Here is a 45,638-nt window from a genome sequence, read left to right as displayed (position 1 = left end):
TGCTCCTATAACATAAAGAGCAGCAACTAAAATTAGTAACTGCTCTGGTATGAAACTTATTAAATTATCCATATCTTATCCTCCTAATTAATTAAAATATTCCTCTTTGAATAGCAAATATAAAGAATCCTACAAGTGTTGTAATCATTGTTCCAATTAGCCATTTAAGCATACTTGTAAGTGAATTTAAGTTCTCACATAGTGCTTTTAACTCTGCTTTAGACTCTATATTTGCTATCTTTAATTCGTCTATTTCTTCTCCGTGTTTATTTATTCTTGTTTCATGTCTTTTTAAATCTGCGTTGAAAAGTTCTTCATTCATGCAAGCCTCCTTATTTGTATTAAAATAAGACTTAGAGGTTATCTAAGCCTTATATGTTATTAAAACTTCTTGTATTTTGTATAATAAATTTCTTACATTAAATCATATCTGTTATTCTATTGCTATATAAAAAATACTTCGTGTACTCTGATTTGCAGTTGGTAAATACATTTTTTTATCTTTTTCAAAATCTTCAAATACAGCAGCGCTATTTGGATTAAAAATCTTTGAATATCTGCCATGTGAGCCTGACGAAGTGTAAGAAGATGCAGTAAATATTAATAAATTTCTTTCTTTGCAATTAATATAAAATACACTTTCATTTACTTTATCACCTGTGCCAGAAAGTTCTGAAACAGCAAATACAAATGAAGGCTTAAACTTAAGATTTGGTATTGGAATATAATAAGCTGGCTCTGTCGAATTATCAATTTTTATAAAAACTTTCATATCTGAGACTATTTCACTCATGCCAGTTATTACTCTTTTTCTATTCCCAATAAGACTTGCCAATTCTGCGAAAGTACTATCTTTCGCGGCTATTGAGCCGATAGCAGTTGCAATTAGCTCTTTTCCACTATCGGCTTCTTGAAAAGCCTCATCAGCTCTATTTATACATTCTTTCAATGCTCCTTCTACATTATCACTAGTAAAGTTATTTTCTGTATCTTCTATAGTTACATTCTTTGCTTCTAAAACAAGATTTCTAACTTTATTAACTAACTCTTTAAAAGTCATTTAATCACCTTCTTTCAATAAAAAAAGAACCTTCTATACAGTTGGTTCTGCTGTTGTTTCTTCTTTATTTAATAAACCTGTTAACTCTAAATATTGTTCTTCTGTAATCCTGTTCACTGCATAGAATACATCCATCTTGTGTTGTAAATCTTCTTCAGTACTATAATTCTTTTGTTCTATCATAAGTTTTAATAAGTTATACATATCGTTTCCTCCTATAAATTATTATTTAATTTGATGTTTTCAAATTCAAATGCTGTGTTTACTATCTCACTATCTCTATTTTTGTTTTCTTCTTTCAACATACTTAATTCTTTTTCTAATGCTTGTAATCTCTTTTGTTCATCAGTTAATATAACTTCTATATCTTTTAAAACTACTTCTTTTGTAATTGGATTTATAGACTCTATATACTGTTTACTATAGTCTATACTTCCAAATTCAACATCTAAGTAGTGTAACTCTGTTATTGCATCATGTTCTAATACATCACCTGTTGCTTCTCCTGTTTGAAGCCATATTTTGCCTGTTTGGTCGTAAATTATTCTATTTTTTCTATTCATTTTATCACCTCATATTATAATTAATTATTTAAAAGTTCTATATCTAATGCATACCATCTAAAAGTATTATTGTAGAATGTAAAAGGAAATTCAATACCAGCGTTAAGGTCACTCACGCCACATTCAATTTCAAAACTATCAGCAGTAACGTCTCTAATACTAGCACTACCAATAACACGAGTATATGAACCATTGTCATATCTAAGATTTTGATTTACACCAGTCATACAAGGATAAGCACTAAGATGTTTATAAGGATTAGAACCATCTTTTACGGGAAGTATTTTAACTATAATAGTCTTTGGTACAAAAGTTAAATTAGTTGGAACAACTATAGCACTCCGAGAACCGGCTGGCGGAGAATAAGTGCCAGTTGCATATTTAATTCTTTGACTTAATTGATTAGTCAATTCTGTTATCCTATTTTGCAACTCTTGTGAACTAGCATCTGAACTATCAAAAGAAGTTTTTATTTTCTCTGACAACTCCACAAGTGTGTTATTCAAACTTGCTTCTATGTTCTTTAATGCTAAAGTATTTATAATACTTGTTTTACCACTTTTAAAACTTTCTCCAATCTCTGTTAACTTAGATGATATATCTTGTAAATTAGCATTAGCTGGTAATGGCATTATACTCTTACTTATAGTAACAATTTGCTCATAAATCATGTTATTAATATCTGTTACAATTATTTTAAGAGTGTGTAGAGCATTATCTTCTAAAGTATAGTTAATAGTTTTTTCTAAGTATAAATCTGTAGTAAAAGTTTCTTTTAATACATCATCTATAAACCATTCAATTTTAGATAGTTTATTTTCCTCTGTATGTTCCGCTGTAAAAATGGCTTGTTGAGATGTATAAGAATTAATAGTAAGAAAAGGTAAGCCTTGCAATAGCGTTATTTTAGCCTTTCCGTTTTCTCCTGCAATACCTCCACCTGTGGTTGTAATAGCATTTTCTAACCAATACTCTTTGGTTGGTATATATCCAGCTGGTTTATAGCTATTTTCTGTTAAAACATAGCCACTACCTCCGCCTCCAGTTCCCCCACTTCCTCCACCATACCAACCACCACCTCCACCGCCAGAATCTCCGTATTTACTCCCAACGATTCCGCTTCCTCCCTGCCCGAAGGAGCCATCAGTTCCACTTGCACCTTCTCCACCTTTTATTTCTGTTGCTCCCTTACCACTAGCATCACCGCCAACAGAGCCTCCTCCATCACCACCTTTTGAAGAAAAATTATTTCTACCACCGCCACCAGCGACAATTAACCTCGATAATAATCCTTGCTCATTGTCCCAATTACCTCCAATGAGTCTAATATCAGTTGCTCCTCCTCCATGACAATAAACAATTTCGTGATTGACATCACTTTCGTGTATTAGTGCTTTTCCTCCTCCATTAAACGGGGTTGAAAATAAACCTTCTCGACCACTATATCCAGCATATACATGTAAGGTAGTTTCTTTTTTTAATGTAAGTTCGCCTTTGCTATATCCTCCTTTAGAGCGTAAATTAGGGTCAGCTATACTACTACCTCCACCACCTGCTGCTCCCCAACATTCAAGCAAATACTTACCACGTGGCAAAGTAACAGTTTGAGCACTATATCTACTATTAAAGTCATAAATCTTAGCCATTTCAACATTCTCCTTTCTATATAGGTAACATATTATTTACACTTGTTGTAATACTAGATAACCCACCATTTACTTTTTCTTCTAAATTAACCAATCTATCCTCAATCTTTTTAGATGAATAAGTTGTCATTTCAGATACTCTGTTATCATCCACAGTCGCATTAATTAAACTTGTTTGAGCATTTCCATTTATCAAATATACGAATGTTCTATTATTTTCAGTACTTCTGACAATTACATTATTATCTTTTACCGTCGCATCAGGGACAAGTGTATCTCCATTTTCATTGTATGTTGATATTACTATTCTTTCAGTTAAAAGCGGATTTTCTATAGTTACTTCATACATATTAGTTTCATTATTTAAAATCCAATCAGCCACCTCTATGATGTGCGTATGAGATACATTTACACCACCTGCGATAATATTATCAATTTTGATATTTTGTTTCTCATTTTCTGTGTCAATCCTAGTATTCAACTCTGTTTTAGCAGTTTCTATGTTGCTTGTTAATTCTGTTTTAGTTGTATCTATTTTAGAGTCTAACTCTTGTATGTCTTTAAGTGTCGCTAAAATAACAGTTGGATCTACTTTCAAATTTACGCTTGAAGTATTAGAAACCACTAAAATAATCTTTATAACTAAGTCTTTTACACTTCCCGAGTCAGCGGTTGGTTTATATGTTTCAGGATATTTAGATACTGCAATTAGTTGGTCTTTTGAATCAAATATCCCAACCTCTCTTATCATAAAGCCACCTACACTGCCTGGTATTACAGTTTCTATTACTATCCAGTTTGGATTTTCTTCGTCTATCTTTATATTATTTACAGAGCCTTCCCAAACAACTTTTTTAAGAGATGTTTGTTCCTCTGTTGGATTATATTCTGCTCCTGCTCCATCACCAAGTTGTAATTTTACTAAATCTACTTTATTACCAAGTGCTGTAGCATTTGCAATAGATGCCTTACCTATTTTAGTTAGAATGGTATAATATTTTTGTTCTGCCAACTTATATCACCTCCTTAGGGTATAAAGTTACTTTTTCCATACTTCTGTCATTACCTGTAGTTATAGTCAATTCTCCAAAAGAAGTTATATCAGTTGGACTGTAAGGATATATAGTAACTGTTTCACCTGTATTCATTGTAGAACCTGTAAAAATGTTATTTTGATTAAATAAAATTATTTTAAATTTGTGTTCAAGATGACATGGTTTTATTTCTTCTATTTTCTTATCTAATTCTAAAATAGTGTTATAACTACAATTATTTGTTATAAAACTAAGTGTAAAACTAAATAGATTACTAAATACTTCTACATCAACATTAGTCTTTGTATAAGCTTCTGATATAGCTTTTATAACTTCTATTGTAGTTGTGCCTTTACCTCTCATCTTCGCTTTTATATTGCTTCTTCTAGTATCGAAGTCTAACTTATAATTTATTTTTATACCTAAGAGGTTCTCCCAGTCATCAAGTCCCCAAGTTGCTGTATCTATAAAAAACTGATCCAGTAAATCATCTTTTTCATCAAGTAGTGTTAGAAGTTCATTTTCAAGTGCTTCCTGGATTTGTATGTCAATTTCATTGTTTGCAAAACTTGGCAGATAATCAATTAACTTCAATTTAACTCACCTCAATATTAAATGTAACACTTGAAACAGCAGGAACTTTTTCCTCATCAACTATTATGTTTCTAACATCACCATTTACAAGAAGATTTTTTATATCATGAATACCTTCTATACTTGCCAATAAACTCATTACTTTTATATAAATAATCTCTCTTGAATTTTCTATTAAATAAGAATTTATAATATCCAAAAACATAGTTTTTATAGATTCAATATCATATCCACTTTCAAGTGTTAGAGTTGCACTAATGCTAACATCAAAAATACTAGGTGTAACAACTGTAACAGTAGGTCCAATTGGTTTTTCTTCTTCTATATGTTCAGTACATCTTTGTAATACTTCATTATCAACTGATTGATTATTTTGACCATAAATTAGAATCTTAATTGTACCTGGACCATCCCAGCGAGGAATTACTTTTGCATTATAAACACCTTCAACTTCTAAGGCCCAAGACTGGTAATGTGCTTTATTTCCACTTGTGGCTTGGTTTTTCTGTATTTTATAGAACCTTTCTTTTAATTCTTCATCAGTTTCTATTTCTGTTCCACCATTTAGGTCAAATTCATTATAAATTTTAGTTACTCCAGTTATTTCTTCTATAAGTTTAAATTCTGTGTTAGCTGATAAATTATACTTAATGCCAACCTCTAAAGCCTGTATAGGGCTTGCATTTAACTTACTATCTTCATCTATTGTAATATCTTTAATAACTACAAATAGTAAATCACTATGAGATATTATTGTTCCATTTGGTATTTTAGTTCCTATTTTGCCCTCAAATATTACCTCTCCTATTGCTTCTGTGCCTAACTTTCTATATACACCAAATTCATTGACTCTTCTATCAAGAAAATCGTCAAAGTTATCTTGAATAAAAACTCTCTTATGTATATAAGAAAGCTCTATATATAACTGTGCAAGTTCTGAATTAACAGGTGAAACTATATTATAAAGAGAAGATCCTTGACCTTTATAAAGAGGGAGATTTATGTTATTTAAAGTTCTATTATTTAAAGCACTAAATGATCGGCCATTATACAAACGTAATCTCCTCCTCTCCATAAATTGTTTTTACATTTAAACTTATAGATAAATTATCATCTTTAAATTCTGTACTTGTTACATTAACTTCTAATATATATGGATTAGTTAATAGGGCTTCTTGTATATACCTTTTTGATTCACTTTCAGTAAGACCTTTAGTGTACTTTTGTCCGATTAGATTTTTTATATCTGTTCCATAATCCCAATCATATATTAAATAAACATACTTATCTGTTTTTATTGTTTTATAAATCCATACTTTAATTGCTTCATTTCTTTCAACTATTTTAAAGTCTCCGTTTTCAATTATCTTTTCATCTTTATTAAAATCCCAAGCAAATTCTTTAAAAATAGGCAATTCTTCACTGACTGGAGAAATATAATCCTCTGGAACACCCATGAAAGGAAATATCGTATCATTCATCTAGGCTCACCAATTTACTTACAATAGCAAATTTTTCACCTATTTTAAACATTATTACCATATCTCCAGATTCAAGGTTATTAGTAAAAGGATTTTTTATATTATGTTTGTGCTCTTTATTTATTTCTGTATTAAAAGATTCTATTTGTCTATCAAGAATCCAGCTGTCTATTAAAAGATTTTCTTTTTCCAATAAAAGATTATTTATCTCTATCTTTAAATCTGGTAATTTATCTTTAACTTTACCAATAAAAAAAGAAGGTTCATTATGAAATTTACCTTCTTGTCTCATTATTCCTATAAATTCATTAATTGGATCTGCCATGCTATCACCTCTTTTTATAAAACTCTTCTAGCTGTATTAAAATCTTTTCTATTACTTAACTTACTTATTTTGACTACATCTCCTGTTTGTGGCGCATGTAAAAATTCTCCATTGCCTGTATATAAACCAACATGACTAACTGGATTATGGAAAAATACTAAGTCTCCTGCTTGTAAATTGTTTTTCTCTACTTTTTTACCAACTTTAGATTGTTGGCTAGATGTTCTTGGTAAATTAACATTAACTTTTTTAAAGCAATATACCATAAGTCCAGAACAGTCAAAATTACTTGGTCCATTACCACCCCATTTGTATGGTTTTCCAAGGTGTTTTCTTGCTTCAGTTATAACAGTTTTTGCTCTTTCTGTCACGTTTCCAGCATAACCACCAATGATAATCTTTCCTTTTCTTCTTCCAAAGTTATTGGCTTCTTCAACATTTCCAAATAAAATATCTATATGGTATGTTCCATCCTTTTCTATAATTATTGCAGAGCCATTATCATTTACTTTATATGTTCCATCTCGATTTGAAACACCTGTAACTAACTGTATTTCATCTCCATATCTCATAAGAGGATGTTTATTTAGGAAATCTTTTGTATAGTAAGATTTTTCATATGCTCCAACCATAGGAGCCGCACATGTTTTTTTAGATGGTTCAAGTTTTTTACCTCTACAATCTTTATCTCCACCCTCAGATTTTCTAGGACAATAAGCAGTAAACTCAGCAGGATATTCTGTTCCTCCAGTATACTCTGAACCATCTTCTTTTTGTTCATCTTGACCAGCAGATTTCTCATCCATTATATTCTCAAAATTAAGTTCTAATTCAATTTGATAATCTCCATTTTGCCATGTATGTTTATCTGTATCTATATAAAAAAGACCTACAAGTTTTGTATATGAGTCTTTTACTTTTACACCTCTGCCAGTTACACAACTTATATCACCATATCCTTTTAGAGAGCAAGTCTTTTCAATTCCTTTAAACTCGCTTTCTATATCTATGGTACTATTTTCTTGTTGCTGTATTACCTTTTGCATAATTACCCCAATATCTTTAAATATAGAGTCATTTATCTTTTCGCTAATCTTATTACCATACTGATCAACAACTAGTACTTTATTTTTTACATTCTCCATACTCTCTGAAAAACTAGTATTAATAAGATTAAAACCTTCTTCAAATGTTATATTTAAAGTAACTACACCCTTTTCAATGACATTAAATTTATCAATATTAGACTCTATCAGATACTTTTTTTTAGTTGTCTTGCTTGCTTCTGTATAAACACTCATTATAGTATCATAGCCAGTTACACCAATAAACATTTTTGTATATTTAACGTTGGTTCTAGGCAAATTACCTAGTGGGAGTTTATTATCTACAAAAACCTGTTTCGCAATATCTTCAACTAGTCTATCTTTAAAATTGTATGACACTTCGCTTTGTAAAAGTAAAAAACCCATATCTTTTGCAGTGAAATCAATCATGTTATTGCTTGAGTCTAAAGATCTATCTATTATCATCCCTCTAAAAAGTTCTTTATCATCAACATAGAAACAAACTGTACTTGCTACTGGAATATCTATTTGCCTAAAATTAATATCACTTGCAGATTGGATTATAGAAAATTCTAAAGTTCTTGATGGTGATCTATAATCACCAGACCAAGTGCATTTATCTACTAAATCAGTTACATTATATATATTTCCATTTTTTATATGAACTTGTATTTTGATTTTATTAATTATAAATCACCGCCATTTTAAGGAATTGTTAAAATCCAACCATTTTTTATGATGTTTGGACTTTTAATTTTATCTTTATTAGCTTCATAAATCTTCTCCCACAAATCGCCATTGCCATAATATTTTTTAGCTATTTTAAAGAGCGTATCACCCTCAACGACTTTATGAGTTTTTTTATTTTTTGTCTCAAACCCTTTAGTCAGAGGAAGATCAAGACTAGAAGATAATTTTTCATTTGTAACAGTATTAACTTTAGATATTTGTATTCTCCTATATTCTTTTAAGCTTAAAGTGAAATAAACATCCCTAGAACAATCTTGTTCTCTGTAATTAAAATCTGTTATTATACATTCAAAATTTATATTTGTTTCTGTAATGGTAAATCTTAATATATATCCTTCTTTCATCCAACCTTCTATTAAATTTACACAATCATATGGTTTTGGAAATCCGTTGTAATTACAAAAACTATATTCTTGATTAGGGAAAAAAGAGGATAGTTCTATAGTTTTAAGCCCTAACCCTCCAAATACTGCAATATCTCCAACACTTAAAATATTAGATGTATTTATTGTTGCACTTCCATTTATTTCAAAAGAGGGTGGAATAACAGGAAACCTAAATGTATTATTTGCTTGCCTTAACCATATTTCCATTAAACTCCTCCTAAAACAAAAGACACTTATTTCAATAAGTGTCTTTTAAGATAATTATTATAAATCAAATACTGTATATTTTCCTACATTTTCATAAGCAATTTCAAGTGTTTTTGGTGTTGCATCTTTTGTAAGTTCGAATGCTATTTCACCTTTCAAAGTATCTCCTGGGCGTATTGTATCAAACATTAACTCTCCATTTAATTCTTGGTTATTTATTGCTTCTCCAGTAGTATTGTCACTTGATTTTAATATATAGTTTTCTAGATAATCACTTTGTAAATCATTATCACCTGTATTAGTTATTTCAATTTCAACAGCATAATCATTACTATTTGTTTCTAATTTCCTAATATTTTTAAAAGATACTTTTGCTCCATCTAAATCAACAACTTCGCCTATTTTATGATTTTTAACTTCCTCTGTGTTTTGCTTAGATTTACTATCTCTATTTTTTGAATTATTTGTGCTGCATCCAACTAAACTTAAAGATAGTATAATTGATATTGCCAATACTAGTATTTTTTTATTCATAACATAACCCCCTGTAAATTATATACTACAATTATAGCACGATAATTTACAGGACGCCTCCAACTTTTGCAATAGATATTTTTTTATTTAGTTTTCTTACTATTTTATCTATGTCAGCCTCTTCTCTTACAATTATTGTATCTGCCAATTTATCAATTAATAAACTACCATTTGAATTATTTCTTTTATATTGATTGGCCTCCTGCTTGGTTAAAAGTTTCTCTCCTTCATGTGCTCTTATTAAATAATCATTTCGAGGAACTCTATTTATACCAAATGCTTTTCTTGGGCTTTTGCCAGCAGCATCTGCACCTTTTCCAACTTGTAAACTAGGACCTTTTTTAAATATTTCTATTGTTCCTGATATTGGATCATGAAGGAATTTTTTTAGTTTATTCCAAGCCTCTTTTACACCTTTAACCTTATCTTTAAAAAGTGAGTCAGCAAGATCTATTACAGGTTCAAGTATCCCACTAACTAAATCAACAAGCCCATTCCATATAGACTTTACTATACCTACTCCACCATCAAATATTTGCTTAAGTCCATCCATAGTTTGATCAGCATTTCCTGTTATAAGTCCCATTACAACATTTACAATTCCAGATATAAAAGATATGATTCCGTTTATAACTCCAGAAACAGTTGTTATTATTGCAGTTAATGTATTTAAAAACCATATAAATGCTAAAATTATTCCTCCAACAACACCAGCTATTGCTATTCCTATAGCTGGTAATAATTGCTGTCCTATTTGTGATAGGAAAGGCATAAATCCTTGGAACCAAGCTTTAACAGGGGCAAGTGCCTGACCTAAGTTTTGAAATGCTAACTTTATACCATCAGTAGACTTTTTAATATTGTCCATTGGTTGGCTTACTTGGTTTGCTGTATCTCCAACTTGTTTGGCTGGAGTGAAAAAATCAGTAATTGCTTTTTTAATTTTATCAAAGCAATCTTTCAAATTATCTAAATGAGGTTTTAAAGGTTCAAATGCTTTTACTAGATTATCTATATTTGTTTTAATGTTTCCAGCTAATATATCCTTTAATTCATTAAATTTATCTTTTATTGAAGTTATTGACTCCTTAAATTTATTCTTAAAATTTACTCCAGAATCTTCTAAAACCTTTAGTGCAGGCTTGACATCATTTAATATTTTATTTTGTAACTCTGTAAATTTAGATTTTCCAGATTCAACTCCTTGGCTTATAGAATCTGTCATAGGCTTAATAAAAGTTTTAAAATTACTAAATGAACCTTTTAGATTTGCTACTGTTTGTTTTAATCCTCCTGTGTTTGGAGTTGATTTTCCAGCTGCATCTGCTGCTTTACTTCCTGGAATATTTACATTTGTTTTAGTAGCAATTTTAGCAGTTGCCTCTATTGGATTTTCTAATGATGTTCTTAAATCTCTCCATTTATCTGTAAGCCATTTAGCTTTATCTTTAAATAAACTGTCAGCTATATCAGCTATAGCTTGTATAGGAGCAGTTACAAAGTCTATGAAACCTTTCCAAATTGATTTTATAATTTTAGTTCCACCATCGAATATTTGCTTAACTCCATTCATCATCTTTTTACTATCGCCTGTGACAATGCCTATAATTAAATCAAATATTCCATTTAAAATAGATGCAAGGCCATTTAATACATTAGTTATAGTATCAACTACAGCTTTGAATGCAGTTGCTAGAGTAGATAAAACTACAACTAATTTTGCTATATGAAAACCTATTACACCAATTAAAACAGGTCCTAGTACCTTCATTATTACACTTCCTAAGTTTAAAATAGATGCAAATAGTGGACCAAATGCTGATAACAACTCTTTAAATTTCTCTCCTAATTGTTTAAGTGCAGGCATACAAAAATTTACTATAGGCTTTGCGAATTCTGTAAATGATTTTACTAATGAATTAACTTTATTTCTAAATACTTCAGATTTAGCATAAGCAATAGTAAAGGCTACTGATAATGCTATTACAGCTGCTATAGTCCAACCCATAGGACCCATTACAGCTAAAAATACTGCACTTAATGGTTTCATTCCAATTACAAAGGCTCTAAATGCAACTTTTGTTCTTAATATTATAGGTATAAAGAAAGCGAATAAGCCTGCTGCTTTAGAAATAACAAGACTTACAATCCCTACAGTAGCCAACAACAAGCCAAATGTTGTAACAGCTAACAATATACCTGTTACAGTTGATTGGAAGGCTGGAGGCAAGTTAGAGAAAGCATTAGCCATATTAGATACAACTTGGACTGCACTTCTTATAAAAGGTAATAAATTATTCCCTATAATTATTGCTACTTGAGTAATCTGATTTTTCATCATCTTAAGCTGCGATTCTGTCGTTGAATATCTTTGATTTGCTTCATTTGTTAGTGCTACATTCTCTTTCCAAGCGTCATTTCCAAGTTGAATAGCGTTGTTAAATAGATCACCTGCTCCACTTGCTCTAAGTAAAGCATCAGTCATGCCTATTTCAGTTATTCCCATCTTATTTAACATTTTTATAGCACTATTTCCATGTTTTTTTGCATCTCCAAGTCCTTTGACAAATGATATAATTGCTCCAGCAGCATCTTTTTGAAACGACTCTTTAAATTTTGATGCACTCATGCCAGCAACTTTTGCAAAGTTGTTTAATTTACTTCCTCCCATTTCGCATGCTAATTGCATTTGTTGCATAACCTTAGAAAAAGCAGAACCTCCTGCTTCTGCTTTTATACCAACTGAACTTAATGCACCAGCGAAAGATATTATTTGCGCCTCAGACATCCCAACTTGTTTTCCAGAACCAGCAAGCCTAAGGGCCATTTCAACAATTTCACTCTCTGTAGTTGCTAGGTTATTTCCAAGTTGAACTATCGTTGCTCCAAGTCTATCAAAGTTTTTCTGTGGCATTTGAACGATATTTGCAAATCTCGCTAATGCTGTAGCTGCTTCATCAGATGACATGTTCGTTGCATCTCCAAGCATAACCATCGTTTTTGTAAAATTTGTAATGTTAGATGCATTTTTACCGACTTTGATACCTAATTGTCCTGCTGCTTCTCCAACTGCACTAATCTCAACTGCCGTTTGTGGCATATTTTTAGATAAATCCATGATATTTTTCTTAAACGTATTAATATCTGCATCACTTGCATTTACAGTCTTTTTAACTCCCGCAAAAGCACTTTCGAATTCTATTGCAGATTTTGCACTTAAAGCGAGTATCCCACCAGACACAGCAGCTATAGCACTACCTGTTTTTAAAGCGGTAGAACCAACATTTTTTAAATTGTTTTGGACATTATTTAAAGCCTTAGAGGCGCTAGAAGTTGAGTCATGCAGAGATCTTGTATTTGCTGCAACTCTTCTTAAAGTTGCACTAGCTTCGTCTCTCATTCTTATAATTGCTTGTAAAACTCTTGTACCATCACTCATCTATTAAAACCACCTTCCAGCGCCAGCTTTCGTTTCTTCTTTTCTCTCGTCTAATTCTTGATCCATGAAGATACTAGTAATTTCCTTTTCGCCTTTTAGCATACAATAAGAAACGGATGGCATTATACCTTTATACTTAAATAATAAATACATCAAGTTAACTTCTCCATCCGTTTTTATTAGTTTTTTATATCTTTAGCTCTTTCTTTCTGTCTTTTTTTATCACCCTCTGCATCTATGCCATTTACTTTATTAACTTCCTCGTATAATTTATCTATTTCACCACTAAGTAATAGCTTTTTAATTAATTCTTTAGGTGTAATTGCACTAAATTTTTTAACTAATTCCATATTGCTAAATATTGGGCATGATTCTAATATTGTATTTACTTTAAGTTCATATATGTTAATGTTTTCTACATCTCCGCTATTAACATCCATAGAGTTCATTCTTATTTCGTCAAAACGTTCTGGATCAATAGCCTTACACTCTATCTCTAAAGTATCATCCAGTTTTTTACAATATAATTCAAATGCGCTAGATGGCATTTTCAATTTACCTGCATCCATATTTAATAATTTTTCTACTGTATTCATATAATAAAAATCCTCCTATTTTTCTTTTATTTTATCTAAGTATTCAAAACCTTCAAATGTAAAAGGAACTTCTATTTCTCCAACTTTCGCAGCTTCCCAATCAGCTAAAGTTAAATCATCAAACATACATCCATAAAGTGCAATTCTCTCAGAACCATATGAATCTGGATCTTGTAATTTACTTATTATAGTTACTTTAAATTCTTTACCTTCATTTAACATTTTTTCGACATACTCGCCAAATAAGGTACTTATCTTATAAAGAGTTATAGATCCTTTTCCAGTTGCACCAATCATTTTATATGTGGTCATTATTTGACCACATAATTTTATTTCTTCTTTATCTATATCAACCTTGGCTTCCATTCCTTTTGTTGATGTAAGTTGCTTATTATCTAGCCAACACTCTCCAAAAGTACCAGAAATTATTCTTTTTGCATCTATTTTAGCTTTCAAATTTTAACCTCCAAACTACATAGAGATGTCTAAATATACATCTTCCATTGCATCTATTAATTTAATTTTTGCTTTTAAAAATACAAGAGTGTCAGTATTGTATTCTTTTATCTCTTGTTCTTCCATATTAGATATATCTATATTTTGTTTTTTTAGCCATGCTCTTTGAGCATCTAAATTAATTTCTACAGTTGAACCTTCATCAATTAAACCTTCTTTTTCTAATTCTTGAAGATATAATTGTATTGCAACAATAAGCAAACACTTGTTATCATAAGTGTTTGGTGTTTTTCCTATATAATTTCTTACAATTATCTTTTTAATATCGTTATGAATTTGGTCCAATGTATCAACTAACTTAATCTTTTTGAATATATCACCTTTTGAATCAGTAGTTGTTGTAAAGGATGTAACTCCTCTAGCGATTACTATAGCTCCGCTTTCTTTTATTAAAATTAGCTCTCCATTATTTATCCTTGCATTTGCTTCAACCCTTGTTAATTTAGGTATATTAGTAACTTCTGGTACTTCTGCATATGTTACAGATTGAGTTGATGGAGTTCCTGCAATAAAACCTGCTATTCTTGGTAGAAATTCATTTGAAGTGTATTTTTTATCTTCAACTTCAATATCAGTTGCTGTAAAGTTTATTATACCTTCATAGTCTGCTGAATTACTTGCAGTAATAGCTTTAACCTTTGTTTTATTATCTTCTCTCATCTTCTTAATCCATGTTTTGATTTTAGGTAAATCCTGCTCTGTCTCTTCTGGCATACAAAGATAATTAAACTCGCAAGTTTCAAAAAAATCTAAAGCATCATCTATTAATTCATCTGTATCTAATGTATAAACTAATATTTTGTTTGGTGGATACACATTTCCCTTCATAGCCATTTTTATATAATCTAAATTAACAGCAGAATAATTTTCTGGAATATCCTCTATTTCTTTTATCTCAACTAACCCTATATTTTTTGTATCTTTTAAAATAAGTGCTACAATACCTCCAGAACGTTTAATAAAAGTTTTTCCTGCTTGGATAAAAGAAATATTAATTTCTGGTAAACCCATTTAATCACTTCCTATCTTTAAATCTACATTTTCTATAATTTCAAATGTTTCATTTTCAAAATAGACTTCTTCAAAATAAGATACAGTCATTAGAAAAGTTAGTTTATATCCTACAGGATCTTTTGCAATCGATGGAGATATATTTTCTATAGTTAAACTCCTATCTTTAACTCTAATGTTTCTGTTAAATATTTTTTCTAATCTACTTTGTATGTCATATAGATTTAATTTATTTTTTCTAGCTTTTTGGTAATACTCAATATCTATGAATATCTTTTTAATATCTAAAATTTTATTTGCAATATTATTAGAAACAGGTAAAAGTTGCACAAAAAAACAAGCCTCCTCAAAGCCTTGTATATTATCCTCATTAATAAAAATATCTGTATCTCTAAACTCACTTTCTATTCTTTTATTAACTGCTATTATAATATCTCTGTTTGTAAGCAACTAATCACCTACCAATCAAATAAATTCGCTTTTGCACTTGTCATATTTTCTTTTGTTTTTTCAATAGCTTTTTCTACCATAAAAACACCTGGAACAATGCCACCATTTTTAGTTGCATGGCCATTGTTTACCAAAGTAGCATAATCAACTTCATTTTTAACAATATAAGTATCATATTCTGGTTGCTTTTCTTCCCATCCCTTTTTTAACTTTTCAGTTTTTACAGGAGTTTCATCTCTTATATTTTCTGCTAGTTCTTGCCCAGTTTCTTTTGTAAACTTCTTAATTTTTCTATTAAAGTTAGAGGCATTTAGACCTAAATCTAATGCTAATGCTTCAAAGACTCCTAAATTATCTATTCCCATTATATTCTCTCCGCTTCTGTAATAGGTATTTCCATATGGCTTGGATATATATTTGCCTTAGAAACCTTAAATATAGCTTCTTCTCCATGACTATAAGTTGCATTTATAGTGTCGCCTATTTTTATATCTACTTCTGGTCTGCAAAATAGCTTTCTATTTACGACTATAGCTCCAATATCACCACTTACAAGAGCTTCTTCTTTCCTTGAAATTGCACAAGGTATATTTTCAGCTATAACAACATTACTAAAATCATTAGAACATGTTTCTTCATTCCAGCCTTTTGATTTTCTAATGATAGTCATTTTATCAAGATACGTCATTTCTAATATATCTGCTTCAGTCATTTAATCACCTCTTAGTACATATTAACAATACAAAATGGGCTTAGAAATTTTTTATCAGTATCAGTTAAAAAAGATGATGAACTTATGCTATTTTCAGCAGTTTGCAATGTTAAAGTATTATATTCTATTTTTGTATCACCTCTAGTTATTGCTTTTAAGTTTTTTTCTAGATTATCAAGGCCGCTATTTTTCTTAAGTTCCTCAAATCTTGAAGATAATATTGATATTACTTTTTCCTCCACAAACCCTTCTAGTGCTATACTTAGTTCCTGCCTAGAACAATATTCTAAAACCATTTCACTTATCTTCTTTATATAAAGGATTATTAATTTATCATATCTATCATTTTCTATTCCTAAAACTAACTTAATATTATCAAGCATTGCACTCATCCAGTAATTGAATTAATTCTTCTTTAGTTTTAGTTGAATATCCTTTTATATTCTTACCTTTAGCAATTTCCATAAGTTCTGGTTTAGATAGATTAAATAAATCATTAGAGTTTTGTTTAACTATTTCGATTTTTTCCTCTTTTTTCTCAATATTCTCTTTAGTTGCTTCTTCTAAATATATTTTAAATCCTTTTAAAGTCAATTTATCTCTCGAATTTTCATCTTCAACAACTTTAATTACATTCTTTTTTTTCAATACAAACATTTAAAATAACTCCTTTACTCTTGTACAGCCTTAGCTTGTTTTACAGATGCCCTACAAAGTTTTAATTGCTCCTCTAATAACCATAAATCATGATATTTTCTATAATCTATTTTATAAGCATCTGCTGTTTGATTTTGATCTGGAGTAAATATTCTTGGTTTGTCAGTTTTAGATACTGCAATTGGAGCAGAAGATGGAGTTATTAACCAGTTTATATCTAGTGCTTTTGGTCCTTCTTTGAATCCTCCTCCCGTTTGGCCAGATGTTTTTCCATCCATGAATATATATTCTGTTTTCATTCTTTTTGACGGAACTTTTATTATAGGTACATCATCTATAGATTTTACAACTCTCTTTATATCTCCATCACCAAATTCAATATCATCCAGCTGAGTGGATTGCTCTAATATACTTGCAATCATACTAGACATGCTAATAACAAGAGGTATTTCTCCAACTGAATCTTGAATTGATGCTATTTGATATTTTAATTCACTTAAAATTGTTGCAGCAGATGCTTCATAAGAATATTTTACACGCTCATCAACCTTAGAAACTTCTGAAAATATCTTTGAGTATCTATATGCATCTATTTCTGGTATAACATGTTGCTTTTGAAATAATCCCATTACAGAAGATGCATTTACAATAAAATTAGTTTCATTTACATCCATTGAATCGAGCATAAACTCTCTACCTCTGTCCATTTCCATCTTCATTGTTTCATATTCAAGAGTAACTGCACCTGGAGCATAACCTTTAGATCTATCATAATCCCCTAAACCATCCATAGAAACTTTAGGAACTTTTACTTCTCTACCTCCATCATATATAACTTGGCCAGCATTTTTTTCCATCCATCCAGTAGTTGAGCCAGCAACAGTTTGCATATCTAATTCTTGTTGAAAAAGCGTTACATATTCTAATAAATTTGCCATTTATAAATCATCCTTTCTTTTTATACTAAAGACTATTTAGTCCTTGTTTTATTTGTTTTCTGATTTCTGATAGCGAACCTGCACTATCTTTGCCAGGTGGAACGTATGAACCATCTTTAATTCTTTCATCTACTCTTGATTGCACATACTGTTTCATCGAATTTTCAAATATCTCTATATTTGCATTTGTTTTATCATCATCATCAGATAGTAGATATTCAATTAAGTTTGTAGGTATTTTCTTTTCAACTAAAATATCTTTATATTTAGAAATTTTTTCTGCATGCTGCTTTTCTTTCTCTAATTTATTTAAACTTTCTCTTAATTCTCTTATCGCTTTTTGTTCTTCAGTTTCATTTGCTCCAGTTCTTTTTAGAACTTCAGCACTTATAAGTGTTTGCATATCTTTTTTCTTGAAGTTTTCAAGTGCTTCACTATGATATTTGTTTTTTTCATTGTCTATAAGCGCTTTAAAATTTGCATCATTATTAATTAATTCTCTAAATTCTTCTATTGTAAGTTTTTTATCAGATGCAGATTTAAACAAATCCGTCGATTGCAACAATGAATCTATTTCTGCATCATCTTCTATCTCTTTTAGTAATTCTAATACTTCTTTTTTTAACATCTATCGAGTTCTCCTTTTTTAAAAATTTAATTCAAACATTCTATTTTATTCATAATCTTTACTAATTTAGGAAATTGAATTGCAAAGAAGTCAATCATTTCTTCATTTGTAGCCCAAGAACTGCAACTCTTTAATCCACTTTCACTAAGAAATGCATGAATTATTTCATGTCTAACAACTTCATTTTTATATACACTCAAATCTTTTAATGAACCTTCTTCAGAATTTATTTTCTCTATAACAATTTCTTTAACAGAGTGATCGCAATATCCAGCTCTTTCTTTTAATAGCGCATCTTCGCTTTCAAATTTCTCTATCACTAGATATTCTGTTCCTAATATTTCAACTTTCATATTTCACCTCATATTTTTTTAGACATAATAAAAACACCTATTAAATTAATTAATAAGTGTTAAACAGGTATATACTGACATCTACAGTGACAGTGTCTAGGCAAAGAGGGTCTATCTTCATTGACATAAAATATCACTCCATTGTACATAGAACAATCACTACATGTGCGAGAATCTAAATCTGCACAATACATTACTTTTATAATGCCTTGTGTTTTGAAAAAATACTCGTTTACTTCACTTTGACACCTGGCAACTTCATTTTCTATTAGTCTACTAGTTTGTCCTGCACCAGTTGAATATTTATCTCTTATTACTTTTTCTATCTTATTTACAGAAGTTTTTCCATTTAGAAAACTCTTTATTTCTTTTTTTAATGATTCTTCTATACCTTTTTTATTCTTCCAAAGCCTGTCACTCCACTGCTTTCCATCAACCTTATTATTCACTATCTTATTTATAACTTTATTGTTCATATCTTCTATCTTCAGTATTACTCCCAATAGAATTATCAAATTTGAATATTTATTCTTAGATGAATCAGATAAAATAGTTTCTATATCCTTGACTTCTTCATCATAATTGTTAGAATACTCATTTATAATTTTATTAAGTTTTACCCTTAAACTTTTTTTATCCTTATCATTAATTTTTACATATTCATCAATGATGTTGTATGATAACAATATTTTAGCTATTTCTAACAAGAGTTTATCCCTGTTTTCTTTTTGATATTTATAAAATGACTTTGTTCTATTTTCAGCAGATTTATATATATCTTCAGTTAATTTAGTTATCAATTTCTGATTCATCTAATAAAATCTCTCCCTCTGAAATCATTTCCTGCTCTTTTTTAGTCTTTTCTATTTCAGCATGAGGATTATCAATGAAACTTAGTTGAGACAATCCAGTTTCAGTAGATAATTTATCTCCAAGTTGACTTAGTATATTTGCTACAACTAAATCATCTCGTGGTATCTTAGGGGTAAACTTAGCCTTAATATCTTTATAATCATAGTCAAAACCATACTTTTTATTAATCCAAATGCACAATAATTTGTACCTATTAAATAAAGTATCTGCAATACTATCATTATTTTGGCTACAAATCCACTCTGTACTGATTAATCTTGCTATAACTGCTAGACTTGATGTATTACTTTGCATTTTTTCATTGTGATTTATATGAGATGTAATTTCATACATGTTTTCTTTTATTGAAGATAGTGTATTTTGAACAAATGTATCATTCATATCTTTAATAAGCCACTCTATCTTTCCATCTCCATTAACTTGAAGTATTCCAAGCTCTTTCATCCTTGGCAAATCATCTTCTTTAATATTGCATCCAGAGAAGGTTAAATAAGCATTTCTAAAATCACTAATTTCATTACTTATATCACTCAAATTAGTTTCATAAGCATCTTGTAACCCTTTTATGTCATTATATATTGTATTTTTACCTAACTCATCACTTCTTTTGCAAACTGATATTGGAACATTGCCATCAAATATATTGTTTACTGTAGGACTTTCAACTTCTTTAAAATTTGAATCAAAATGATAGATGTATTCTTTATCATATACATCTATATATGTTTCATCTTCAAAGTTCTTAGTAAACTCTCTAATAAAGCATACTATTTCTCCATTTTCATTTTCATAATGACAGCCATTTGTTGGCTTTATTATTTTTACTTGTATTTCATCATCTTTTACATAGTAAAGTTCATAGCAAAGCCCAAATAATAGTGCATACCTCAATAAATCTGAGTCATGCTTTTTACTCCAATGGCAAGTATAGTATTCTAAATCATTTATAATCTTCTCATCACCAGATCTACTTGTATAGGTAATCTTATTTGCAAGAGAATAAGCGACTTCTTCATTAATAAACTTTTTTAAGAAATTAGTGTTTATCTTATTATTAGATCTCTTGGTAACCATTTTATAGTTACTAATAGCATCAGTTTCGCCTTTGTAATATTTGTACATAGTATCATATTCGGATTTATTAGAGTTCCAATCATCATATATTTCTTTTATTAAGTCTAAATCTAATTCCATTAATAACACATCCTATCCTGTAGACTCTATAAATCTTAAAACTTTAATTGGAATATTTTGCTTTGAAATATAACTTTTACTTCTTGCTCTGTGTGTATATGCAAAATATCCTTTTTCATCTTTTCCTATTCCAACATTGAACTTCTTTCCTTTTTTAGTTAAAGTTTTTTGAACCTCTTCAAACTTTGATCTATTAGCCAATAAATCACCTCCAAGCTAAAAACCTAATAATTTTCTGTCAAAGATATTTACTGTTTCAGAAACTTTTATGTTGTTAATGCGATTAATAAATTCTGATGATATGTCTGGCGCATCATCATGCAGAGAATACTTTTGCCCTGTGAAATCAAGGATTTGCTGTATAAATTCCTTATCTTCTTCTGCAAAAATCATTTGACCTTTATTTAAAACAGGTATTAAAGTAGAGATTTTATCATCTTTATTTTTCTTTTGGTGCTCATTAATGATTTCTATATCTCTATAGTAAAGAACATCATCATTTTTTATTTTAAGTTCTAATTGATTAGCATCTGCACCATTAAATGTATTTTTTTCTATATAAACATGTGTTATATTTGGATACACTTTTAATAAATAAATCATGTGGTCTATATATTTATCAAAATCAGTTCTAGCATTTATTTTGGATAATTCTGCCAATCTACCATATAGTAAACCATTTTCTGATTCACTTCCAACAAGAAAAGCACTATAGTCATGTTTAGAACCACCTGCAGATGCTGGGTCACATAATAACATTGTTTTTTTAAATGTATGAGTTTCTATACATTCTCTAGATTCAGTTCTGATTGTTTTAAACCATTTCTCACCTATTGAATTTACATCATTTTGTACCTCTTGTTTAAAAGATGTTGGATTTTCATAATAACTTAAAGCCATGTCCAAACAATCCCAAAAACTTGGCCATAGTATAGGAAATTTCATTTCTTTTTCATTTTCCCAGTAAAATTCTTTAGCATCTTCAAGATGATTTGTATTTTTAAAATCAAATAAGATCTCTTTGAAATTAAGCCATAAACTAGAATTAAATAATTCATCTACATTATCGACTAAAACTCCTTTTTCACATTTAAATTTCCAAGTTGGTAAATTTTTTAGTCTACTATAGAAACATTCTTTGTGTTGTAAGGTTCCTAATGCTATAAAAGTTGTTCCTCTTTTTATAGTTTTACCATTTCTGATTACTGGTTTTTGAGCAGCATATTTTACATCATCAGAAAATCTTTTAAATTTTTTCTCTCTAGCATCTTCTGTTCTAACATTTTCTTCTGACTGATAGTCATCAAGTATGATAAGATCAGGACGGTTGTTATTGTATTTTCTTCCTCTCATTGGTGATGAAGATGATATTGCTTCAATAAAAGTTTTATTTGTTAGCTCTAGTTGAGTACTATTACAAATGTATTTCCTATCATTGTCATTTAAAAGAACACCAAATGCTTTTTTAATATACTCATTTTCAAGTAATGCATTTTTTATATCTTTTACAAATTTCTCTGCTGTAGATCCTATATCAGAGCAAATTAAAGTATATGTTTTATGTTTATAACAATGTGACCATACAGTTGTTGCTAAATCTCCAAATGCACTTTTACCTGTTCCTCTTGGATAAATCCTTCCTAATTGTTGTGAACCATCTCCAATTATAGATTTTTGTATATCTTCCCATAACTCATGATGAACTTTAGCTATAGGAGCAGCAGCATTATCTTCTTTTGGTAAATATGTGTCTTGCATAAAATACATACAGAAAAATTCTAGATTTATTTTTCCAAGTTGATAAGCGAGACCATTAACTCCCCAAAGATTGTTTGAATTAGCTTTTATAATCTCATTTGCTTCTTTTTCAGCATCTTTTATAGTTGCTCCATTCCTTATAAAAGTCTTTGCTAGATAACTAAATATTAATTGTATATTTCTTTCTAAATTATCCACTCGTATTTACTTCCTCTTACTTCTTCTATTTTCTTTTTAGGTTCAGTTAGCAATATAGTTAATAAAATAAACAATACAGTTTTCTCTATAATAAAATCACCCTCTCTGAAATATGTCTCTGGTTTTTAAATTTTGCTAGAAAATTTCCAGAACTCATTTTCCATAAAAAATAATTTTTTCAAAATAGAAGGACACCCCCTATTAATAAAAAAATAAATATATTAAAGTATTTTGAATTATTTTCTTGCAAGAAATATTTTTTTGATTAGAATTATTAATTATCTTTCAACTATTCCTTAAATATGTATTTTCGGCATAGTTAAAAAGAATCTAGCATTTCCAATAGGTTCACATATACTATAATAATCTACATCACTTCACTGTATGAAACTTTAATTATTAAGTCTCACTAAATTTTATTAAATCAGATATATCTAAAGTTAAATACAATCTATGATTTAATTATTAAAGTAAATATATATATAATATATGTTTTGCTTTAATTGATTTCAAACATAATTAAAACATATTCTTGCAGGATTTATTTCATATCTAATTACTTCTTGCTTGTTCTTATTCTTATCTTAGCTATAGCTGCTTCTATCTCTGTTGTATCCATACCCATACCACCACTATCATCTTCTGCTTGTATAACTGTACTTGTAGGAGTACCATAGATGCGATTTATAAGATACTGATTAGCTGCTAACATAACCCTCTTATCACTCTTATCACTAGCTAATTCCTTGATGTTATTGATATAAGTTTCTAAATCCTTTAATATCAATAAATTTCCTTGGTTTGTTAGCTCTTGTTTACGTCTGTCAATTTCTTTCCTAATATGCTCTCTGTTCATCCAGTTATAAATAGTTTGCCTAGTAACACCAATTGCTTTAGCAACCTCTGTTACTGTCAGCCCTGAAATCAATAGATATACTGCATTAGACTCATCTTCTGATAATTCTCTTAACCTCTTATAGCTATCATTGACTACTTCAATATCTTTGCCATTCAAACAATCACTCCTTTACTTCATTTTTTATATTCATACATTGCTTTAGATTCTTCGTATAAATGACCTTTAACATACATTTTCAGACATTTTAATAAATCTATTCTATTCTTTGGAAACTCTATCGTTAAGGTTCTTTACATTCTAATAATGTCCTGTTGCTGAAAAACGTAACATATTAAATTTTAGATAAAATACAAGATATTCTAATTTCTTTTTCTTTTCTTTAACTTATTAGTAAATTTAGTTATTGCCTTTACTTCTTCATCCTTATCTATTCCTATATATCTTCTAGTCATTTCTATTGTCTTATGTCCTAGAATCTTTCTTATAAGTTCTAATGCATAAGTCTTATTTTCTTCTTCATCATAAATATGTCTTGCAAATGTCTTTCTTAAAGAGTGCGTTGCAACATTTTCTTTTATTCCTACCTTTTCTGCTGCTCCTTTTATTATTCTTCCTGCTTGCCTTGTTTGGATAGGTCTATTAAATTTCTTCCTCTTGCCACTTTTAAATATAAACTCTTCACCTGGTTTATCTTGAGTATAATTTTCTATAGCACTCTTTATTACATCAGATAAGAAAACCTCTCTATCATAGTCCCTTTTTTCCTCTATAACTCTAATCCAATCTTTAGATACTCTTATTTTATTTCCTTTTCTATCTAACTTTATATCTGTTACATCTGCAACTTTAAGTGCTAATATATCTCCTATTCTAAGTCCAGTACACATTCCAAAGAGGGCTAATAAATAGTTTCTTTCATTCCATTCTTCCAGAAAATTTAAAAGTCTAAATACATCCTCTATATCTTTAATAGGGTTAACTTTTTGTCCTTTATGTGCTTCCATTCATTAAAAACACTCCTTATTACCATGATAATTTTTTCTTTGCCTCTCTTGCACTAATATTTTTAAGTCCTCAATTACATTAGCAAAAGGATCTGTGATTATAGAGGTTATATCATTTGTACTATATTTTCTTTCTCTTGCATAAGTACTGGTCTTTATTCTAAATCCTAAGTTATTTACAGTTTCAGTTACTTTTACAACATTTTCTAACTGCAAATATAATTTAAAGACAACCAACTCAACATGATCAGACTCATCAATTATACTTTCCTCTAAAATTTTTAGATATGAGTCTATCTTATTAATATTAGAATCATAATTTTTCTTAACCTTCTTTTTTAGTTTCAAGAGTTTTTCTTGCTTTTTCTTTATAAAATCTAAAGAACATTCTCTTCCATACATACCAGGAGCTTCTTTCATTACATTGTCATAATATTTTAGATTATCTGGTACATATGCAGCACTTGAAATTTCTTCTGTTATGTCACGTTTAATTTCAAACACTCCTTTCAAAATAATCAAATGAATTATTTATAAGACTTTTTCCTATCTTATTACTTCCCAATCCTCTGCAAATATATCTCCGGTACTAGGTACCCATATTGAATGCGAATTATTACTATTTTTTATCTGAAGATATGGTTCGCACTTAAATAAATCTCCTTCTTTAAGTCCCCATACTTCAGCTGTTTGTAGATTGCATGGAATGCCTTGCGGATAACCCTTTTGTCTAACTACAAACATCCCTTTTCCATTCCAGCCTAGTCTAAACGCTTTTTCTCCGCTTTTTATTAATGGTAATACTTCTTCAAATTTCATAATTCACTCTCCTTTTAATTTATTGTATTAAAAAAGGCCTGGAGCATAAATTCCAAGCCTTTTTTTATTAAATATATTTTTCTCACAATACAATCTTATCATGATTAAAAGACACAAATCGGACATAAATCGGTCACAAATCGGTTATTTTTGGACATAAAACGGTTTAAAATCGTCACAAATCGGACATTTTTATAGTAATCCTTTTATCTTATCTATAATATCAAATCTCATTTGTTTACACTTGCTTGCTGAAAAACCAATCATTTTACCAACATATTCCCAAGATGTCCTACTGTTTGAAAAATATTTATACTGCACTATTTTCTTTTCTTCTTCACTTAATATTTTCATTGCATTATCTATTTTTTCTATTGTCAATTCCTTATGTCTCTTCTCTTTTTCTTTTAAAGCAATTTTTTTGTCTTTTTCTTCAATCTCTATCTCAACTACACTTTTAATATCATATGTTTTGCCTGCTTTTTCTTTGATTTCAACTCCACTACATCCTCTGTAATCATTTTTTATCATCTGAATATCAATGTCTATTTTTTCTATCTCTGCTTTTATTTTTTTATAATTATATAACTTGCCTTCTGCGCCACTAAACAAATTGTCCTTTTTACTAGATTGCATTACCTCACACTCCTAATTATGTTATAATAATATTGATAATAGTTTTAGAATTTTGACAAGTAGGAGCGTGAGTAATGCTCCTTTTTTCTTTTTTTGAAATATATCTTATTCTCTAGGCACTAATCGCAACTTATAATCATCAGAACTATATAATTTATAACCTCTTCTTTTTAAATCTCCTTCTAAATGTCTTAAAGATTTACAACTACCAAGTGATTCATAACCATTTCTTATATTTACAAGAACATGCTCACCCAATGTTTCTCTTAAAGCAATAACCATATACAACTCGTTATTACCATTAACTGCAATAATATCTCCTAGTTGTAATTTTTCATTATTTTTTTCAATTACTTCTATCAGCATATTAGATTGCCTCCTTACCTTAATTAATATTTTTTAGAAATTCTCCCATTTTCATTTCATCAATGCTTTCATTAACTCCTTTTATAGTACTTAAGTTAACTAAAGGCATGCATAAATTCCATAGTTTATCTACATCTAAAAATTGTATTTTTGCATTAAATTCTTTTTCGTCAACACATTTTAATTTCTTATTCATATTAATTAATTCATTAATCATTGAATTTTTAATTAAATTAAGTATGTCATCTCCTATTTCTTTGAGATCCCATCCTCTTTCACTTAGTTTCTTATTATGTATCTCTATACCTTCTGTAATATAATCTTCTAATTCTAAGACTTGAAACATTGTTAAAATAGTTTGACAAACATCTAGTCCTTCTGCAATTATATCTTTAGTCATTCCTGTATCTATAGCCTCTTTAAACTCAGTTACTTCTTCATCAATTTTTGCCAACTGATCCTCTACCTTCCAATTAGGTATATTACTAATTAATTTTAAATCCATTTTTAATATCTCTCCTCTATTATTTATTGAAGTCCCAACTCTTTTTGAGTGTATTTATTCATAAATATCATTTCATCACAACTATTAAATATAAATAAGTCTCCATCTAATATAAATTGCAATGATGCAATATCTTCTATATCAGTTAAATCTATTTCTCCATTTAAGATATTTTCATTATCTATGTCATTTAATTCAAAGAATATATTTTCTGTTTCAAATCTATCAATTAACTCATTTGCATCTTTCATATTTTTAATAGCATGATACACTTTACATTTCATGTCTGATCTTCTCCTCTTACATCTTTATCTATCTTCAAGCCAATCACTTTTTAAATAATAAAATACATATATAATGATTGTAGTTATTAATATCCAGATAATCCAAAACACTACTTTAAAAAATCCTATATTAAAATCGTTATTTTCTAAAACATTCTGTATAGATTCACCCTTAAAAACTTTTATGTTTTTATCAGCTGGATTCGCTATAGTATTATTTTTTAAATTAGCATACATGGTACAATCAAATTCTTTCGGTATAACTTCATAATAGTACCTTCTCTTACTATTAATGTAAGCATAATTACCTTTTATTTTAAGATTAGTATTTTTAAATATATCTTTCTTTAATGGCAATCTCTCTTTAGATAAATTAGTAATTACTTTCACATCAAACTCTTTACCCAGGAAATTAAATTTATTACATTTTTTCTCTATTGAATCATGGTAATCCCAAGTCCAATATGTTTCAGTATGTTTATTTGAATGGCCTTTACTGTCTTTAGTGGTAACCACTCTAGTATGCATAGTGTATTTTTCTTCCGTTCTTTCTATAAACCAATAGTCCCCTTTTAATTCTTCTATAGATACAGAATCTACACTTTTAAATTTTCCACTTATTAAAGAATCTCCCACACTTGTTTTCATAGCATAATCAAAGAGATCTTTGTCATTATTTATTTTAGTTGTTTTGCAATATCTTTCATTATCTTCTAAGAATTTTGATTGTACTTTATCATCAATGAAAAATCCAAAACAAATCATCGCACAAACAATTATTATGCTTACTAAAAATTCTCTTTTAGTTATTTCAAAAGTTTTAAATTTCATGTATGCACCTCTTAATTGAATAGATTTTGAGGTGCATCCTCTTGGGCTTTATATTCAGTATATTTAGATTCTATTTTTTCATATCCCATGCTATTTAAAATTAAATTTGCTGGAAATTTTCTTATATATTTATTGTAATTACGAATCTGTATATTATAATTTTCTCTATGTTGTGCAATCATATTTTCAGTTATACTTAACTCACTCATTAATTGTTTATAATTTTCATTAGCTTTTAAATCTGGGTACTTCTCTGCTACTGCTTGTATATTTAATTTTGCTTCCTTGATAGATTTATCATTTGCACTTACTCTCATGTCAGTTACTTCTTTTAATGTTCTATTTTCATATTTAGCATAGTCTTTCACGCAGTCTACTAGGTTCTTAATTAAATCAATTCTCCTTTTTTCTTGCACCTCTACAGATGCAGTTGCTGATTGGACCTGCTCTTCTAAATCAATTGCTTTATTTTTAGTTACTAGAAACAAACAAGCAAACATAATTAATATTGAAATAACTACTCCTATCGTTATTATTAATATCTTTTTCATTACTCCACTACCTCACTTTCAAGCCATTTTTTGTAACCTTTGTCACAATTAAGGTCACAAGTTTCAACTTCATATATGCACCACTGACAAGATCCATTGTAAGCAATAAATTTAAACATCTCTTCTTTGTTCATATTTCTAATTTTTTCATAATTAGTTACTTTCTTATTCACATTGTCTTTAGATAATTCGTCACAACATTTACCACACATATCCTTTCCAATGTTTATTATGTTCCCTCTATTATCAATTCTGAATGCCTTTATATTTTGAATTTCTACCATTGTTTCATTACAAAAATCACATTTTATAACGCAACTCATCCTTAATACCCCCTTTTACTTTCTTTGCAGTTCATATCTTGATACATACAACCACAGTCTTTACACTGCCATACAATTCCTATATTTGTTTTAAGCTTAAATATACTTCCACCACATACTGGACATTCATTTTCCCTACCACCAATTATTTTTAATTTATCCAATTAATAACTCTCCTCACAATAGAATTTTTCATTTTCTTTGCACATTTTTTCAGCTACATCATCCCTAAACTTGCATCCTATACACCCATTGCAAGTTATAGCTTTTCTCTTTACTATAAATCGGTGCATTGGGCATTTCATATCACATTTTTTATGAAGTATCCCTTTTTCAACTTTATTCTTTTATTCATTTTTACCCCTCCTCAATTCATTAAATTTCTCTTAACATCTTAAGTGACCTACTTATTGTTATTTGATTAACTCCAATAAACTGAAATCATTATATTATTTTCCTAGTATATTAATTTCAGCTTTTAATTTTTTGAGTCTCCTGCATATTGCCACTTGGTTAGTCCCAAGTATTTTACCTATTTCTTCTTGACTATATCCTTTTTCTCTTAATTCCGTTATTTTCTTTATATCTTCTATTTTACTTCTTTTTATGCAAGATCTAATAACATGAACATTTTCTATATCTACATTGTCATTACCAGCCAATCTATCTTCTATCCTTATTTCTTCACCATGAGTATTTTTATAGATGCATTTTTCAAAACTATCTATATCTGTTCTGTAATGTTTTTTAACATATCTATTTATGAATTTAAATATTTGCCCTTTTATACATACAGCTGCAAAAGTGGTAAACTCAATGCCTTTTTTACTATCAAAATAATCAGCTGCTTTACATAATCCAATACAACCTTCTGAAAATGTATCATCTTGAAGATATGGATATTTTGAAATAAATACTCTGAAATATCTTCTTATAATAAACCATACAAAATTTATATTTTCTTCAACTAACTTATTTCTCTCCTCCAAACTTCTCATATAATCACCATCCACTTATTTTGCATTACATTTCCATTCATATACTCCATTATTTATTCTATTTACAATTTCATCTATACAATGATTACACAAATAAACTGTTACCTCTTTGCCTTTTCTTCTCCCACTGACTGGAGTAAGTAGCTTTGAATCCATTTCTCTATTACAGGCTTCACATTTTACTTTACTCATTTTTTTAACCTCACTATCCCTTTTTAAAATGGTATATCATCATCATCCAGAACTTGAAAACCAATTTCCTTATCTTTATTCTTTTCTTCTTCTTTTGGTTTGTGATCAAGTGCATTAACGGCTTTAGTTCTAACTTTTGTATAAGTTTTTTTCTCTCCATTTTCTTCGTATTTTTCTACTCTTATTCGTCCCTGGAGCGAAACCAATCTTCCTTTTGTAAGATAGTTAGCACAAAACTCTGCTGATCCACCCATAACCTCTACTGGTATAAAATCCACTTCTTTAGCGCCATCTTTTTTTACATAGTCTCTATCAATGGCCAACGAAAAAGTAGCCACTGGAGTACCATAACCTGGAATATATCTTAACTCTGGATCTCTTGTTAATCTTCCAACTAAAACTACATTATTCATATAGCAATGTCTCCTTTCTTATATGTTTCGTTTTCTCTTCTCTCCATCTGCTTTACAACCTCAATTGCATCAACAAAAGCATCTCCTTTTTCAATTTTTTCATCAGTAGACATGATTACATTAGCAATTTTGTCTGTAAATTCTGCCTTCTCCAAAATACTCATATGACAAATCATTTTCATCTAAATACCCTCCTTATTTTATCAAGAGGGCTTATTAATAAACCCTCTTGAATTTTCAACTAAGCAATTATATTTACATTTTTAAAATCTTTTAATTCTTCTTGTAGGTATGCTTTAATATTTAACATTGCTTGATTCTTCCATGCTCCACCATCTGCTTCATATAATCCTGCTGCTGGTCCAGTACTCATTCTGAAAATAAATTCACTTTCTGGTTGCTCCACTTCCTGGAAAGTACGATAAGGAATCAATTTTACTCTGTTTGGAACTATTGCTTCTGATACACTTGCGACACCTGTTTTTATTGTTACAGATTGAGAAACGCCATCATCTCCCACATTTTTTACTGTAGATTCTTGGATATTCCCTGCAATTTTTAAAAGTGTATCTCTATCATTATTTTTTATAAATGCTGATTGCAACATTATATTAAAAGTGTCTAAATCTAAAGGTCTGTCAAATCTTTTATCTGGTAGTAGTGCTACACATTCAATATAAGTCTCTCTATCTCTATTTTTTCTCAATGCAGATCTTAAAAGCACTTTTCTTGGAGTTAAGACTTGTATTAATAGCAACTCATCTTCTTTATGATCTATGCCACTTTTTATATAATCTACTAAACCACTCAATGTAGTTATTTCTAAATCATTAGCCCTTGGTTCTTCTATTATTTCTAATCTATCTGTTGTATAGTTAAATCCATCTACACATACTGTTTCTCTTTTTCCTAACTTAACTAAATATTCCATCGCATTTTTTATCATTTTTTTATTCTCCTTTTTATTTAAATTTATATTTTACTTACTTTCTTAATCTACTTTGAACTTGCATTTCTAAAATCAATTACACCAGAACTATTTTCTTCTATTTCATCAGTTTCATTACTATCTGAAACATCTATAGATAACTGGCCAGCTAGCTGGTTCTTAAATTCAGATGCTTCAACTCTTCCTGTCTCTAAATCTTTTCCTATTATAACTTTAGTTGTTGTCGCTTTTGCTTCTACTATAGTTGCTTTGGATTTTATATCTACTTCAGCAAGATCTCTATCTTCATTTGCTTTAAACACTATCTCTAAACTAATTTTTCTTGTTTTTTTAAAATCTGTGTTTGGGTCTGCAATATTATCTAAAACTTTTTGTAACTCTGTATTAAACTTTTCTTTTAGAACTCCACCTGCAAATTTTTCTAATGCTATCATGTAAAATCACTCCTTTATTTATTGAAATAATATTTTTCTACGAGGAAATTAATTAATAAACTTTGGCTATAATTTAATAACACTTTTAAAACTTTTTATAAATTTATATAGCCTTTTTATCCTTACACTACTTTTAAGTTTTTTTGCTAGCATATCTAAACCTGTGCTGATTGTGTCAGGAAATTAATTTATATAAACCTTGCAAATGCTATATTTCCAAACTTTTTTTAGTATTGAAATTCAATACTTTTTCAAAATCCGATTTTCAATATTGAAAAATGATTTTTTTCAATATTGAATTTCTATATTCTTCAATATTGAATTTTGTTCAAATTTATTACTTTATGAAATTTCCTATTTTTTCTCCTTAATTTCTTTTTAAAATACATCTTCTGGAATTTCTGCTCGCACATATTGTTTATTTGCATCATATTTGTAATCTCTGTTTAACTCCTCACTAGTCGTGTAAAGTCTTTTTCTTCTTTCTGAAAAATTCATTTTGAAACTTATATTCTGTTTTCCTGTTATTCTATTTTTTAAAATTAATAAATAAGTGTCGTCTGTCTCTTCTTCTTCATCAATAACTCTGTAAGTTGATAAAATATAATCTGCATAATTAACAATCTCACTTGCTCCAGATACATCATACATAGTTGGCTTCATGTCACCCATATTTTTTCTAGGATGTGCAACTAAAACTATTACTAAGTTATATTTTTTAGCGAGATTTTTTAAGTTGCTTACTATCTGCTCTTGTCTCTCATATTTATCTGCCTTATTGCCAGTTTTTATTGTCATTAGATTGTCAAGTACAAAGAGCCTAACCCCTTTTTTTAAATATAAATGCTCTATGGTATTTAGTAGATTTACTTCATCACTTATTGCATCTTCATCATAGAGAAAAAATTTATCTTTTATCCAGTCTGATATAAGCTCAACGGCGTAATCTGGAATATCTGTGTATGTTCCTCCATAGACACTTTTACATTCTTTTATGTGGTAATCATTAGCTACAGTTTTTCTAAACCATTCCATGGCCATGAAAGAGGGTAATTCTCCAGAATACAAAAATGCTTTTTCTTTATTTGCAATTGCTTCTGCTATAAACTGATTAACTATAGTTGATTTACCAGATGCAGGTTTACCAGTTAAAATTGTAAGAGTTCCATATCTAAAGCCATCTAGCATATTGTTTAGTTTATTAAAACCTGTGCTTATGGACTTGTGTACGCCTTTTTCACGCTTTATTTTTGACGCATCAATGTAATTATCATTTAAGCCACTACTCGTGGTCACAAGTGCTTTTAAATCGTTTATATCTACAATCAATTCGTCTATACTTGTATCTGAATTTGAATTATTAATTAATTCATTTGCTAATTCTGAAATTTGTCTTTTTAACAACTTTTCTTTTATGATTTTTATATAGTGGTCTATGTTTGAAGTAGTTATGACTATAGTTGTTAAACTGGTAATGTAACTAACTCCTCCAACATCTATTAATCTATCTATTTTTTCTAGTTCATTTTTCAAAAGCAAAAGATCTAAAGGTTTATTTGAGTCAATTATTTTCTTCATGCAAGATAAAATAATTTTATGTGATTCAAAATAAAAATCATTTTCTTTTAGTTCTCTTATTTTGTATGCTATTGAGTCATTTATAAGAAAACTTCCTAAAATGCTTTGCTCTGCTTCTAAAGAATAATTCACCTAATCATTCCTTTCTGTTCTGATATAATATATTTGTAGGGTGCATCCTATAAATATATTGATTGGTGGTGTTAATTTGTCAATTCCGCATGATTTAAAACAAATAGAAAAACAGTTAAAAATCTTAAATGGTTCAATTCCAGACTCTTACTATACTTACCATGAGGCAACCAAACAAACTAAGCAAACTCTAAATTCATTTAATCAGACTAATCTAAAACCTATTTTAAGTGCAGTTAATTATGGCATTAATATTTCAGAAATTCTTTATACATATCAAAATATCTTACATGATTTTAGAAACAATGCATCATATGATAGTACTCTAAGGTCTAGTATTAAAACAATGTCTGATATATATGATAAATTCATAAAAGCTGCTCAAAGTTATAACTTAGATGATTTTAATTTTGACACTGATAATTTTATTGAATCAACAGAAGAACTATATGACTCAATTCAAGATAATGACTCTAAAAACAAAGATACAGAAACTTTAAAAGAATTTTTAAAAAATGCTAGAAATTATGTTTTAGAGAACAAGAAAGATATTTTAGATTATGTTGTACTTGTTATCAAAGTATTTCTTGCTTGCGTTACTCTTTTTAATTCTTTTATACCAGAAGAAAGTTCTAGCAAGTGCCAACATGCTATGATTCAATCTTTAATAAAAATTAATTGCGATATTGATATAAATTTTTTAAGTTCTGAAGATATTAAAATTCCAAATAAAATCTCTCTAGATATTGATAACAAAATAGACATCAATAATAAATAAAATATATAAAAATGTTATTTATTTGAATTTATCTCTAATTTATTCATAGTGCCTTTTATTGCTTGAAGATCTTCATATATATTTACTTTTGCATAGTTAATATTTTCCATGTCTTTCTCTATTGCCTGGAGATCTTCAAGCATAGTCTTCTTTATTCCTTCTATTTCTTCAATTCTACTTTTAACTCCATGAATAAAGTAAATGTCACCAAAGAGGGTCATTATCATTAAAATAAGCATAATATCAGATAATTTTCTTCTTACTCTTTTAGCTTTTTCACGCATGCGAACTTCACCTCCAAGTCTTAAAATGTTACAATTAATGGTAGCAACTTCTCTACATCATGCAAAGCACCACATGCACGACTTATAGTTAAATCGTCCTCACTGACCAAAGTATCGACTATATTAACTATGAGTTGTGTATATTGTTCTGGAGTTTCAAAGAGAATAACTCTTTTTTTAAAATTGCTTGCAACTATTTCTTTATAACCCTCCCTTAATCTAGTTTTATAATCTTTTTTAGATTGATTTATAATTTTATTTCTCATTTTCTCACAAATTTCAGCTATGCCAGACTCATCTAGACCAATTACCATTTCTGCTATAACTGGATCAGCTCTTAATCCTTCAATCAGTCTTTGTAAATCTTGTTCTGTAAGTTCATGCGCTTTACTCTCCATTTAAAATACCTCCTAATCTTTTATTAGATTTTAGTTTCATCTGCTTTGTAATTCCCAATTTTAAAAATCTCTACATTTGTCATTTTACTTAATTTAATAAAAGTATCTACATGAGTGAAATTTCCTTCACATTCTTTTATATAATCACAAACCTGGCAAGATCTAAGGGCCTCTCTATTTCCTTTAAATGCTACTTGCATTACCTCATTTTCCAAATGTCTTGCAATACAGTGCAAGTCTTTTTCAGTAAGTTCTAACTTTTCATCTTTCATAATTAATTCCCTCCTACCTATTTAATTTTTAAAGTTCTTTGAAGCCAGCAAGTGGATTCTTAGCCTTTGCAACTTCTGGTATTATACCTTTACTAATATCTCCATTACCCCAAGTCACTAAAGCCCTATAATGGCTTTTATACCTACTCCCCTTACCATTTACGATATAGTTTTCTAAACTAACAATTTTATCGTGTATATATTTCTTCCCAAACTTGCTTATAAGTTTGTCATATTCATCTTTAGTTAGTTTTACTTTTTCTATATCTAAGTCCAGAAATGTTAGATCTAAATAATCAGTTTTAGGTTCATTTTGTGGAGTGGTATTACTTTTTATATAAGTCTTTTTATTATAAGTCTTTTTACTGGGCACCTCATGCCTAACATGTAAGGCACCTGGTGCCATAGGGTTAGGCACCTCATGCCTAACGTTAGGCACTTCATTCCATACCTTTGCTTTTGAAGATATTAAGAAATATAAGTTACTATTTTTCTCTTTTTTACCTTCATGGTTACGATTTTCTCTTATTATTAGTCCTTTGTTCTCTAATTCATTTAAAATATTAGATACTTGCCTTATGCTGCAACCTGCTTTTTCTGATATTGTTTTATAGCTTGGAAAACAAGAACTTTCTTCATTGCTATATCTAGCTAAGACAATGTAAATCATTTTTTCATAGATGTTTAAATCTTCTCTATCAATCAAATCATTTTCCAGCCAAAACCACTCTTTTTTTCTTGCATCTTTCAAGAGGTCCATCTCATCACCTCCCCTCTAAAATTATTTCTTATGATAGTAATTCAAGTTTATAATCTCCAAAATTTAAATCTTCCTTTGTCATAACTCTATGCGCTATGTCCTTTATTTCTTTGTCATAATATATAAATTCAATTTCATCTCTACTAATAGAGATAACTATGCAATCTGTTTTAAAATCAAATTTTTTATCAATAAATCTCAAAGCTTTTCCTTCTTTTAAAATTATTGTTGCTTTATTATTATTCATTATATTGCTACCCCTTTCCTGGAGTTAGATTTTCTATTCTTTTTTATCTTTTTAGATTCAAAAATAATCCCTTCCATAAAGCCTATATATCTAGAAAATTCTTGCTCATCAGTTTTTTCAAATTCTTCTGCTAATTCTAATAAGTATTCTTTTGAATATTTTTTATTATTCATATTGTCACCTCTTTTCTTTTTCCACTTTTTAACTTATTAACTTAATTATATTCCACTTCTCAACCTTTTGCAAGTGATTTCATTGTTTTTATGTTTAGAAATAACATTTCACGTTAAAAACGTTGAAAAGTAGAATTTATTATTATATAATGTTCTTAAAGGTGGTGATTAAAATCGAAATAAAAGATAGAATCAGAGAATTGAGAAAAATGCAGCAAATGACTCAAACACAATTCGGTAATAAAATATTTGTTTCTAGGAGCTTGATTTCATCTTATGAGAAAGGCATTAAACCAATCCCAAACCGAACAATTGAAACTATTTGCAATGTCTTTAATGTAAATAAGCAGTGGCTTCTGTCTGGAGATGGTGATATTTATATTGATGAACTAGAAAGCTATGTAGCATCAGAAAAATCTAAAAAATTTGTTAAGTTATTCTTAGAACTTGATGAAGAAGATCAAGACTTTATAATTGATGCGACAAAGAGAATTCTAAAAAAAGAATAATTTATTAAAAGGGCGACTTGCAAAGTTGCTCTTTTAATAGTATTAAAAACTCCCAGAGCAAAATTGCTCCTACTTTTTATCAAGCACTATATTTATTCAAAATATTCTGATTTATTTTTCCACAACTACCCTACTTTTTCTAAAAAATAATATACTACTCCCTTCCAAAAATTTTAAGTTTTTAAAAAACATTCACATGCATTGTTTTTTGACTTTTTTCAATATTGAAAAGTGAAGAAATTGATTATTTTAAAAATGCTTTTACATATGTAGTTTTTCTTGATTATTAATTTCAAACTATGTATTGAAAAACTAATTTTCAGTGCTCTTTTAAGAATTGGATATATCGTTTTCCTAATTCAATGATAGCACAAAATACTCCAAAAAAAATATTCGTACGACAAATATTTAGACTCTTTTTTACAATATTTTCTATTTAAATTTGAATTATTTCTTATATCTTGCTTATTTCCAAATTTTTACATTGAAAATAACAATTTTTAATATTATATTTAAATTCTAAATGGATACATTAATGAAAAGACAAAGAAAGAAGAAAAATCTCACACAAAGTCGATTAGGTGAACTGGTTGGCATTAGTCAAGGTCATATTTCCAAAATGGAACGAGATGTATTTACTCATAGTCCAACTCTGACACAAATAATTTTAATTTCTGATGTGCTTGAGATTGATCAACTGGTTTTAGCAGAATTTTTTTTTGAAAAAGAAAGAAAATATCTAAGAAAAAATAGAGGTTATAGTAAAAAAGCAGTAAAAACTATTAAAAGAGATTTTATGAAAAATAAATATTAAAAAGTTAACTATTCTTTTTTATAAAATCTCTTTTAATCATTTTTTTAAATATAACAAACCCCCCTTAGTTTCCATTTTAAGGGGGGTTTGTTTCTTTCTGTGTAAAAATATCAATAATTCATTTAAAAAATGTTTCAGATGGCATGTATCTTTTTAAAACTATATATACAAAGTATTTTTTATTGCATGATGATGAGGAAATATCTGAAAATAAACTAAAAAGTTTATTGAAGATTGGGAAGAAGATAAATAGAGAGCCAATATAATTTTATTTGGTTCTCTATTTTTATATCTGACTTTCTATTTGCATTTTTAATCAAATTTGTATCTTTTTAGGTAAATAACATCAAGTTTGTAATTAAAACATGTCAGACAAGCCTTTAAATGCCTTAAAACTACACTTAATCAACTTTATTTTTATCAATTTCTTTTTTACACTCATCAAAATTACAAATCCGATAAATCTTTTTTATTTTTGGAACTCAACCCTATGTTTTTTTATAAAATCATTAATTGCAGGTTTAAAATTGGTTTCTGTAATGATTGATATTTCTAAATTGCAGAGACGAAAGGTCATCATTTTAAGGGGTTTAGTATTTATTTCTGCATAAATTATTAAGAAATCATCTTAAAATCGTTTCAGATGACTTATATCTTTTTTAAAACCTATTTTAATATGCAAGTATCAAATAATTTGTATGTATTCCAAACAATTAAAATGATTCAGCATTTTTAAATTTATTTATATGAACTTTTATTTTTTTAAATGCGACACTTTGATAAGAATAGATTAGTATATCTTTACTAGTCTTTAATAGTATTTAATAAATAGTATTTAATAGTATTTAATAGTATTTAGCGATAGTGAGTACATTGAAAATACTATTACGTAAAGTTTTAAATGCGACACTTTGATAATTAAATGCGACACTTTGATAATTAAAGTACGACACTTTGATAATTAAAGTACGACACTTTGATAATTAAATGCGACACTTTGATAATTAAAGTACGACACTTTGATAATTAAATGCGACAAAAAATAAAATTGACGTTTGCGAGTGGTTTTGATATTATATTATTTAATAAATAAACTAAACTTTTGATTAGTTTGTAAATACTATTTAGGAGAAAAATAATGAATCAAGTAAAAGACCAGAAAGACAATATCTTGATGAAATCTAATAAGTTTATTATGGCAAGGTATGATTTACAAACGATAGAGAATAGACTTTTTGTAAGATTGTTATATGAGTTTCAGAAAAATAAAAATTTAGAGATAACAATAACTATTGAAGAAGTTAGAGAACTTATGAAAAATCCCAATTATACAACCCCACAAGCAATAAGCAAGATATTTACTAAGTTAAGAACAGGAACAATATATATTAAAGATGATGATAGTTGGGGAGAATGTAGTTTTATATATCACTGGATTTACAATGAAAAAGATAAAACATATACTGTTAAAACTTCCGCTGAGTTACTTGACTTAATAGAAAATTATATTCAAGTTGGATATACTCCAATAAATTTACAAATATTTTTTAGTTTACGAAATTCATATGCGCAAAGATTTTATGATTTATTAAGGTTATGGACAAGGACAAAAAATAAGATTACATATACTTTAGATGTTTTAAAAGAATTATTATTATTAGAAGATAAGTATTCTAAATATAATGATTTAAAAAGACGTGTTATTGTTCCCGCTATACAGGAACTTAATTCTACAGAATATTTTGATATAGATTTCAAGGAAATTAAGAAAAGCAGAAAAGTAGTAGCTATTGAGTTTTCTGTTAAAGATTTAGATAAAAGAAAATATTTTGATAAAAATGTTGTGGAAACTGTAATTTATGAAGAACAAGAAGAAAGTAAAGAAACTGGAACTACAATAGAATTTTATATACCAGATGAAACTGCATTTACTAAAGGAACAATAAGACTTTTTAAGATTGATTTTAAAGAATTTGATTTTAAAAAAGATATTTATATACAGGCTTTTGATAAAGCTTTAGCTATAGCACTTGAAAGAGATAATACTGATATTATAAATACAAAGAATTATGATTTTTTCAAATCAACACTTTCAAATAAAATAAGTGAAGTTATAATTCATCAAAAAGATGAAATAAAGTTTAAAGAAGAATTGGATAAATATTGGGATGATGAAGATGTTAAAAAAGAAGAAAGAGAAGTTGATTATAGCAAAGATCCTGTTAGGCTTGAAATTGTTAGGAGAAATTTATTTGATCAAGGTCTAGTAAATGAAGAAGGATATTACTATAAATAAGAATTGGAGAAAATAAAAAAAAGTAAGCAGCAATTAGGAAATATTTGTTGGAAATGAAGATATAAAAAATAAGGTATTCTTTTGAAACAACGCTAGAAGGAATTGAGTTAGAACCATATATAATGAGTGTAGCATATAAGACGCTAAAAGAAAGTACAGTTGGAACATTGATTTCAGTAAAAGGCAAGTCACAAAGTATATGTTTAACTATTGATAGTATTTTTTTAAATAAAATTCTGAAAGATCCTTTGATGTCTAAAGCAAGTATTAAAGATTTGGATGGTCAAGTCAATGATATTCTTAAAATAATTAATATTAATTGTGAGTGGGACAAGCTTTCTGATTATTGTAGTGCAAATTCTTAACTGATATTGCAAAATATGGTATAATTAAATCTAGCAAGAAGAGCGTAATATACAATCTATAGAGTGGAGTTCATGTACAAAAGATTATCCTCCCAACGATTCGAGGGGAGGTGAGTTACATGGATAACTTTTTGTTTAATGTTTTAGCTAGTTTAACAGCTAGTGTGGTAGTTTACTTAATCAGTAAACTATTCAAAAAAGCAAAAAGCCACTCTCGTGCAAAGAGTGACTTACGAGTTGAATTTAAATTTATATTTAAATCCAAAAAATAAACTACGTTTATGAAGAACTCCACTCTACTGCAAAATAGATTGTAGTTCTTCTTGCTTTTATTATATCACAAAATCTTCAAAATGATACGATTTTATATCATTTTGTTGGAAAAGGAGTAATGTAAATGGATTATAATTATGAACTAAGTCAAAAATTAAAAGAAATTTATAAGCATGAATTAGGGGAATGTTACAATAATGCTTATGAATTATTGCTATATGGTGAAGTAGAATACTATTCCATAGGTTATGTACATGCTCTAAAAACAAAAGTGGCTTTTAGGCATGCTTGGGGAGTATTAAACAATCAAATAATAGATACTACTGTAGGAAACATTGATATGTCAGACTATAATTTTTATAGTGCATTTAATATATATAAAAATGATTTAGAGTACATTAGAAAAAATTATAAACCTTACCTAGAAGGTTATAAAGATAAAGAGGAGCAGCAACTTTTAGAAATGCTAATTAAAAATAAAAAAGTAACTGAAGTAGTATGAAAAAGAAGGTTAAGTATTTGCTTAACCTTCTTTTTCATACTATAACAATATGTTTAGAAATTAAAGAAACGTATTTGAGATAAGTTAAACATAATTAGTTTTATAAAAAAGTATAAAATTTTATAAAATTACATAAAAAAATATAAAACTTTGTAAAAAATATCTTATAAAACTATTGAATTACTATGTAAAATTTGGTAAAATATATGTAAATATTAATAAATTTTATAATATTTTACAAAAAAGGAAGTGGTTGAATGAGTAGGATAGTTCTAACATTTAAAAACAATGATAAAGAAAAAGCAATTGAAAAGTTTTTAGATGAGAAATTATCAGCTACAGCTTACTTAAAAGAGCTTGTTTGGGAAAAAATGCAAGAAAAAAAGGATAATGCTGTAGTTGAACAGAAAAAAGAAGTAGAGGATCCAGCAAATAATTTTGATTTTGGAAGTTTAGAATAATAAGGGGGAAATAATACAAATGAAATTAGGTATAGATACTGGAAATTATGCAGTTAAAACAAGTTCAGATGATATTTTTGAAAGTAAAGTTACGGAGGTAAAAAACTTTGGTTCAGATTCGGATAGCATTAAAATAGGTAACAAAACATATTATATAGGCGAAGGTGATGAGGAAATAAATATAGTTAAATATGAGAAAGAAAACTTCTTGCCACTTTTACTTGGTGCTATATGCAGAAATACAGATGATGAAATTGTTGATCTAGGATTAGGTCTACCAGTAAAACAATTTGCTGGATTAAGAAAAAATCTTATTGAAAAATTACAAGGAAAAGAATATCATGTTGAGTTTACAAGAGGAAATGAGACTACTAAAAGAGATATAACAATAAGATCTGTTCAAGTTTTTCCAGAAGGCATCACAGGCTATTTATATTATGCAAAAGATATAGTTGACCAAATTGCAGGAAGAGATGTTGTACTAATTGACATCGGCGGGAAGACAACAGATATTGCACTTGTGCAAGGAAATAAAGCAACTGATCCTTACTCTATAAATATAGGAACGATAAATATATATGATGCAATAAAAAAATCCCTTGAAATGGATGAAAAGTTTCTGGGTAAAGTTGAGATAAAAAGAGAAAAAATACAAGACTATATTGACAAAGGATTTTACTTAAATGGTGAGAAACAAGATATAAAGAAAAATATAGATGCATCTATTTCATTGTTTAAGCAAATTTATAACGAGTTAAAATTAAATTATCCAATCAGTACAGCTGCAGTTGTCGTTATGGGTGGAGGTGCTAAATTGCTAGGCGAGGCATTTAAGAAGAATATACCTGGCATAATAGTCATGAGTGATGTAGATAAACATGTTTTTGCAAATGCAAAAGGATACAAAAAAATGATGAAATAAAAAAGGGTTTAGTTTATAGTATGTATAATAGATTACAAATATATGATATTTGTAATCTATTATTTTTTGAGGAGGTTTTATATGACTTGGAGTGATTTAAAAGAAAAAGATATTAATGAAGTTGTTGATTGTATTAATAATAAATTAAATGAATTTGAAAGTCTTAAAAAAGTTGGAGATGAGTTAGGAGCAAATGAAAGTACTATAAGAAAGTGGCTTAATAAAAAAGGATATAAAAGAGTTGGAAACAGGTTTATAGAAGATAATAAAATTGATGATGACAAATATCATATAAATAGCATTAATAGTAAAGTTGATGATGATATTAAATATTTATCTAGTGAAATTGATAATATAAAGAATGTGCTGGAATGGTTTAAAACTAAAGATGATAAATGTCATATAGATGGCATTAAAGAAAATGATATATCTATAGATCTTCCAGACCGATCCATAAAAAGAACTACAATTAGGGTAAACAATACAGTGTGGGAAATGTTTAATAAATTTGCAGATGAGAATAAACATTATGATAAACATGATTTGCTGAGTCAACTTTTACTTGAAAGTTTATTGAAATATAAGAATAGATAAAAAGAGTCATTAATATCTTGCAAGATGTAATAAAAGAGCAGTACATTTGGTTAAATTTACTGCTCTTTTATTGAAGCATACATTCTTCGTATTTTTGAAATTAATTATTTGCTCTATCACAAAATGGGCATTGCTCTATATAATAGCCTCCTGTGACTCCAGGTCTAGATTTTATATCAATTCCTGCGAGTCTCAATTGATGAGCATATTCTTTCACTTGTCGCTCTGATATATTTAATTTATTAGATATTTCACTTGCTTTTAATATAGTATTTTCTTTTAAAAGCATTATAATTTTAAAAGAATTTTCTATTTTACCCATAAAAACACTCCTATTCAATTTTTATTTGATTTAATTATAGCAGTCAACAATGAACTATATCTGCCAGGAGTTAAAAATAATATATTAAACGCATATTTTTACTTAGCAACAATGTTATCTCTGTATGCTCTTTCAATTCTATTTTTGCCTTGAATAAAATAATTATTATCTAATTCTATTCCAACGAATCTTCTATTTGTATTGGCACAAGCTACTCCTGCACTGCCAGAACCAAAGCAATTATCCAGAATAAGTTCATTCTCATTTGTATAAGTTTTTATAAGATATTCTAAAAGATCCGTTGGCTTTTGAGTTGGATGAATGCAATTTGTTTCTTTATTAAAATGCAAAGTATTATTAGGATAATTTGTATATTCTTGCACATATTCTTTTGCTAAAGTATGTTGTCTATATATACCATCCTTAGTTTCCTTTTTCTTTTTACATGTAATAGGTTTATCTAATTTTTTCAATCCTTGTGGTACATATAAAGGAACCGTTTTATAGAATACATTAATATCTTCTACTTTTCGAAGTGGCTGGTATTTAGAAAATGCAAATCCTGTGCATGTATTTTTAATCCAGTACCAACTGTATTTATAGTTTTTGATATTTGAGTTTATTAAACTTGTAGTAAATGGCTGCGCTGAAAATAAGACTATAGCACCTCCATCTTTTATAATTCTATTATATTGTTTCCAGAGTGGTTCGAAAGGAATCACTGTATCCCATTTGCAATTAGTAGTGCCATATGGAAGATCGCAAAGAATTAAATCTATTGATTTATCTTCTATTAGATCCATTGCTTCCAAACAATTTCCGTTGTATAATTTATATTTTTCTATGTTAAGCATGTTGCAAATCCTCCTAAGTTGAATAAAATTTTATATTGATTAGATGTTGCAACAATTTATTATTTGATAAAATCTAGTATCTTATTAAGTGTATCAAATCTATCATTGCCCTTTATCATAGTATATTTTTCTTTGGTTATAGAACTTATCTTGCTACATGCTCCACCGCCTACAATATATAAATTTTCTGTTTGACCTGGTACATAATCTTTTATATCACATATTAATATTTTTTCGTCATTATATCCCCAACCAAGCACAGTTGCGAGTACTTTATCAACCTCTCCATCATAAACTATTGTATGTTTATACATCTGCTTAACTCCCTCATTATTTATACTTTTATTCAATACACCCTCAACAATTAACTTAGCCATACCTTCATATCCAAGTTTCTTAGCCTTCTCATAATCTTCTTTATTATCGCAGAAGAAACTTTCTATTAGTACTGCTGTAGGTTTGGAACTGTTTAAAATATATAATCCTCTATCTAATTTAGCACCTCTATTTTTAAATACTGTTCCTAGTTTCTTGCAAATTCTAGTTGCATATTCTAAACCCTTATTACTATAATATAGAACCTCTGAGCCTTTTCCTTGACCATCACTTGCATTTAAATGTAGTTCTATGAGTAAGTCATATCCTCCACTATTAACTCTAGGTATTTTATAAGACTTTTCTTCATTCTTAGTTTTAAACTGCTTTTCTGGGCATATTATTATATCTACCTTATGTCCTTCTTTTCTGAATATATCTGCTAATACTGGTGCAAGAGATTTATTATATTGATACTCGTTAACTACTCCATCAGCAGAAGTACATGCTCCACTTTTTAAAATACTATGACCTACTGTAATACATATTTTCATTATTTATTTTCCTCCTTTAACTGCTTGTAAGTTTGATTTATACCTATTGATATACCCCAACAAATTACACCTTGTAAGACTGCATTAGGATTTAATCCTAG

Annotated in this window: 68 protein-coding genes; 10 read left to right on the top strand and 58 right to left on the bottom strand. The window is 28.5% G+C overall.

Annotation, left to right across the window (positions count from 1 at the left end; all coding sequences use genetic code 11):
* Positions 1–91 precede the first annotated feature (91 nt).
* From KGF50_RS06215 to KGF50_RS05975, 49 genes are all read right to left on the bottom strand, one after another.
* A complete protein-coding gene (locus tag KGF50_RS06215) occupies positions 92–322 on the bottom strand; it encodes a hemolysin XhlA family protein (RefSeq protein ID WP_021385516.1) in 231 nt (76 codons plus the stop codon).
* A 111-nt stretch (positions 323–433) separates the two neighbouring features.
* Positions 434–1,060, bottom strand: coding sequence for a hypothetical protein (locus tag KGF50_RS06210; protein ID WP_227847276.1), 627 nt, complete (start codon positions 1,058–1,060; stop codon positions 434–436).
* A 33-nt stretch (positions 1,061–1,093) separates the two neighbouring features.
* Positions 1,094–1,264: a hypothetical protein gene (locus tag KGF50_RS06205; RefSeq protein WP_227847275.1), complete on the bottom strand. Its 171-nt coding sequence runs from the start codon at positions 1,262–1,264 to the stop codon at positions 1,094–1,096.
* An 11-nt stretch (positions 1,265–1,275) separates the two neighbouring features.
* Positions 1,276–1,623, bottom strand: coding sequence for a hypothetical protein (locus KGF50_RS06200; protein WP_227847274.1), 348 nt, complete (start codon positions 1,621–1,623; stop codon positions 1,276–1,278).
* A 20-nt stretch (positions 1,624–1,643) separates the two neighbouring features.
* Complete coding sequence (locus tag KGF50_RS06195; RefSeq protein WP_227847273.1) at positions 1,644–3,269, bottom strand: glycine rich domain-containing protein; 1,626 nt, start codon at positions 3,267–3,269, stop codon at positions 1,644–1,646.
* A 16-nt stretch (positions 3,270–3,285) separates the two neighbouring features.
* Complete coding sequence (locus tag KGF50_RS06190; RefSeq protein ID WP_227847272.1) at positions 3,286–4,281, bottom strand: phage tail protein; 996 nt, start codon at positions 4,279–4,281, stop codon at positions 3,286–3,288.
* Between the two features lies 1 nt (position 4,282).
* Positions 4,283–4,897: a putative phage tail protein gene (locus KGF50_RS06185; protein WP_227847271.1), complete on the bottom strand. Its 615-nt coding sequence runs from the start codon at positions 4,895–4,897 to the stop codon at positions 4,283–4,285.
* A 1-nt stretch (position 4,898) separates the two neighbouring features.
* Complete coding sequence (locus KGF50_RS06180) at positions 4,899–5,951, bottom strand: baseplate J/gp47 family protein (protein ID WP_227847270.1); 1,053 nt, start codon at positions 5,949–5,951, stop codon at positions 4,899–4,901.
* A complete protein-coding gene (locus KGF50_RS06175) occupies positions 5,944–6,378 on the bottom strand; it encodes a DUF2634 domain-containing protein (RefSeq protein ID WP_074141630.1) in 435 nt (144 codons plus the stop codon). Before KGF50_RS06175 ends, KGF50_RS06180 begins: the two co-directional genes overlap by 8 nt.
* Positions 6,371–6,703, bottom strand: a complete 333-nt coding sequence (locus KGF50_RS06170; RefSeq protein ID WP_074141631.1) for a DUF2577 family protein — start codon at positions 6,701–6,703, stop codon at positions 6,371–6,373. The genes KGF50_RS06175 and KGF50_RS06170 overlap by 8 nt, the downstream gene beginning before the upstream one ends.
* 14 nt (positions 6,704–6,717) lie before the next feature.
* Positions 6,718–8,235, bottom strand: a complete 1,518-nt coding sequence (locus KGF50_RS06165; protein WP_227847269.1) for an NlpC/P60 family protein — start codon at positions 8,233–8,235, stop codon at positions 6,718–6,720.
* Positions 8,236–8,474: 239 nt separating this feature from the next.
* A complete protein-coding gene (locus tag KGF50_RS06160; RefSeq protein ID WP_227847268.1) occupies positions 8,475–9,113 on the bottom strand; it encodes a LysM peptidoglycan-binding domain-containing protein in 639 nt (212 codons plus the stop codon).
* A 57-nt stretch (positions 9,114–9,170) separates the two neighbouring features.
* Entirely contained in the window at positions 9,171–9,647 is a 477-nt protein-coding gene (locus KGF50_RS06155; RefSeq protein WP_227847267.1) for a DUF4352 domain-containing protein, read from the bottom strand.
* Between the two features lie 46 nt (positions 9,648–9,693).
* Entirely contained in the window at positions 9,694–13,086 is a 3,393-nt protein-coding gene (locus tag KGF50_RS06150; RefSeq protein WP_227847266.1) for a phage tail tape measure protein, read from the bottom strand.
* 179 nt (positions 13,087–13,265) lie between these two features.
* Positions 13,266–13,682 carry a phage tail assembly chaperone gene (locus KGF50_RS06145; RefSeq protein ID WP_227847265.1) on the bottom strand — a complete coding sequence of 139 codons (417 nt, stop codon included), beginning with the start codon at positions 13,680–13,682 and terminating at the stop codon, positions 13,266–13,268.
* A gap of 15 nt (positions 13,683–13,697) precedes the next feature.
* Positions 13,698–14,138 carry a phage tail tube protein gene (locus tag KGF50_RS06140; RefSeq protein WP_003425675.1) on the bottom strand — a complete coding sequence of 147 codons (441 nt, stop codon included), beginning with the start codon at positions 14,136–14,138 and terminating at the stop codon, positions 13,698–13,700.
* 15 nt (positions 14,139–14,153) lie between these two features.
* Positions 14,154–15,209, bottom strand: coding sequence for a phage tail sheath subtilisin-like domain-containing protein (locus KGF50_RS06135; RefSeq protein ID WP_227847264.1), 1,056 nt, complete (start codon positions 15,207–15,209; stop codon positions 14,154–14,156).
* Entirely contained in the window at positions 15,210–15,659 is a 450-nt protein-coding gene (locus KGF50_RS06130) for a DUF6838 family protein (protein ID WP_227847263.1), read from the bottom strand.
* Positions 15,660–15,667: 8 nt separating this feature from the next.
* A complete protein-coding gene (locus tag KGF50_RS06125; RefSeq protein WP_227847262.1) occupies positions 15,668–16,024 on the bottom strand; it encodes an HK97 gp10 family phage protein in 357 nt (118 codons plus the stop codon).
* Positions 16,024–16,371, bottom strand: a complete 348-nt coding sequence (locus tag KGF50_RS06120; RefSeq protein ID WP_227847261.1) for a hypothetical protein — start codon at positions 16,369–16,371, stop codon at positions 16,024–16,026. Before KGF50_RS06120 ends, KGF50_RS06125 begins: the two co-directional genes overlap by 1 nt.
* Before the next feature lie 11 nt (positions 16,372–16,382).
* Positions 16,383–16,754, bottom strand: a complete 372-nt coding sequence (locus KGF50_RS06115; RefSeq protein WP_227847260.1) for a phage head-tail connector protein — start codon at positions 16,752–16,754, stop codon at positions 16,383–16,385.
* Positions 16,747–17,028, bottom strand: coding sequence for a Rho termination factor N-terminal domain-containing protein (locus KGF50_RS06110; RefSeq protein ID WP_074141641.1), 282 nt, complete (start codon positions 17,026–17,028; stop codon positions 16,747–16,749). The genes KGF50_RS06115 and KGF50_RS06110 overlap by 8 nt, the downstream gene beginning before the upstream one ends.
* A 14-nt stretch (positions 17,029–17,042) precedes the next feature.
* On the bottom strand, positions 17,043–17,966 hold the full coding sequence (locus KGF50_RS06105; RefSeq protein WP_074141642.1) for a hypothetical protein: 924 nt from the start codon (positions 17,964–17,966) through the stop codon (positions 17,043–17,045).
* A 25-nt stretch (positions 17,967–17,991) separates the two neighbouring features.
* Positions 17,992–18,594: a DUF4355 domain-containing protein gene (locus tag KGF50_RS06100; RefSeq protein ID WP_227847259.1), complete on the bottom strand. Its 603-nt coding sequence runs from the start codon at positions 18,592–18,594 to the stop codon at positions 17,992–17,994.
* Positions 18,595–18,620: 26 nt separating this feature from the next.
* Entirely contained in the window at positions 18,621–18,947 is a 327-nt protein-coding gene (locus KGF50_RS06095) for a hypothetical protein (RefSeq protein ID WP_227847258.1), read from the bottom strand.
* A gap of 59 nt (positions 18,948–19,006) precedes the next feature.
* Entirely contained in the window at positions 19,007–19,759 is a 753-nt protein-coding gene (locus KGF50_RS06090; protein ID WP_227847257.1) for a minor capsid protein, read from the bottom strand.
* Positions 19,737–21,014: a phage portal protein gene (locus tag KGF50_RS06085; RefSeq protein ID WP_227847256.1), complete on the bottom strand. Its 1,278-nt coding sequence runs from the start codon at positions 21,012–21,014 to the stop codon at positions 19,737–19,739. The genes KGF50_RS06090 and KGF50_RS06085 overlap by 23 nt, the downstream gene beginning before the upstream one ends.
* Positions 21,015–21,026: 12 nt before the next feature.
* Positions 21,027–21,215, bottom strand: coding sequence for a hypothetical protein (locus KGF50_RS06080; RefSeq protein ID WP_227847255.1), 189 nt, complete (start codon positions 21,213–21,215; stop codon positions 21,027–21,029).
* Between the two features lie 15 nt (positions 21,216–21,230).
* Positions 21,231–22,970: a hypothetical protein gene (locus KGF50_RS06075; protein ID WP_227847254.1), complete on the bottom strand. Its 1,740-nt coding sequence runs from the start codon at positions 22,968–22,970 to the stop codon at positions 21,231–21,233.
* 556 nt (positions 22,971–23,526) lie between these two features.
* Positions 23,527–23,985: a helix-turn-helix domain-containing protein gene (locus tag KGF50_RS06070; RefSeq protein WP_227847253.1), complete on the bottom strand. Its 459-nt coding sequence runs from the start codon at positions 23,983–23,985 to the stop codon at positions 23,527–23,529.
* A gap of 203 nt (positions 23,986–24,188) precedes the next feature.
* Positions 24,189–24,833 carry a tyrosine-type recombinase/integrase gene (locus KGF50_RS06065; RefSeq protein ID WP_227847252.1) on the bottom strand — a complete coding sequence of 215 codons (645 nt, stop codon included), beginning with the start codon at positions 24,831–24,833 and terminating at the stop codon, positions 24,189–24,191.
* A 3-nt stretch (positions 24,834–24,836) separates the two neighbouring features.
* Positions 24,837–25,355 (bottom strand): hypothetical protein, encoded by a 519-nt coding sequence (locus tag KGF50_RS06060; RefSeq protein WP_227847251.1) that lies wholly within the window; start codon positions 25,353–25,355, stop codon positions 24,837–24,839.
* Positions 25,356–25,379: 24 nt separating this feature from the next.
* Entirely contained in the window at positions 25,380–25,652 is a 273-nt protein-coding gene (locus KGF50_RS06055) for a DUF2829 domain-containing protein (protein WP_103929288.1), read from the bottom strand.
* Positions 25,653–25,844: 192 nt separating this feature from the next.
* Positions 25,845–26,288 carry an RNA polymerase subunit sigma gene (locus tag KGF50_RS06050; protein WP_227847250.1) on the bottom strand — a complete coding sequence of 148 codons (444 nt, stop codon included), beginning with the start codon at positions 26,286–26,288 and terminating at the stop codon, positions 25,845–25,847.
* Between the two features lie 105 nt (positions 26,289–26,393).
* Positions 26,394–26,654 carry a hypothetical protein gene (locus KGF50_RS06045; protein WP_227847249.1) on the bottom strand — a complete coding sequence of 87 codons (261 nt, stop codon included), beginning with the start codon at positions 26,652–26,654 and terminating at the stop codon, positions 26,394–26,396.
* A 19-nt stretch (positions 26,655–26,673) separates the two neighbouring features.
* Positions 26,674–27,159: a hypothetical protein gene (locus KGF50_RS06040; RefSeq protein WP_227847248.1), complete on the bottom strand. Its 486-nt coding sequence runs from the start codon at positions 27,157–27,159 to the stop codon at positions 26,674–26,676.
* A gap of 23 nt (positions 27,160–27,182) precedes the next feature.
* Entirely contained in the window at positions 27,183–27,443 is a 261-nt protein-coding gene (locus KGF50_RS06035) for a hypothetical protein (RefSeq protein WP_103929292.1), read from the bottom strand.
* A gap of 24 nt (positions 27,444–27,467) precedes the next feature.
* Complete coding sequence (locus KGF50_RS06030; RefSeq protein ID WP_227847247.1) at positions 27,468–28,274, bottom strand: hypothetical protein; 807 nt, start codon at positions 28,272–28,274, stop codon at positions 27,468–27,470.
* Positions 28,275–28,285: 11 nt separating this feature from the next.
* The gene (locus tag KGF50_RS06025) at positions 28,286–28,825 is read right to left on the bottom strand and encodes a LemA family protein (RefSeq protein ID WP_074141654.1); all 540 of its coding nucleotides are present in this window, start codon (positions 28,823–28,825) and stop codon (positions 28,286–28,288) included.
* Positions 28,825–29,148 (bottom strand): hypothetical protein, encoded by a 324-nt coding sequence (locus KGF50_RS06020; protein ID WP_074141655.1) that lies wholly within the window; start codon positions 29,146–29,148, stop codon positions 28,825–28,827. Before KGF50_RS06020 ends, KGF50_RS06025 begins: the two co-directional genes overlap by 1 nt.
* A gap of 2 nt (positions 29,149–29,150) precedes the next feature.
* Positions 29,151–29,312: a hypothetical protein gene (locus KGF50_RS06015; protein ID WP_227847246.1), complete on the bottom strand. Its 162-nt coding sequence runs from the start codon at positions 29,310–29,312 to the stop codon at positions 29,151–29,153.
* Complete coding sequence (locus KGF50_RS06010) at positions 29,313–29,453, bottom strand: hypothetical protein (protein ID WP_227847245.1); 141 nt, start codon at positions 29,451–29,453, stop codon at positions 29,313–29,315.
* A 144-nt stretch (positions 29,454–29,597) separates the two neighbouring features.
* The gene (locus KGF50_RS06005) at positions 29,598–30,146 is read right to left on the bottom strand and encodes a sigma-70 family RNA polymerase sigma factor (protein ID WP_227847244.1); all 549 of its coding nucleotides are present in this window, start codon (positions 30,144–30,146) and stop codon (positions 29,598–29,600) included.
* 15 nt (positions 30,147–30,161) lie between these two features.
* On the bottom strand, positions 30,162–30,338 hold the full coding sequence (locus KGF50_RS06000) for a hypothetical protein (protein ID WP_227847243.1): 177 nt from the start codon (positions 30,336–30,338) through the stop codon (positions 30,162–30,164).
* Positions 30,339–30,361: 23 nt separating this feature from the next.
* Positions 30,362–30,751 carry a single-stranded DNA-binding protein gene (locus KGF50_RS05995; protein WP_227847242.1) on the bottom strand — a complete coding sequence of 130 codons (390 nt, stop codon included), beginning with the start codon at positions 30,749–30,751 and terminating at the stop codon, positions 30,362–30,364.
* Positions 30,748–30,933 (bottom strand): hypothetical protein, encoded by a 186-nt coding sequence (locus tag KGF50_RS05990; RefSeq protein WP_227847241.1) that lies wholly within the window; start codon positions 30,931–30,933, stop codon positions 30,748–30,750. The genes KGF50_RS05995 and KGF50_RS05990 overlap by 4 nt, the downstream gene beginning before the upstream one ends.
* Before the next feature lie 59 nt (positions 30,934–30,992).
* Positions 30,993–31,697, bottom strand: coding sequence for a hypothetical protein (locus KGF50_RS05985; RefSeq protein ID WP_227847240.1), 705 nt, complete (start codon positions 31,695–31,697; stop codon positions 30,993–30,995).
* A gap of 50 nt (positions 31,698–31,747) precedes the next feature.
* On the bottom strand, positions 31,748–32,134 hold the full coding sequence (locus tag KGF50_RS05980; protein WP_003425630.1) for a hypothetical protein: 387 nt from the start codon (positions 32,132–32,134) through the stop codon (positions 31,748–31,750).
* Between the two features lie 378 nt (positions 32,135–32,512).
* On the bottom strand, positions 32,513–33,844 hold the full coding sequence (locus KGF50_RS05975) for a DnaB-like helicase N-terminal domain-containing protein (protein WP_227847239.1): 1,332 nt from the start codon (positions 33,842–33,844) through the stop codon (positions 32,513–32,515).
* 76 nt (positions 33,845–33,920) lie between these two features.
* On the opposite strand from KGF50_RS05975, the gene KGF50_RS05970 reads away from it, so the two are divergent.
* Complete coding sequence (locus KGF50_RS05970; RefSeq protein WP_227847238.1) at positions 33,921–34,622, top strand: hypothetical protein; 702 nt, start codon at positions 33,921–33,923, stop codon at positions 34,620–34,622.
* A 14-nt stretch (positions 34,623–34,636) separates the two neighbouring features.
* On the opposite strand, the gene KGF50_RS05965 is transcribed toward KGF50_RS05970, so the two are convergent.
* Genes KGF50_RS05965 through KGF50_RS05940 form a run of 6 tightly spaced genes read right to left on the bottom strand, consistent with a single transcriptional unit; the run spans position 34,637 to position 36,756 of the window.
* On the bottom strand, positions 34,637–34,906 hold the full coding sequence (locus KGF50_RS05965; RefSeq protein ID WP_227847237.1) for a hypothetical protein: 270 nt from the start codon (positions 34,904–34,906) through the stop codon (positions 34,637–34,639).
* 20 nt (positions 34,907–34,926) lie between these two features.
* On the bottom strand, positions 34,927–35,304 hold the full coding sequence (locus KGF50_RS05960; protein ID WP_074184026.1) for a hypothetical protein: 378 nt from the start codon (positions 35,302–35,304) through the stop codon (positions 34,927–34,929).
* 23 nt (positions 35,305–35,327) lie between these two features.
* Positions 35,328–35,576, bottom strand: a complete 249-nt coding sequence (locus KGF50_RS05955) for a hypothetical protein (protein ID WP_070537951.1) — start codon at positions 35,574–35,576, stop codon at positions 35,328–35,330.
* Between the two features lie 28 nt (positions 35,577–35,604).
* Positions 35,605–36,336, bottom strand: coding sequence for a helix-turn-helix domain-containing protein (locus tag KGF50_RS05950; RefSeq protein ID WP_227847236.1), 732 nt, complete (start codon positions 36,334–36,336; stop codon positions 35,605–35,607).
* Between the two features lie 28 nt (positions 36,337–36,364).
* Entirely contained in the window at positions 36,365–36,583 is a 219-nt protein-coding gene (locus KGF50_RS05945) for a hypothetical protein (RefSeq protein WP_227847235.1), read from the bottom strand.
* Complete coding sequence (locus tag KGF50_RS05940; RefSeq protein WP_227847234.1) at positions 36,583–36,756, bottom strand: hypothetical protein; 174 nt, start codon at positions 36,754–36,756, stop codon at positions 36,583–36,585. The genes KGF50_RS05945 and KGF50_RS05940 overlap by 1 nt, the downstream gene beginning before the upstream one ends.
* 149 nt (positions 36,757–36,905) lie before the next feature.
* Between KGF50_RS05940 and KGF50_RS05935 the strand changes: the two genes are divergently transcribed.
* From KGF50_RS05935 to KGF50_RS05895, 9 genes are all read left to right on the top strand, one after another.
* Positions 36,906–37,265, top strand: coding sequence for a helix-turn-helix domain-containing protein (locus KGF50_RS05935; RefSeq protein WP_227847233.1), 360 nt, complete (start codon positions 36,906–36,908; stop codon positions 37,263–37,265).
* A gap of 523 nt (positions 37,266–37,788) precedes the next feature.
* Positions 37,789–38,079, top strand: coding sequence for a helix-turn-helix domain-containing protein (locus KGF50_RS05930; protein ID WP_074141666.1), 291 nt, complete (start codon positions 37,789–37,791; stop codon positions 38,077–38,079).
* Positions 38,080–39,217: 1,138 nt separating this feature from the next.
* Entirely contained in the window at positions 39,218–40,375 is a 1,158-nt protein-coding gene (locus KGF50_RS05925) for a replication initiation protein (RefSeq protein WP_227847232.1), read from the top strand.
* Between the two features lie 122 nt (positions 40,376–40,497).
* On the top strand, positions 40,498–40,740 hold the full coding sequence (locus KGF50_RS05920) for a hypothetical protein (protein WP_227847231.1): 243 nt from the start codon (positions 40,498–40,500) through the stop codon (positions 40,738–40,740).
* 119 nt (positions 40,741–40,859) lie between these two features.
* Positions 40,860–41,012: a type I toxin-antitoxin system toxin gene (locus tag KGF50_RS05915; protein ID WP_103929307.1), complete on the top strand. Its 153-nt coding sequence runs from the start codon at positions 40,860–40,862 to the stop codon at positions 41,010–41,012.
* A gap of 125 nt (positions 41,013–41,137) precedes the next feature.
* On the top strand, positions 41,138–41,515 hold the full coding sequence (locus KGF50_RS05910) for a hypothetical protein (RefSeq protein WP_227847230.1): 378 nt from the start codon (positions 41,138–41,140) through the stop codon (positions 41,513–41,515).
* Between the two features lie 257 nt (positions 41,516–41,772).
* Entirely contained in the window at positions 41,773–41,976 is a 204-nt protein-coding gene (locus KGF50_RS05905; protein WP_227847229.1) for a hypothetical protein, read from the top strand.
* A gap of 19 nt (positions 41,977–41,995) precedes the next feature.
* Positions 41,996–42,898 carry a ParM/StbA family protein gene (locus tag KGF50_RS05900; protein ID WP_074141670.1) on the top strand — a complete coding sequence of 301 codons (903 nt, stop codon included), beginning with the start codon at positions 41,996–41,998 and terminating at the stop codon, positions 42,896–42,898.
* Positions 42,899–42,979: 81 nt separating this feature from the next.
* A complete protein-coding gene (locus KGF50_RS05895; RefSeq protein WP_227847228.1) occupies positions 42,980–43,492 on the top strand; it encodes a hypothetical protein in 513 nt (170 codons plus the stop codon).
* Positions 43,493–43,592: 100 nt separating this feature from the next.
* Here the strand turns inward: KGF50_RS05895 and KGF50_RS05890 are convergent, their stop codons facing one another.
* The 3 genes from KGF50_RS05890 to KGF50_RS05880 form a co-directional block, all read right to left on the bottom strand.
* The gene (locus KGF50_RS05890; RefSeq protein WP_227847227.1) at positions 43,593–43,814 is read right to left on the bottom strand and encodes an HTH domain-containing protein; all 222 of its coding nucleotides are present in this window, start codon (positions 43,812–43,814) and stop codon (positions 43,593–43,595) included.
* Positions 43,815–43,912: 98 nt separating this feature from the next.
* Entirely contained in the window at positions 43,913–44,668 is a 756-nt protein-coding gene (locus tag KGF50_RS05885) for a site-specific DNA-methyltransferase (protein ID WP_227847226.1), read from the bottom strand.
* A gap of 59 nt (positions 44,669–44,727) precedes the next feature.
* The gene (locus KGF50_RS05880) at positions 44,728–45,537 is read right to left on the bottom strand and encodes an N-acetylmuramoyl-L-alanine amidase (protein WP_227847225.1); all 810 of its coding nucleotides are present in this window, start codon (positions 45,535–45,537) and stop codon (positions 44,728–44,730) included.
* Between the last annotated feature and the right edge of the window lie 101 nt (positions 45,538–45,638).

It is taken from the genome of Clostridioides sp. ZZV15-6598, from assembly GCF_020657705.1.
GTDB lineage: Bacteria > Bacillota > Clostridia > Peptostreptococcales > Peptostreptococcaceae > Clostridioides > Clostridioides difficile_F.
The sequence above is the reverse complement of the archived record's forward strand: the minus strand, read 5'-3'. Positions and strand labels throughout refer to the sequence as shown.

Coding starts and splice junctions, on each gene's coding strand:
- KGF50_RS06215 (WP_021385516.1), bottom strand. CDS start 322: ATGAATGAAGAACTTTTCAACGCAGATTTAAAAAGACATGAAACAAGA.
- KGF50_RS06210 (WP_227847276.1), bottom strand. CDS start 1,060: ATGACTTTTAAAGAGTTAGTTAATAAAGTTAGAAATCTTGTTTTAGAA.
- KGF50_RS06205 (WP_227847275.1), bottom strand. CDS start 1,264: ATGTATAACTTATTAAAACTTATGATAGAACAAAAGAATTATAGTACT.
- KGF50_RS06200 (WP_227847274.1), bottom strand. CDS start 1,623: ATGAATAGAAAAAATAGAATAATTTACGACCAAACAGGCAAAATATGG.
- KGF50_RS06195 (WP_227847273.1), bottom strand. CDS start 3,269: ATGGCTAAGATTTATGACTTTAATAGTAGATATAGTGCTCAAACTGTT.
- KGF50_RS06175 (WP_074141630.1), bottom strand. CDS start 6,378: ATGAATGATACGATATTTCCTTTCATGGGTGTTCCAGAGGATTATATT.
- KGF50_RS06170 (WP_074141631.1), bottom strand. CDS start 6,703: ATGGCAGATCCAATTAATGAATTTATAGGAATAATGAGACAAGAAGGT.
- KGF50_RS06165 (WP_227847269.1), bottom strand. CDS start 8,235: ATGATAATAGATAGATCTTTAGACTCAAGCAATAACATGATTGATTTC.
- KGF50_RS06160 (WP_227847268.1), bottom strand. CDS start 9,113: ATGGAAATATGGTTAAGGCAAGCAAATAATACATTTAGGTTTCCTGTT.
- KGF50_RS06155 (WP_227847267.1), bottom strand. CDS start 9,647: ATGAATAAAAAAATACTAGTATTGGCAATATCAATTATACTATCTTTA.
- KGF50_RS06150 (WP_227847266.1), bottom strand. CDS start 13,086: ATGAGTGATGGTACAAGAGTTTTACAAGCAATTATAAGAATGAGAGAC.
- KGF50_RS06145 (WP_227847265.1), bottom strand. CDS start 13,682: ATGAATACAGTAGAAAAATTATTAAATATGGATGCAGGTAAATTGAAA.
- KGF50_RS06135 (WP_227847264.1), bottom strand. CDS start 15,209: ATGGGTTTACCAGAAATTAATATTTCTTTTATCCAAGCAGGAAAAACT.
- KGF50_RS06125 (WP_227847262.1), bottom strand. CDS start 16,024: ATGGGAATAGATAATTTAGGAGTCTTTGAAGCATTAGCATTAGATTTA.
- KGF50_RS06120 (WP_227847261.1), bottom strand. CDS start 16,371: ATGACTGAAGCAGATATATTAGAAATGACGTATCTTGATAAAATGACT.
- KGF50_RS06115 (WP_227847260.1), bottom strand. CDS start 16,754: ATGCTTGATAATATTAAGTTAGTTTTAGGAATAGAAAATGATAGATAT.
- KGF50_RS06110 (WP_074141641.1), bottom strand. CDS start 17,028: ATGTTTGTATTGAAAAAAAAGAATGTAATTAAAGTTGTTGAAGATGAA.
- KGF50_RS06105 (WP_074141642.1), bottom strand. CDS start 17,966: ATGGCAAATTTATTAGAATATGTAACGCTTTTTCAACAAGAATTAGAT.
- KGF50_RS06100 (WP_227847259.1), bottom strand. CDS start 18,594: ATGTTAAAAAAAGAAGTATTAGAATTACTAAAAGAGATAGAAGATGAT.
- KGF50_RS06095 (WP_227847258.1), bottom strand. CDS start 18,947: ATGAAAGTTGAAATATTAGGAACAGAATATCTAGTGATAGAGAAATTT.
- KGF50_RS06090 (WP_227847257.1), bottom strand. CDS start 19,759: ATGAATCAGAAATTGATAACTAAATTAACTGAAGATATATATAAATCT.
- KGF50_RS06085 (WP_227847256.1), bottom strand. CDS start 21,014: ATGGAATTAGATTTAGACTTAATAAAAGAAATATATGATGATTGGAAC.
- KGF50_RS06065 (WP_227847252.1), bottom strand. CDS start 24,833: ATGGAAGCACATAAAGGACAAAAAGTTAACCCTATTAAAGATATAGAG.
- KGF50_RS06055 (WP_103929288.1), bottom strand. CDS start 25,652: ATGAAATTTGAAGAAGTATTACCATTAATAAAAAGCGGAGAAAAAGCG.
- KGF50_RS06050 (WP_227847250.1), bottom strand. CDS start 26,288: ATGCAATCTAGTAAAAAGGACAATTTGTTTAGTGGCGCAGAAGGCAAG.
- KGF50_RS06045 (WP_227847249.1), bottom strand. CDS start 26,654: ATGCTGATAGAAGTAATTGAAAAAAATAATGAAAAATTACAACTAGGA.
- KGF50_RS06040 (WP_227847248.1), bottom strand. CDS start 27,159: ATGGATTTAAAATTAATTAGTAATATACCTAATTGGAAGGTAGAGGAT.
- KGF50_RS06035 (WP_103929292.1), bottom strand. CDS start 27,443: ATGAAATGTAAAGTGTATCATGCTATTAAAAATATGAAAGATGCAAAT.
- KGF50_RS06030 (WP_227847247.1), bottom strand. CDS start 28,274: ATGAAATTTAAAACTTTTGAAATAACTAAAAGAGAATTTTTAGTAAGC.
- KGF50_RS06025 (WP_074141654.1), bottom strand. CDS start 28,825: ATGAAAAAGATATTAATAATAACGATAGGAGTAGTTATTTCAATATTA.
- KGF50_RS06020 (WP_074141655.1), bottom strand. CDS start 29,148: ATGAGTTGCGTTATAAAATGTGATTTTTGTAATGAAACAATGGTAGAA.
- KGF50_RS06010 (WP_227847245.1), bottom strand. CDS start 29,453: ATGAAATGCCCAATGCACCGATTTATAGTAAAGAGAAAAGCTATAACT.
- KGF50_RS06005 (WP_227847244.1), bottom strand. CDS start 30,146: ATGAGAAGTTTGGAGGAGAGAAATAAGTTAGTTGAAGAAAATATAAAT.
- KGF50_RS06000 (WP_227847243.1), bottom strand. CDS start 30,338: ATGAGTAAAGTAAAATGTGAAGCCTGTAATAGAGAAATGGATTCAAAG.
- KGF50_RS05995 (WP_227847242.1), bottom strand. CDS start 30,751: ATGAATAATGTAGTTTTAGTTGGAAGATTAACAAGAGATCCAGAGTTA.
- KGF50_RS05990 (WP_227847241.1), bottom strand. CDS start 30,933: ATGAAAATGATTTGTCATATGAGTATTTTGGAGAAGGCAGAATTTACA.
- KGF50_RS05985 (WP_227847240.1), bottom strand. CDS start 31,697: ATGATAAAAAATGCGATGGAATATTTAGTTAAGTTAGGAAAAAGAGAA.
- KGF50_RS05980 (WP_003425630.1), bottom strand. CDS start 32,134: ATGATAGCATTAGAAAAATTTGCAGGTGGAGTTCTAAAAGAAAAGTTT.
- KGF50_RS05965 (WP_227847237.1), bottom strand. CDS start 34,906: ATGCGTGAAAAAGCTAAAAGAGTAAGAAGAAAATTATCTGATATTATG.
- KGF50_RS05960 (WP_074184026.1), bottom strand. CDS start 35,304: ATGGAGAGTAAAGCGCATGAACTTACAGAACAAGATTTACAAAGACTG.
- KGF50_RS05955 (WP_070537951.1), bottom strand. CDS start 35,576: ATGAAAGATGAAAAGTTAGAACTTACTGAAAAAGACTTGCACTGTATT.
- KGF50_RS05950 (WP_227847236.1), bottom strand. CDS start 36,336: ATGGACCTCTTGAAAGATGCAAGAAAAAAAGAGTGGTTTTGGCTGGAA.
- KGF50_RS05945 (WP_227847235.1), bottom strand. CDS start 36,583: ATGAATAATAATAAAGCAACAATAATTTTAAAAGAAGGAAAAGCTTTG.
- KGF50_RS05940 (WP_227847234.1), bottom strand. CDS start 36,756: ATGAATAATAAAAAATATTCAAAAGAATACTTATTAGAATTAGCAGAA.
- KGF50_RS05935 (WP_227847233.1), top strand. CDS start 36,906: ATGTTCTTAAAGGTGGTGATTAAAATCGAAATAAAAGATAGAATCAGA.
- KGF50_RS05930 (WP_074141666.1), top strand. CDS start 37,789: ATGGATACATTAATGAAAAGACAAAGAAAGAAGAAAAATCTCACACAA.
- KGF50_RS05925 (WP_227847232.1), top strand. CDS start 39,218: ATGAATCAAGTAAAAGACCAGAAAGACAATATCTTGATGAAATCTAAT.
- KGF50_RS05920 (WP_227847231.1), top strand. CDS start 40,498: ATGAGTGTAGCATATAAGACGCTAAAAGAAAGTACAGTTGGAACATTG.
- KGF50_RS05915 (WP_103929307.1), top strand. CDS start 40,860: ATGGATAACTTTTTGTTTAATGTTTTAGCTAGTTTAACAGCTAGTGTG.
- KGF50_RS05910 (WP_227847230.1), top strand. CDS start 41,138: ATGGATTATAATTATGAACTAAGTCAAAAATTAAAAGAAATTTATAAG.
- KGF50_RS05905 (WP_227847229.1), top strand. CDS start 41,773: ATGAGTAGGATAGTTCTAACATTTAAAAACAATGATAAAGAAAAAGCA.
- KGF50_RS05900 (WP_074141670.1), top strand. CDS start 41,996: ATGAAATTAGGTATAGATACTGGAAATTATGCAGTTAAAACAAGTTCA.
- KGF50_RS05895 (WP_227847228.1), top strand. CDS start 42,980: ATGACTTGGAGTGATTTAAAAGAAAAAGATATTAATGAAGTTGTTGAT.
- KGF50_RS05890 (WP_227847227.1), bottom strand. CDS start 43,814: ATGGGTAAAATAGAAAATTCTTTTAAAATTATAATGCTTTTAAAAGAA.
- KGF50_RS05885 (WP_227847226.1), bottom strand. CDS start 44,668: ATGCTTAACATAGAAAAATATAAATTATACAACGGAAATTGTTTGGAA.
- KGF50_RS05880 (WP_227847225.1), bottom strand. CDS start 45,537: ATGAAAATATGTATTACAGTAGGTCATAGTATTTTAAAAAGTGGAGCA.